General features: G+C 36.2%; 60 protein-coding genes, 2 tRNA genes, 1 pseudogene and 1 riboswitch. Of the genes and pseudogenes, 37 read left to right on the forward strand and 26 right to left on the reverse strand.

What is annotated here, in order from left to right; genetic code table 11:
- Window positions 1-156 precede the first annotated feature (156 nt).
- The 3 genes from ACNF42_RS01835 to ACNF42_RS01845 all read right to left on the reverse strand — a co-directional run bounded on the left by ACNF42_RS01835 (window position 157) and on the right by ACNF42_RS01845 (window position 1,720).
- The gene (locus ACNF42_RS01835; RefSeq protein WP_443338280.1) at window positions 157-348 is read right to left on the reverse strand and encodes a hypothetical protein; all 192 of its coding nucleotides are present in this window, start codon (window positions 346-348) and stop codon (window positions 157-159) included.
- A gap of 9 nt (window positions 349-357) precedes the next feature.
- Window positions 358-642: a hypothetical protein gene (locus tag ACNF42_RS01840; protein WP_443338283.1), complete on the reverse strand. Its 285-nt coding sequence runs from the start codon at window positions 640-642 to the stop codon at window positions 358-360.
- 943 nt (window positions 643-1,585) lie between these two features.
- Window positions 1,586-1,720: a hypothetical protein gene (locus ACNF42_RS01845; RefSeq protein WP_443338285.1), complete on the reverse strand. Its 135-nt coding sequence runs from the start codon at window positions 1,718-1,720 to the stop codon at window positions 1,586-1,588.
- Window positions 1,721-2,157: 437 nt separating this feature from the next.
- On the opposite strand from ACNF42_RS01845, the gene ACNF42_RS01850 reads away from it, so the two are divergent.
- Window positions 2,158-2,376 carry a hypothetical protein gene (locus ACNF42_RS01850; protein WP_443338287.1) on the forward strand — a complete coding sequence of 73 codons (219 nt, stop codon included), beginning with the start codon at window positions 2,158-2,160 and terminating at the stop codon, window positions 2,374-2,376.
- A 137-nt stretch (window positions 2,377-2,513) separates the two neighbouring features.
- Window positions 2,514-2,828 (forward strand): hypothetical protein, encoded by a 315-nt coding sequence (locus ACNF42_RS01855; RefSeq protein WP_443338289.1) that lies wholly within the window; start codon window positions 2,514-2,516, stop codon window positions 2,826-2,828.
- 340 nt (window positions 2,829-3,168) lie between these two features.
- On the opposite strand, the gene ACNF42_RS01860 is transcribed toward ACNF42_RS01855, so the two are convergent.
- A tRNA-Tyr gene (locus ACNF42_RS01860) sits at window positions 3,169-3,276 on the reverse strand.
- 85 nt (window positions 3,277-3,361) lie between these two features.
- Here ACNF42_RS01860 and ACNF42_RS01865 point away from each other — a divergent pair.
- Window positions 3,362-5,191 (forward strand): glycoside hydrolase family 15 protein, encoded by a 1,830-nt coding sequence (locus ACNF42_RS01865; RefSeq protein WP_443338291.1) that lies wholly within the window; start codon window positions 3,362-3,364, stop codon window positions 5,189-5,191.
- Here ACNF42_RS01865 and mreA read toward each other — a convergent pair.
- From mreA to rpiA, 4 genes are all read right to left on the reverse strand, one after another.
- Window positions 5,181-5,555, reverse strand: coding sequence for an MreA family transcriptional regulator (gene mreA, locus ACNF42_RS01870; protein ID WP_443338294.1), 375 nt, complete (start codon window positions 5,553-5,555; stop codon window positions 5,181-5,183). The two genes, ACNF42_RS01865 and mreA, sit on opposite strands and share 11 nt — an antisense overlap.
- A gap of 72 nt (window positions 5,556-5,627) precedes the next feature.
- Window positions 5,628-5,888, reverse strand: coding sequence for a stationary phase-response protein (locus ACNF42_RS01875; protein ID WP_443338296.1), 261 nt, complete (start codon window positions 5,886-5,888; stop codon window positions 5,628-5,630).
- Window positions 5,889-5,893: 5 nt separating this feature from the next.
- Window positions 5,894-6,208, reverse strand: coding sequence for an Lrp/AsnC family transcriptional regulator (locus tag ACNF42_RS01880; protein ID WP_443338299.1), 315 nt, complete (start codon window positions 6,206-6,208; stop codon window positions 5,894-5,896).
- Between the two features lie 117 nt (window positions 6,209-6,325).
- Entirely contained in the window at window positions 6,326-7,000 is a 675-nt protein-coding gene (gene rpiA, locus ACNF42_RS01885; RefSeq protein ID WP_443338301.1) for a ribose-5-phosphate isomerase RpiA, read from the reverse strand.
- 44 nt (window positions 7,001-7,044) lie between these two features.
- On the opposite strand from rpiA, the gene ACNF42_RS01890 reads away from it, so the two are divergent.
- Window positions 7,045-7,563: an acyl-CoA thioesterase gene (locus tag ACNF42_RS01890; protein ID WP_443338303.1), complete on the forward strand. Its 519-nt coding sequence runs from the start codon at window positions 7,045-7,047 to the stop codon at window positions 7,561-7,563.
- A 60-nt stretch (window positions 7,564-7,623) separates the two neighbouring features.
- Complete coding sequence (locus ACNF42_RS01895; RefSeq protein ID WP_443338304.1) at window positions 7,624-7,848, forward strand: hypothetical protein; 225 nt, start codon at window positions 7,624-7,626, stop codon at window positions 7,846-7,848.
- On the opposite strand, the gene ACNF42_RS01900 is transcribed toward ACNF42_RS01895, so the two are convergent.
- The 6 genes from ACNF42_RS01900 to ACNF42_RS01925 all read right to left on the reverse strand — a co-directional run bounded on the left by ACNF42_RS01900 (window position 7,830) and on the right by ACNF42_RS01925 (window position 12,484).
- Window positions 7,830-9,491, reverse strand: coding sequence for a helicase HerA domain-containing protein (locus ACNF42_RS01900; protein ID WP_443338306.1), 1,662 nt, complete (start codon window positions 9,489-9,491; stop codon window positions 7,830-7,832). The genes ACNF42_RS01895 and ACNF42_RS01900 overlap by 19 nt on opposite strands.
- A 128-nt stretch (window positions 9,492-9,619) precedes the next feature.
- Window positions 9,620-10,564 carry a hypothetical protein gene (locus ACNF42_RS01905; RefSeq protein ID WP_443338309.1) on the reverse strand — a complete coding sequence of 315 codons (945 nt, stop codon included), beginning with the start codon at window positions 10,562-10,564 and terminating at the stop codon, window positions 9,620-9,622.
- A complete protein-coding gene (locus ACNF42_RS01910; RefSeq protein WP_443338312.1) occupies window positions 10,561-10,848 on the reverse strand; it encodes a hypothetical protein in 288 nt (95 codons plus the stop codon). The genes ACNF42_RS01905 and ACNF42_RS01910 overlap by 4 nt, the downstream gene beginning before the upstream one ends.
- A gap of 111 nt (window positions 10,849-10,959) precedes the next feature.
- A complete protein-coding gene (mptA, locus tag ACNF42_RS01915) occupies window positions 10,960-11,859 on the reverse strand; it encodes a GTP cyclohydrolase MptA (RefSeq protein WP_443338315.1) in 900 nt (299 codons plus the stop codon).
- A 12-nt stretch (window positions 11,860-11,871) separates the two neighbouring features.
- Window positions 11,872-12,234 carry a prefoldin subunit beta gene (locus ACNF42_RS01920; protein ID WP_443338317.1) on the reverse strand — a complete coding sequence of 121 codons (363 nt, stop codon included), beginning with the start codon at window positions 12,232-12,234 and terminating at the stop codon, window positions 11,872-11,874.
- Between the two features lie 4 nt (window positions 12,235-12,238).
- Window positions 12,239-12,484, reverse strand: coding sequence for a KEOPS complex subunit Pcc1 (locus ACNF42_RS01925; RefSeq protein WP_443338320.1), 246 nt, complete (start codon window positions 12,482-12,484; stop codon window positions 12,239-12,241).
- 54 nt (window positions 12,485-12,538) lie between these two features.
- On the opposite strand from ACNF42_RS01925, the gene ACNF42_RS01930 reads away from it, so the two are divergent.
- From ACNF42_RS01930 to ACNF42_RS01965, 8 genes are all read left to right on the forward strand, one after another.
- Window positions 12,539-12,613, forward strand: a tRNA-Arg gene (locus ACNF42_RS01930).
- Between the two features lie 182 nt (window positions 12,614-12,795).
- Entirely contained in the window at window positions 12,796-13,029 is a 234-nt protein-coding gene (locus ACNF42_RS01935) for a 30S ribosomal protein S17e (RefSeq protein WP_443338322.1), read from the forward strand.
- Window position 13,030: 1 nt separating this feature from the next.
- Window positions 13,031-13,092: riboswitch (Fluoride riboswitch) on the forward strand.
- A gap of 20 nt (window positions 13,093-13,112) precedes the next feature.
- Window positions 13,113-14,063 carry a respiratory chain complex I subunit 1 family protein gene (locus tag ACNF42_RS01940; RefSeq protein WP_443338325.1) on the forward strand — a complete coding sequence of 317 codons (951 nt, stop codon included), beginning with the start codon at window positions 13,113-13,115 and terminating at the stop codon, window positions 14,061-14,063.
- Window positions 14,060-14,716, forward strand: coding sequence for a hypothetical protein (locus tag ACNF42_RS01945; protein WP_443338328.1), 657 nt, complete (start codon window positions 14,060-14,062; stop codon window positions 14,714-14,716). Before ACNF42_RS01940 ends, ACNF42_RS01945 begins: the two co-directional genes overlap by 4 nt.
- Window positions 14,713-16,068: a proton-conducting transporter transmembrane domain-containing protein gene (locus ACNF42_RS01950; RefSeq protein ID WP_443338329.1), complete on the forward strand. Its 1,356-nt coding sequence runs from the start codon at window positions 14,713-14,715 to the stop codon at window positions 16,066-16,068. The genes ACNF42_RS01945 and ACNF42_RS01950 overlap by 4 nt, the downstream gene beginning before the upstream one ends.
- Window positions 16,068-17,261 (forward strand): NADH-quinone oxidoreductase subunit D-related protein, encoded by a 1,194-nt coding sequence (locus tag ACNF42_RS01955; protein ID WP_443338331.1) that lies wholly within the window; start codon window positions 16,068-16,070, stop codon window positions 17,259-17,261. The genes ACNF42_RS01950 and ACNF42_RS01955 overlap by 1 nt, the downstream gene beginning before the upstream one ends.
- Window positions 17,258-17,884 carry an NADH-quinone oxidoreductase subunit B family protein gene (locus tag ACNF42_RS01960; RefSeq protein ID WP_443338333.1) on the forward strand — a complete coding sequence of 209 codons (627 nt, stop codon included), beginning with the start codon at window positions 17,258-17,260 and terminating at the stop codon, window positions 17,882-17,884. Before ACNF42_RS01955 ends, ACNF42_RS01960 begins: the two co-directional genes overlap by 4 nt.
- Entirely contained in the window at window positions 17,881-19,755 is a 1,875-nt protein-coding gene (locus ACNF42_RS01965) for a proton-conducting transporter transmembrane domain-containing protein (RefSeq protein ID WP_443338335.1), read from the forward strand. Before ACNF42_RS01960 ends, ACNF42_RS01965 begins: the two co-directional genes overlap by 4 nt.
- Window positions 19,756-19,771: 16 nt before the next feature.
- Here the strand turns inward: ACNF42_RS01965 and ACNF42_RS01970 are convergent, their stop codons facing one another.
- From ACNF42_RS01970 to ACNF42_RS01990, 5 genes are all read right to left on the reverse strand, one after another.
- Entirely contained in the window at window positions 19,772-20,215 is a 444-nt protein-coding gene (locus ACNF42_RS01970) for a universal stress protein (protein WP_443338337.1), read from the reverse strand.
- Window positions 20,216-20,287: 72 nt separating this feature from the next.
- Window positions 20,288-21,382 carry a DnaJ C-terminal domain-containing protein gene (locus ACNF42_RS01975; RefSeq protein WP_443338338.1) on the reverse strand — a complete coding sequence of 365 codons (1,095 nt, stop codon included), beginning with the start codon at window positions 21,380-21,382 and terminating at the stop codon, window positions 20,288-20,290.
- Between the two features lie 14 nt (window positions 21,383-21,396).
- Window positions 21,397-23,232 (reverse strand): molecular chaperone DnaK, encoded by a 1,836-nt coding sequence (dnaK, locus tag ACNF42_RS01980; protein WP_443338340.1) that lies wholly within the window; start codon window positions 23,230-23,232, stop codon window positions 21,397-21,399.
- A gap of 2 nt (window positions 23,233-23,234) precedes the next feature.
- Window positions 23,235-23,756 carry a nucleotide exchange factor GrpE gene (locus ACNF42_RS01985; protein ID WP_443338342.1) on the reverse strand — a complete coding sequence of 174 codons (522 nt, stop codon included), beginning with the start codon at window positions 23,754-23,756 and terminating at the stop codon, window positions 23,235-23,237.
- A gap of 48 nt (window positions 23,757-23,804) precedes the next feature.
- Window positions 23,805-25,490 carry a TIGR04190 family B12-binding domain/radical SAM domain protein gene (locus ACNF42_RS01990; RefSeq protein ID WP_443338344.1) on the reverse strand — a complete coding sequence of 562 codons (1,686 nt, stop codon included), beginning with the start codon at window positions 25,488-25,490 and terminating at the stop codon, window positions 23,805-23,807.
- 121 nt (window positions 25,491-25,611) lie between these two features.
- On the opposite strand from ACNF42_RS01990, the gene ACNF42_RS01995 reads away from it, so the two are divergent.
- Together ACNF42_RS01995 and ACNF42_RS02000 are read left to right on the forward strand one after the other, a co-directional pair.
- The gene (locus tag ACNF42_RS01995) at window positions 25,612-26,397 is read left to right on the forward strand and encodes a J domain-containing protein (protein WP_443338347.1); all 786 of its coding nucleotides are present in this window, start codon (window positions 25,612-25,614) and stop codon (window positions 26,395-26,397) included.
- Window positions 26,398-26,401: 4 nt separating this feature from the next.
- Window positions 26,402-26,815, forward strand: coding sequence for a hypothetical protein (locus ACNF42_RS02000; RefSeq protein WP_443338349.1), 414 nt, complete (start codon window positions 26,402-26,404; stop codon window positions 26,813-26,815).
- Between the two features lie 5 nt (window positions 26,816-26,820).
- Here ACNF42_RS02000 and ACNF42_RS02005 read toward each other — a convergent pair whose 3' ends face one another.
- A complete protein-coding gene (locus ACNF42_RS02005) occupies window positions 26,821-27,417 on the reverse strand; it encodes a rhodanese-like domain-containing protein (protein ID WP_443338351.1) in 597 nt (198 codons plus the stop codon).
- A gap of 180 nt (window positions 27,418-27,597) precedes the next feature.
- Between ACNF42_RS02005 and ACNF42_RS02010 the strand changes: the two genes are divergently transcribed.
- The 4 genes from ACNF42_RS02010 to pyrI all read left to right on the forward strand — a co-directional run bounded on the left by ACNF42_RS02010 (window position 27,598) and on the right by pyrI (window position 31,061).
- Window positions 27,598-28,836 carry a DUF4147 domain-containing protein gene (locus tag ACNF42_RS02010; protein ID WP_443338353.1) on the forward strand — a complete coding sequence of 413 codons (1,239 nt, stop codon included), beginning with the start codon at window positions 27,598-27,600 and terminating at the stop codon, window positions 28,834-28,836.
- A complete protein-coding gene (locus tag ACNF42_RS02015; protein ID WP_443338355.1) occupies window positions 28,833-29,591 on the forward strand; it encodes a tRNA (adenine-N1)-methyltransferase in 759 nt (252 codons plus the stop codon). Before ACNF42_RS02010 ends, ACNF42_RS02015 begins: the two co-directional genes overlap by 4 nt.
- Window positions 29,592-29,662: 71 nt before the next feature.
- Window positions 29,663-30,583, forward strand: coding sequence for an aspartate carbamoyltransferase (gene pyrB / locus ACNF42_RS02020; protein WP_443338358.1), 921 nt, complete (start codon window positions 29,663-29,665; stop codon window positions 30,581-30,583).
- 1 nt (window position 30,584) lies between these two features.
- Window positions 30,585-31,061 carry an aspartate carbamoyltransferase regulatory subunit gene (gene pyrI, locus ACNF42_RS02025; RefSeq protein ID WP_443338361.1) on the forward strand — a complete coding sequence of 159 codons (477 nt, stop codon included), beginning with the start codon at window positions 30,585-30,587 and terminating at the stop codon, window positions 31,059-31,061.
- Window positions 31,062-31,074: 13 nt separating this feature from the next.
- On the opposite strand, the gene ACNF42_RS02030 is transcribed toward pyrI, so the two are convergent.
- The 3 genes from ACNF42_RS02030 to ACNF42_RS02040 all read right to left on the reverse strand — a co-directional run bounded on the left by ACNF42_RS02030 (window position 31,075) and on the right by ACNF42_RS02040 (window position 32,902).
- Window positions 31,075-31,836 (reverse strand): hypothetical protein, encoded by a 762-nt coding sequence (locus ACNF42_RS02030; protein ID WP_443338363.1) that lies wholly within the window; start codon window positions 31,834-31,836, stop codon window positions 31,075-31,077.
- On the reverse strand, window positions 31,829-32,251 hold the full coding sequence (locus tag ACNF42_RS02035; RefSeq protein ID WP_443338365.1) for a ribbon-helix-helix domain-containing protein: 423 nt from the start codon (window positions 32,249-32,251) through the stop codon (window positions 31,829-31,831). Before ACNF42_RS02035 ends, ACNF42_RS02030 begins: the two co-directional genes overlap by 8 nt.
- Before the next feature lie 195 nt (window positions 32,252-32,446).
- Complete coding sequence (locus ACNF42_RS02040; protein ID WP_443338367.1) at window positions 32,447-32,902, reverse strand: hypothetical protein; 456 nt, start codon at window positions 32,900-32,902, stop codon at window positions 32,447-32,449.
- Between the two features lie 322 nt (window positions 32,903-33,224).
- Between ACNF42_RS02040 and ACNF42_RS02045 the strand changes: the two genes are divergently transcribed.
- On the forward strand, window positions 33,225-34,007 hold the full coding sequence (locus ACNF42_RS02045) for a glycosyltransferase (protein ID WP_443338369.1): 783 nt from the start codon (window positions 33,225-33,227) through the stop codon (window positions 34,005-34,007).
- Between the two features lie 112 nt (window positions 34,008-34,119).
- The gene (locus ACNF42_RS02050) at window positions 34,120-34,569 is read left to right on the forward strand and encodes a hemerythrin domain-containing protein (RefSeq protein WP_443338371.1); all 450 of its coding nucleotides are present in this window, start codon (window positions 34,120-34,122) and stop codon (window positions 34,567-34,569) included.
- A 4-nt stretch (window positions 34,570-34,573) separates the two neighbouring features.
- Here the strand turns inward: ACNF42_RS02050 and amrB are convergent, their stop codons facing one another.
- Both amrB and ACNF42_RS02060 read right to left on the reverse strand, forming a co-directional pair.
- Window positions 34,574-35,386, reverse strand: coding sequence for an AmmeMemoRadiSam system protein B (gene amrB, locus ACNF42_RS02055; RefSeq protein ID WP_443338374.1), 813 nt, complete (start codon window positions 35,384-35,386; stop codon window positions 34,574-34,576).
- 62 nt (window positions 35,387-35,448) lie between these two features.
- Window positions 35,449-35,841 carry a hypothetical protein gene (locus ACNF42_RS02060; protein WP_443338376.1) on the reverse strand — a complete coding sequence of 131 codons (393 nt, stop codon included), beginning with the start codon at window positions 35,839-35,841 and terminating at the stop codon, window positions 35,449-35,451.
- Between the two features lie 260 nt (window positions 35,842-36,101).
- Here ACNF42_RS02060 and ACNF42_RS02065 point away from each other — a divergent pair, with 260 nt between their 5' ends.
- The 16 genes from ACNF42_RS02065 to ACNF42_RS02140 all read left to right on the forward strand — a co-directional run bounded on the left by ACNF42_RS02065 (window position 36,102) and on the right by ACNF42_RS02140 (window position 50,187).
- Window positions 36,102-37,013, forward strand: a complete 912-nt coding sequence (locus tag ACNF42_RS02065) for a glycosyltransferase family 2 protein (protein ID WP_443338378.1) — start codon at window positions 36,102-36,104, stop codon at window positions 37,011-37,013.
- A 311-nt stretch (window positions 37,014-37,324) separates the two neighbouring features.
- Entirely contained in the window at window positions 37,325-38,365 is a 1,041-nt protein-coding gene (locus ACNF42_RS02070) for a glycosyltransferase family 4 protein (protein ID WP_443338380.1), read from the forward strand.
- A gap of 907 nt (window positions 38,366-39,272) precedes the next feature.
- Window positions 39,273-40,991, forward strand: coding sequence for an acyl-CoA mutase large subunit family protein (locus tag ACNF42_RS02075; protein WP_443338383.1), 1,719 nt, complete (start codon window positions 39,273-39,275; stop codon window positions 40,989-40,991).
- Window positions 40,960-41,406, forward strand: a complete 447-nt coding sequence (locus ACNF42_RS02080) for a cobalamin B12-binding domain-containing protein (protein ID WP_443338386.1) — start codon at window positions 40,960-40,962, stop codon at window positions 41,404-41,406. The genes ACNF42_RS02075 and ACNF42_RS02080 overlap by 32 nt, the downstream gene beginning before the upstream one ends.
- Window positions 41,403-42,362 (forward strand): methylmalonyl Co-A mutase-associated GTPase MeaB, encoded by a 960-nt coding sequence (gene meaB / locus ACNF42_RS02085; RefSeq protein WP_443338389.1) that lies wholly within the window; start codon window positions 41,403-41,405, stop codon window positions 42,360-42,362. The genes ACNF42_RS02080 and meaB overlap by 4 nt, the downstream gene beginning before the upstream one ends.
- Window positions 42,363-42,437: 75 nt before the next feature.
- The gene (gene hsp14 / locus ACNF42_RS02090) at window positions 42,438-42,797 is read left to right on the forward strand and encodes an archaeal heat shock protein Hsp14 (RefSeq protein WP_443338392.1); all 360 of its coding nucleotides are present in this window, start codon (window positions 42,438-42,440) and stop codon (window positions 42,795-42,797) included.
- A 148-nt stretch (window positions 42,798-42,945) separates the two neighbouring features.
- Complete coding sequence (locus ACNF42_RS02095) at window positions 42,946-43,266, forward strand: hypothetical protein (protein WP_443338395.1); 321 nt, start codon at window positions 42,946-42,948, stop codon at window positions 43,264-43,266.
- 45 nt (window positions 43,267-43,311) lie between these two features.
- Window positions 43,312-43,899, forward strand: a complete 588-nt coding sequence (locus ACNF42_RS02100; protein ID WP_443338398.1) for a hypothetical protein — start codon at window positions 43,312-43,314, stop codon at window positions 43,897-43,899.
- 5 nt (window positions 43,900-43,904) lie between these two features.
- Entirely contained in the window at window positions 43,905-45,095 is a 1,191-nt protein-coding gene (locus ACNF42_RS02105; protein ID WP_443338401.1) for an ATP-binding protein, read from the forward strand.
- Window positions 45,096-45,104: 9 nt separating this feature from the next.
- On the forward strand, window positions 45,105-45,743 hold the full coding sequence (locus ACNF42_RS02110) for a hypothetical protein (RefSeq protein WP_443338404.1): 639 nt from the start codon (window positions 45,105-45,107) through the stop codon (window positions 45,741-45,743).
- The gene (locus ACNF42_RS02115) at window positions 45,740-46,312 is read left to right on the forward strand and encodes a hypothetical protein (RefSeq protein WP_443338406.1); all 573 of its coding nucleotides are present in this window, start codon (window positions 45,740-45,742) and stop codon (window positions 46,310-46,312) included. The genes ACNF42_RS02110 and ACNF42_RS02115 overlap by 4 nt, the downstream gene beginning before the upstream one ends.
- A 44-nt stretch (window positions 46,313-46,356) precedes the next feature.
- Window positions 46,357-47,526: an ATP-binding protein gene (locus ACNF42_RS02120; protein WP_443338408.1), complete on the forward strand. Its 1,170-nt coding sequence runs from the start codon at window positions 46,357-46,359 to the stop codon at window positions 47,524-47,526.
- A 55-nt stretch (window positions 47,527-47,581) separates the two neighbouring features.
- On the forward strand, window positions 47,582-48,373 hold the full coding sequence (locus ACNF42_RS02125; protein WP_443338410.1) for an ATP-binding cassette domain-containing protein: 792 nt from the start codon (window positions 47,582-47,584) through the stop codon (window positions 48,371-48,373).
- Between the two features lie 65 nt (window positions 48,374-48,438).
- On the forward strand, window positions 48,439-49,170 hold the full coding sequence (locus ACNF42_RS02130) for a hypothetical protein (RefSeq protein ID WP_443338413.1): 732 nt from the start codon (window positions 48,439-48,441) through the stop codon (window positions 49,168-49,170).
- Window positions 49,167-49,847 carry a hypothetical protein gene (locus ACNF42_RS02135; RefSeq protein ID WP_443338415.1) on the forward strand — a complete coding sequence of 227 codons (681 nt, stop codon included), beginning with the start codon at window positions 49,167-49,169 and terminating at the stop codon, window positions 49,845-49,847. The genes ACNF42_RS02130 and ACNF42_RS02135 overlap by 4 nt, the downstream gene beginning before the upstream one ends.
- On the forward strand, window positions 49,840-50,187 hold the full coding sequence (locus ACNF42_RS02140; RefSeq protein WP_443338418.1) for a transcriptional regulator: 348 nt from the start codon (window positions 49,840-49,842) through the stop codon (window positions 50,185-50,187). The genes ACNF42_RS02135 and ACNF42_RS02140 overlap by 8 nt, the downstream gene beginning before the upstream one ends.
- 70 nt (window positions 50,188-50,257) lie before the next feature.
- Here ACNF42_RS02140 and ACNF42_RS02145 read toward each other — a convergent pair.
- Window positions 50,258-50,394, reverse strand: a pseudogene (locus tag ACNF42_RS02145) (IS256-like element ISFac8 family transposase); the annotation flags it as partial.

The following is a 50,394-nucleotide window of genomic DNA, read 5'->3' on the forward strand; positions in this document are numbered from 1 at the left end:
ATCCCAGGACGAACGTGGTATCAATGCCATGAAAATCCTGGGAATAGAAAATATGAATTAGCACCCTAAACTTGAATTACATTACAAACTGGAATAGAGCCACTGGGAAGTTCAATTAAAAATTAACCATGTAAAGTCACGAGGGTGTATCATATTTCAGCAACTGATTATCTTCATTATCCCCTTTGGATTTTCACCCATCCTGATGCTTGATACAAGCATCAGATTATATGCAATTATCCTAAATACAACTGCATTATCATAATCCCTGCTCCTCACATGCCGTATATTCTCACAATGCATTATCTCCTCAAGGATGGAAAATGTTCCTTCAATCTTCCTTCTCAATGAATATGATTAACTGTTTTCCTTCCTAAGATTAATAACTATTTTCCTGTTAATTGATAATCTATCAGTTTCAATACCTCTCCTTGCGTTCCTATCAATAACCGGAATGCTATGGGTATTCTCAAACACACAATCATACATCTCGAAGATATCATAGGCTGAATCTTCCATAATATATTTGAAATACCTAACTGAATCAATGGTATCATGTGATACCATGGAATATGGATGTTTTTCCCGGTGATCCGCTATTCCAAGACCATGAGGGGATACATATCCATTGAAACATGACATTTACGTCCATAGGACCATCCCTTTTTCGTTTTAGACCATCCACTATCCCGATCCTAATAATTATTCCAGTAGCTTCTCCTTACTGCGGTGGAATACTTTCATGTGTGGATCATGAAGGAATCAATTGCCGCAATTGTTCCCATGGAATAATCTATGGCAATGTCACTGCTTATTGCATTGGATATCAAATTAACTGGCTCTTCTTGATTATGTCTGCAATGAGGGTATTTCCCTAAAACTAATCATTCTCATACATTCCTCATGGTTTCTGAGGAATATAACTGAAGATCTGAATGAGATATTGAATATCCGCAATAGCACAAGTATCTTCAATATCTGCATGTCAGTATACTTTCTTTTTCTTTCATCAATGGAAATCATATTCTCTAAGATCTGCATAATTATGGAGATATGCATGTCTTGGATATCCCCTAATTATGAATCTGTAACAATGATGGAAATCTGTCTGACTATACCTAAAATGTGAGACCACCCAATTTAACATTACAATAAATGTGCTTTGAAATGTCTACATTCATTTGAAATTTGAATTCTGTTACTATGAGCGATCCCCGTTTCAAAATTCGCAAAAACTTTTCATATTTGGAGAAAATTTTTTAATTAACCAAAAATTTGGTATTGGTATATCAAGATGTTTCTAAATATACCTTTAATTTTTTTAAATGAATGACAAATAATAATATATCATCTGAAAATTTAGATAATACCGATTCCAAGAAGAATTAAGAAGATTCCGAACGCCAATCCCGCAAAATAGAAAGCTTCAACGAAATCAAAGCTCTTCTTTTCCCTACGCATATCTTGTTATTCCCCTTATATATTTTAATATTTGTTCGCACTCTCTGTGTGAAGTATATGGACATCAAGTCCGGCAGATATTGATACCTCAAACCATGTCAGGGCTGCCGAGGGTCTAGTGAGATCACAAAATTATAATTCCATTTCCTGGAGGTATTGATAAGACTTCAAAGGCTGCAAGGAGGTATGAAAGCAATAAACCAACAAGAACATGCTTTAGCCGAAGGTGAAAGGAATCAGCCATCTTATTCTTTGTCATTTCTATCCTCCTCTTTGTTCAATCCTTTCTAGGCCATACTAGCCAATTCTTAAAGAATGCCTTAGGTCTTATTGCTCATTTTTTGACCTTTCTGGATCATCTTCTCAGCCGTTAGATCCATTATTTCTTCCTTATTCATCAAGGGAAGAAATGTTGCATTTAAAGGATCAAGAGAATCCGTTTCAGATAATTCTTTAGTGATCTTAAAATTATCATTTATGTTATGCGGATCATCTGCCTGGGTTGAGCAGACATCCTCATTTTCGTTTTCATTTTTTCCATATCTATTGATTTGAAAGTGTGGGTACTATAGGCACAATATTCTTTTAACCTGTGATCGGTTAATTAAATATGTACTGGTATGAGTTCGATGAGTTATTTTTTCCAATTTTACCTATTTCTGTCTACATAATCCTCAGGAAGAGCAGCAGACACAAATGTTAATTATTCTTCTGTTTCAGATTGCAAAGAAAGATGGGTCATACTTGATAACTTCCATAACCAATGAGTCCGTAAGGGATTCGAGTCTTTCATATTTTATCTTAAATTTTAAGGATGAAGAAATTGATCCTTTCGACTTACTCAAAACACAGCTTGAAATATTGAAGAAGTATGCTAATCCAACCTCTAAGGATTCCCTTTCCTACTCGAGATGACAAGAATTTTATTCAGAAATATCTTTATAGACGTTTCCAAAAAAGATGAATATTGGAGTTCAGTTAGAATCAATTTTCTATCATCGTTATACATTAAAGGGGTATACGGTTTTACAGCCTTGGAATCTGTATTATTAATGTTTCACAGGGTTAAAATCAAGAAGTTTCCAGAAGTATCAAAGGAAGGTTTAGGTAAGTTGTCCAGGATTTATAGTGATGAGACACTGCTCAAAATTTACCTGGAAGACCTCAAACCTCGCATATTTGATATTCATACCGATTTCGGTAATTTAAAGAAAGTTAAACTGCGAGGTGGGGCAACGGTAGAAAGACAAAAACTTCACAGCTTTTCTGATAATAATGATCTGGATGTTAAATATATTAGTTCTGTATCTCCTCACCTTAGTTTCCATTCGTTTTTCTTAGGCTACGTAATGCTTATGATAGAATGATACTTAAAAAAAGCATAAGTTACTGTGAATGTTTTCTTACTTTTATGCAAAGAACGACTGTAAGGTAAATTTGTTCAGCATCATATGACCATGGCATATGAAAGGTTCAAATCTAGTATAACGGTATTAACTGAAATATCGAAGTAAAATAGTGACGATCCAAACTTATCACCGAATAATATTTTGTATGCTTCTAATCCTTCGATCGCCTGTGCTCTTGTTTATAAAGTATTTAGAAATTATATTATCATTAAGATATCCCAGAATTTGCACCTTTGATATTTAAAGTGGTGGAGACAAAAGTTTATCCAGATACACAATGAATTAACCAAGTATGGAGTCCCGGCTTCCGGATTCGAACCAGAGACCTGCGGATTACGGCGGTAATTAGCATTATAGCCGTATTTCCCTCTACAGTCCGCCGCTCTACCAGCTGAGCTAAGCCGGGTACAAATGTGTATTGGTAAATTCATAAAAATATTTTGCATGTATGCAATCAATTAAATTATTAAGAATGAATCAATCTTTTATAGATGGGAGAAAGATTAAAGATTCAAAATATTATAAAAGACGGTTTTGTCCCAATAAAATATCATGGTGTGGTTTCAAATAACAGAACGGCAGGGCTCATAGCAGTTAATGGAGACATAGATTGGCTATGTCTTCCTGATTTTTCCTCTGATCCAATCTTTGATTCAATCCTAGATTTGAAGAAGGGAGGCTTTTTAAAATTTTTTATTTTGAACTATAATAACATAGAGGTAGAACAGTTCTATGACGGAGACACAATGATTTTGATTACGGAATTCTATAGTGAGAATAAGAAAATACTTCGAATTACCGATTTTATGCCAGCTGTAGAATACGCCAGTATAAATTTCCCAGAATTACACAGGATTATTGATGCCTACGAATCCTGTGAGTTATGTATAAGATTTAAACCAACCATAAATTATACTCTTTCACCCTTAAGGAAAATATCTACTTCAAGAAAAATTGTGTATCACAAAAACGATCAGAAGGTTGGGCTTTTTAGTTCAGTCGATATGAATGAGGAGAATGATTCTTATCGTGTTTATTTAGGGAAAGGCACAAGGTCCTATTTTATAGTCTCATATGGGATGAGAGAGGAAGATGAATATTCCAACTACAAAACAGATCTCAGGTTGGAGGAAACAAAGGCTTTTTGGTTCAATTTTATTGGTTCCAGTGACTATAAAGGAGTAATGAGAGAAGTGGCAGTGAGATCTGCAATTACACTTAGGGCACTGTTTCACGATCCATCTGGAATGATGGTGGCCGCACCAACCAGCAGTCTTCCAGAATGTATCGGTGGAGATAGAAACTGGGACTACCGTTTTTCATGGGTTAGGGATACGTCATACGTTATACAGGCACTGTCAATGATGGGACTTAAGAGAGTATCGACCAAGTATCTATACGATATGATGCAAATAATAGAGGAGGATGGAGAGGAGATCAGAGTTCTTTATGGGGTAAGTAAGTCAACTAATTTTAATGAGATTGAGATAGATTACGAAGGCTATATGGGGTCAAGACCAGTAAGAATGGGAAATCTCGCTTCAAGGCAGTTTCAGCTTGATGTTTACGGTTCATTTATAAATGCCATATATAATCTCTCTGTTATAGGGGGTACAGTAAATTCGTACATGTGGGATTTCATAATAGATCTCCTTGAAAAGATAAAGGATATTTGGAAAATTCCAGATTCAAGCATATGGGAATTCAGAACACAGCCAAGGCATTATACCTATTCGAAGGTAATGTGCTGGCTTGGTTATGATAGAGCTATTAAGCTGGGTAAGTCACTTAATTATCAGGGTGAATATGCCAAGTGGGAAGAGGTCAAAGAGCAAATAAGGAAGGATATTTTAGAAAATGGGGTAGATAAGAAGACCGGATCATTTGTGCAGTATTACGGTTCAAAAGATGTGGATAGCTCTTTGCTTAGAATACCCTTGACAGGATTCATAGATGCGAAGGACCCCTTGTTCCTTAATACCTTAGAGAGAATCAAGAACGAATTGATGAGTGATGAAATTCTATTTAAAAGATATAAAAGCGATGACGGTTTAAAATGCGAGGATAACGCCTTCCTTTTGATGTCTTTCTGGTATATTGAAGACCTGATCCTGTTGGGTGAAATTGAAAAGGCTGAGAATCTTCTTAACAAAATAATAAATATGGGCAATCACCTCTACCTGTTTAGCGAAGAAATTGATCTTAAAACAGGCGAACTTATAGGAAATTTCCCTCAGGCCATAACACATTTGGGAGTAATAAGATGTATATTTAGATTGAATGAAGCAAAAAATTCAATAAAAAATAGAACTAGTGAGTAACTGCAAAGTTACTCTTGTAGTGAGTGAGTTCCTTTATATTTTCCTTGATTTCCTCGATTTTTTCTGTCTGTTCCTGTATTATTTCCTCTATTATCTCGTCGAAGTCCTTTGACAGCCTGTATCCGTGTACTGGTCTGCCCTTTCCTTCCTTTTTCATGTTTCTTTTATTAATCCATCCCTTTTTTCTCAGCCATTGCATGGCGATAGAAACCTCGGGCTGTCTTAGACCAGTTTCTCTCTCAATCTCAACGCTTGTAACCTCTTCCTTACCCCTCGTGTATACAAGTGTATACGATACACTTCTGGGTATGTTAGACGTCACCAATATCTTCGCTAGTTTCTCTTCTTCTTGGTTCATTGTCATTTCGATCGATTCATAATATAATTTAAACATATATATTCTTCTAAAAATATGTTTGATATTATTAATAAGTTTTCATTTACTTTTGGAAAGAGCCTCGAGTTTACTAATAATTGTATAAAGAGCTGCTCGACCATGTGAAGGTACATTGGGATCATTAGATATCTCATCCAGCATGGATATGGCAGTTGCGCACCTTATATCCAGGCTTATTTTTTGCTCTTCCATTTTAGTTTTGGCGTCCTGTGCATTTTTTCTAATATTCTTTGGTACAGACGTATCCTGCGACATATCGTCCAAAAGATAAAGAACCTCATTGTACAATTTCGTATCCATATATATCACTCCACAAAGACTCTGTTGTTTTCTTTCTTAATGCTTACTACCAGCATTGTTTTGGAATCCTTGACACCCTGAACTTTACTTAATCTATTAAGAATGTATTTCTGAAATTCTCCGTAGTCTGGAAATCTGACCTTCACCATGATGTCAAATTCTCCTGTAACAACGAAAACGTCTTCCACGTGGCTATCTGAAACAATTTCGGCTGCTATGTTCTCCACCTTGCTAACGTCAACTCTGACACCAACCATAGCCGTTACTATTTTTTTGTCGTAATATCTGTCAAGTTCCTCTTCTAAATGACTGCCCTGCATTAAGAAAACACCTCAAAAGTCTTGAACCTTATTATATCAAGGGATTTTAAGGTTTAGATCATTTTATTCAAGCATTAAAAGAAAAATAAACTTTCAGTTGATTTAAAAATACTTTCTTCATCTCTTAAAATATAAGTGTTCTCTAATTCCGTGATCACTTCCCTCAATGGATCGATCAGCCATCTTTAAAAATAAGCCATGTTCAACGATCCCAGGGATTTTTGATAATTCCTCTGATATCTTATTTAGGTCATCCATGAGACCAAAGTCCGCTATTGCTATAAGATTATTGTTATTTGTTTTAAATTTTCCATCATCTCGTAATTGAACCTCTGCTCCTAAATTCTTTATATTCTCCACTGTTTGTTCCGCCAAAAATGAAAGAATTTCAATGGGCAATTTGAATTTTCCGAGGCGGTTTACAAATTTACTCGAATCTGCAATTACTATGAATTCATTGCTGTTAAAGGCCACTATCTTCTCTCTAGTCAGTGCGCCCCCACCGCCCTTTATGAGGTTACCAGATGGGTCAATTTCATCAGCACCATCAATATCTATCTGTATTCTTCCAGAGAATGATGTGCTTACATTCATCCCATACTCAGAAAGGAGTTTTGCAGTCTCATCTGATGTGGGGATAAATGTTGTATCCTTAAAATGTTCCCTATTCTCCCCAATAAGATCGATGAGGTATTTGATTGTTGATCCGGTTCCAATCCCAACATTGCCTGTCTTTGGGATAAACTTTAATGAATAGGATGCTGCCTCTTTCTTTTGTTCCAGAATGTCCATGGATGGATATGTTTACTTTAAATTTAAACAATGCATACAGTCATATGGATTCAAAACAAAAAGAAGCAAAAGGATGGAAAGAGAGCCATACGATAATGGAAAGACTAGTCCTTCCGCCAGATACTAACGTCTTCAATTCCCTATACGGAGGAAGATTGATGGAATGGATTGACAATGTGGCATCAATAGTGGCATTTAAACACTGCAGACTGAGGACAGTTACAGGTAGCATTGATAGTATATTCTTCCTGGCGCCCATTCATCTTGGATATATTCTTAGAATGGAGGGTAGAATAAATTATGTTACACGAACAACTATGGAAATAGAGGTCGATGTTATATCACAAGAGCCGTTCACAGGAAAAAGTAGGTTTGCAACCAAAGCTTATCTTACCTATGTTGCAATAGATCAAGATGGCAGGGCAACTTCTGTACCCGGATTACTTTTGGAGGACGAAGAGTCAAAGGAGCGATTTTCACAGGGTGAGATGAGAAGTAAAAGAAGACTGGAACTATTGAATTCAGTGAAGTTAGAAGCCTCTAAATTTGACGATCTTCAATAGGTCATTGAGCGGATTATCTTAGGCAACTGTTATTAATATAAATTAATTTAGGGTTTTAATATGACTGAGATTGAAAACAAGAAACCAGAAAAAAGTATAATTTCAAGGATCACATACCATAACGTACTACTTGGCATAAGCTTTATTTTTCTGCTTATAGGCGTATTATTTTACGTTTCATGGTCACTTCTTTATAACACTTGGGGGGACCCGGGACTCTATTCATTTTGTCTACCCATGGCAATATTTGGAATAATCGGAATAGCTTATTCAAGAGTAAATTGATCATATTCTGTATTCATTATTTTTACCTTTCTCAAGGTACTGTTTGTGTAAAGAAACATTTCTGAAAAATTTAAATTTTTTCCTCCTAAAAGTGGATTCTTAGGATCATATCCGTAATCTGATAAATTTATTCCGATTTTTTGGACTTGTTCCCACATTTTGTTTCTGAAAATGCATATATATTGGGAATTGTTGAATATGCTGTCATATGGTTTTATTAGAAAGTCCGAAATATCTTGGGTTATCAGAACTACAGAACAAGAAAAATGTCTTGATGTTCTTACCATATCAAGCACCGCTTCCCTGGCATCCGTGTTGTTAAAAAATTTGTGTGCTTCATCGATTATAATGACTTTGTTTCCTCCCGGACTAATAATAAATGATTTTATAACAGGCATATCAACTTCCTCTGGGGATCTATGATCCAAGATTATGTTGGAATTTCTTATATTTGAAAAGTCATTTAGCGGATCAAGGATATATGCACTTTCTATTTTGCCTAGGTTTATCAGCCTTAGGAGTAATAAACGTGCAAAAAAACTTTTGCCAGATCCAGTTTCGCCTAAAATTAGAATATTATTGGAACTACCAAGGAATAAATCAAGAAAAACAGGTCTTCCATTTATAGAGTCAAATCCAATGGGCAAACCGTTATTCGGAGGTGAGGACGAAAGAAAGGGAATCAATGGTATTATTTTGTTCCTTGGAATCAAATATTTGTAGTTTAAACCTCTTCCAGATAGGAAGTTGCATATCTCTTCCTTTCTATTAGTTATTTGCAGTTCAAGTCCCATAGTTTTTAACAAATTCATAATATTTCTAACATTATTTCTTAATGCAATAGGGTCAGAACCCCGAATTAATACACCAACTGCAACTAAAATGAAGTTGTCTTTATCCATAGCATAATATTTTTTGGCCAATTCAGTTTCATTTTGTTTAGTCTCACCAATGCTTTTCCCCTTTCCATGCCAGATTTTTGTTGTGGCGAGAATTGTACTTAAATGCCTTCTAAAGTTTTGAAAGTCATTTTCATTCAATGTCCTAGCAGACACACTCAACATGGTGTCAGGATTGGCTGAATAAAGTAACTCTGAAATCTGAAATGGCCTTAATTCATAGGAATTTCTGATGAGGAGTAAACTAAAATATTCATCGGACTTAAAATAGGATTTTCTAAATTCAAGTGACTTATTTGTGTTTATGCCAAAAGTGATTAAGGATCTTTTATAATCTTCTTCATTTTTTTTCTCAAATTGAATTCCAAAGGATTTTGCTACTTCATTCATTTTTTCATTATCAGTCTCTGGAATTATGGCAAAATGCTCAGTCCTCCTCGGATTTAGATATCTAAGTTCATCAGAATCCCCATATTTATTAAAGTAATTTGAAATACTTTTCTCATATTCCATCTCAGAAAAAAATGAATTGAATATTATATTTCCCTTCAATTCTTTCAAAAGAGAGGACAAATTGTTAATTTTGGACATATTTACCTTGCTTCTATCATTCCAGTCAAAGGCGTATTTTATCTCATAAAAATATTGATTATCTCTTACATTTTTCACCTTTCTAATTTTTCTTATGACGACCCTTGAGACCAAGGTTGATGCTAGCAAAAAGAGAAGTAGGTATGAAGGCAATAAAAAACCTTGTAAATAGAGAATTAGTACAATTAATAATAAGGCCAACAATATTGAAATTTCCTTTCTTTCGCTGTTAGTTGATGAAAGTAAATTTTTAGGAATTCTAAATGTTTCCATATCCACAGTTAATCATTTCCTCCAAGTAGCCTTTCTAGATTTGTTTCTGGGAAATCATTCATTATATTTTTTTCTCTATTTTTATGAGTTTCAGAAACAAGCTTTGGAAAATCGCTGAAGTTTTGAATAGTTGACTTTGTGGAAAATGTCTCTGCTATAAATGGCAAAGAGTTATAATCTATTGACGCCGTTCTATATATGCCGAATGAAAAAATTCCGGGGATTGCAGTTATAAAAATTAGGATTCCTAGTTGCGCGAAGATGTCATTTACAAGATTTATATATATGTAAAAAAGTGGAATAAGCATCAGGGGCAAAAGTGCCGTTTCAAAGAAAAGCAACCATAGTTTTATTATGAAACCTCTACCTCGCTGAGAAATAACCAGGAAAGAAAACAGTGGCAAAAAGAAATAGGAAGCAATAAGTACACCTATTCTAAGCATAAGGAATAATCCAAGTTCTATTCCCGAAATTGTGTAAATGGAAGAGAAAAATATTAGGGCATAGGAATTGCTCGATCCAACGTTGTCTTTTATTTGATTTACAACGAATAAATCTGAGAAATAATATGTAAGATTATTTAGGTACGGGGTTGAAATGAGAACCGAATAATAAACTAATTCTAACACATAGCGAATTATGTAAATCCCGCATATTGTAAGGATGCCAGCAACAGAAAGTTGTTGAATTTTATCCAATATCTTAATAGTTTTGCTCATCAGTAACTGAAGAGCTGTAATCAATCCAGTAATCATAGCAATGTATGGAAGATATAAATTCTCGACAGCTTCAATTCTGAATACTTTATTACTAAATATTGACCAAATCAGATAATCACTTTTTGAGAAAATACCCTGATTTATATCTATCTTCCAAATAAATTGAGATACACCCAATTCTATTGCAAGTAAGATTTTACTGAGTAACGAGAGTATGAATTTTGCTGTTATCATGCTTTTCCGGTTATTATGAAATTAAATAATCCGAAGATAACACCTGTTATTGCCATAACATAGATCAATGTTCCAATTGTTGCATTTCTAAGTTTCTCGTAAGCGTTGTATTTCCTATTTTCATCAGTACTGAAAAACCCAATTGCAATAGGAATCCATAGAATTGCAATGACGATAGCAGAAATGGATATCAATACCTCCATACCTCTGCCCAATATGCCATTTAGTGCACTTAGACCATTTATTGAAATTGATGTATTTTTTATAATATTGGATAAAATCATAATGCCCGAAAACAATCATATCCAAAGCATTTAATTTATATGCGTTTTATTCATCAAATCATAATATATATTAACTGTATTATCGAAAAAATTAAAATGAAGATTTATTATTCATTTGGCTGCTTTCCTTCCCTTCCTAAGGTCCCCAGCTCTTCCATTAACCAGAGCGTAAGCATTGTGGGGATGTATACTCTCTTCACTTTCAGAACTAACGTATAGAAAAGCACTGTCAGGGATTAAATCATCAAGGCTTAAGAGTGAATCTGTTACAGCCCTAGCAATATCTTCAACAAATAATGGATTTCTATGGGCTCTTATAACAAGTTTTCCCTCATCAATCCTCTTAAGAATTGGAAGTATTGGCCCGCCTAATACCCCCTCAGCTATTTCTACCAACCTAATTGCCTCTATAACTTCTTCCGTATCCATTGTGACTTTGATCTTAACGTGATTCCTTTGATTATGTGTAATACCGGGAATTTCTTCCAGGAGAAATTCAAGTTCTGGTTTTTCATTGGAAATTATAGTTCGTGATGTCTCCATTGCGCAAGGGCATGCGTTAATACCAAGTACCTCAACTTCAATAGACCTTAACATTTTTCCGTCTCTCCTAAGCTCTGCTTCCGTTGATAGGGGGTAAGCAACATAAGACTCCTTTCCACTCTCTGTTTTCCTTTTAGAATATAGTTCAGTGTTCAATGAAACAGTTGCAGCATTTGAATATTCGAACCTCTTTAGACACTCCTTCGCCACTTCAATTGCCAGTTCTTCTATAGAAAAGAGGCTGCGCCCTCTGAAAACGACTTCGTTAATTGCCTCCACCGCCCTTGACATGTCTGCGCCTTTTCTCTGTGAAGGTAGATCAACAAATACGCTGAATGTAGCAATAAGGTGATTTTCCTCTCCATTCCGCAAAATTACAATGGGCATTTTTACGTTTTTCACACCAGCGCGCTCTATGGGAATGGAATACAGGGGATTTTCTTTTTGTACGTCCTTAAATTCTCTCATTAATAGCACTACTTATTCTTTATTTTGACCCTGTTGGTAAGCCTTCTGGATTACTTGTTCAATTTCATGGTACTTTTCTTCAAGAGCTTTTTGTTGTTTCTCAATTGTTTTAATCCTAATCTCACTTAATTCCTTTTGCTCACTTAGCTCATTGACCAGTTTATTTTTATCATCCACTTTGTATAGAACTGGTCCCACGCTTCTATATATTGGAGTTGTATCTCCTATCTTTGAAAGTTCTTCCAGAGTCTTGCTTAGCTCCTTGATTCGAAGTTCCATCTGGTACTTTTGATTGCTTAGTTGTTCTATCTGTCCCTCTATCTGTTGCGCTTGCTTTATCTGGTTCTGTAAATAATTACTTATTCCTCCTTCCATAATATCAAACCCCATCTAATATCTGTTCAGCTAGATTTACCCATTTTGTAATGGAACCAACAGCTGCCCTTACTGCTCCTGTATCGAGCGCTTCTATATAAATTATAAAAGAATCTTCGCCTACTGAGAGTGAAATATTTGATCTTCCTGTTTCTTCATCAATATTGTATCTTATGACTTCAAGAATTTGCATCCAATTACTCATATCGAATTTAATTGAAACCCTAATTTTAGTCATATCTTCGTTCATAATTGGAATGCATCCAACTCAAAAATATTTATGTAAGAGTGTAATTGGGTTTGAGGGCTCGTGGCCTAGTCTGGATAAGGCACCGTCCTTCTAAGTCGGTGATCGTGGGTCCGAATCCCACCGAGCCCGCTATTTATTGGGTACGAGTTCTGAAACCATATTTTGTAAAATCAATATATAAATCAGTATATATTTTCTATTTTTCAACAGGTCTCATAAATATTCTACTTGATTTCCCGATTATTCTGGAGAATTAATTCAACAACGCTTGGAAATATTTTTAAAGGTACGAAGCATACGGAGACGGTTGCATGGGAAGTATAAGATCACAATATGTTAAGAAGATAGCTGTGGATTTGGTCAATACAAAGCCAGAAATTTTCACAGAGAATTTTCATAAGAATAAGGAAATTGTAATAAAGGTAGTTGAAGGTGCATCAAAGAGGGACCTAAATTTGATAACTGGTTATTGCACCAGATATGTAATCAAGAAGAGAAACAGAGCGGCAAAAGAAGCCGAGTTTACTGGTCAAACTGTGGAATAAACCAGTAAAAGGCTATGACGTTAGCCTTTAAGCGCCAATCTGGCTGATAACGTCTATCTTTGAAATTTGGAGAATTGGGATAGATGGGATATCTTGTTTGGGAAACAATAATTCAGGTTGGTGCAGTGTTTTTAATAGCGCCTTTAGTGGCTGGCATTTACGAAAACATAAAAGCTAAAACAGAACTTAGAGTTGGCCCAAGCATTTTTCAGCCATATTATGATCTTGCTAAATATCTTAAAAAGGAAAATTCTTTTACGATGGGTTCAGGTCTCCTTTATAGATATGCACCTTTTCTATCCCTATCAATTCTTTTTGTGATTTCTTTCGTAATTCCAGTAATTTTGCCTTATCCAACAATGTTTGCACCCATGGTAGATTTCCTAGGAGGGGCGATGTTATTTACTCTTTCTTCTGTTATACTTATATTGGGGGCTCTTTCGTCCAAGAATAATCTCTCCATTATGGGCGCATCAAGATCAGCATCTTTCTCTGCACTCGCCGAGCCAACACTGATACTTGTATTTTTTTCTGTGGCAGTAGAAACTGGAACCAATAACCCATATGTCACTGCATCTCTTGTTAATTCAAGCGGGTCTGTATATCTCTCTTTGACTCATATACTCTCGAGTATCGCATTCTTCATGATATTTATATTCGAAACCGGAAAACTACCGGTTGAAAGTTCCGGGCTTTCAGAGATGGGGATGATAGATGAAGGAAGAACATATGAATATGGAGGTAGAAATCTTTTTTTCATCCGTTATGGAAGCTATGTAAAGCAATTCCTTTTGGGTTCGGTTTTGCTAAACGTATTTATTTTTCCGTGGTTCATGCAGAGTGGTTTGATAGGGGCCATATTTGACATTCCAATAATGGTTATGAAATGGCTTGTCCTGATAGTAATTGTTGTTTTTCTTGAACAGATACTAGCAAAGGTGAGGCTGTTTAAAATCGCAGATTATTTGGCGATTTCATTTATAATGTCCATACTAGCCCTCATTATGTTCATCCTGGGAGGATTTTCCCTATGATATCAGTTGTGGAAATTCTGGATTTTTTGGCCGCCTTGATGCTTTTAGTAGCCATCTGGGCACAGGTTGGCAGCTACGTAATATCAAAAATACAGGTGATTGTTATTCAAACGTCAATCCTTTCCATTTACACACTCATAAGTGGGATTTATCAACTCAATTATGAGCTAATTATTCTTGCTTTTTTAATTATATTCCTGAGAGGTCTTCTCACGGCCTTAATACTTTTAAGAAAACTTCCTGAACGAAATCAGTTAATTAGGGAAAGGTCAACAACGGTGCCGTCAATCATAATTTTAAGCATTGCAGCCATCATCATCACTCTTATTGTCTATCGTATTTCCATATTTCCAATAGTTTCCGGTACTTTAAATGGTTATACTGTTAATGGAAATTCTCCCATAACAGGAATCGGTTTTGTTCTTGTTATACAAGGTTTGCTTCTTATTGCAACCAGAAAGAATAAGGTAACACAGTTTACAGGTTACATTGAGGTAGAAAATGCTATGATATTACTAAGTCTTGGGATATTTCCCCTCCCTCTTATAGTGGAAATTAGTGTATTACTAGATGTCCTGGCGCTGGTTATTGTTGCATCTGTTTTACTTTCAGGAAACATGACATCAGAAAGAATAGAGGAGTTGGTTGGATGAATCAGAATTTGTCAATCATATACCTCATACTAATAGTTCCAGTACTTTTTTCATTTTCCTATTTTTTCTCTCGTAGTCAAATTCTATCAATGGTTGGTTCCATAATTACAGTAATCCTTGGTCTGCTGATTCTTGCAATTCCCTTAGCTACATATTCCTACTTTGTCATTAATCAGGTAAACCGTATTCTCATTATTTCAGTATCAGTGGTCTACTCCTTATCTATTTTCTTTGCATCAACATATCACAGTAATATTGGAGATCCAAAGCGTTTGAAAATTCATTATTCATTAATGCATCTCTTTACTTTCACAATGCTTTTTACATTACTGATAAATAATTTCGGATTAATGTGGATAGGGATAGAAGCCACAACAGCTTCAAGTGCACTCCTCCTGATAATAGAGAGGGAAAGAAACCAGCTTGAGGCTGCATGGAGGTATGTTCTGATTGTATCAACCGGTTTAACTATTGCTCTCATTTCCATAATCCTTCTTTTCCTTAATTATCACACGCTTGAAGCCTCAAAAATAATATCTATGAGACATAGTAACTCAATGTTGCTCTCAATAGCTGGAGTTACAGCACTAGTTGGTTTTGGCACAAAAATTGGTATATTTCCAATGCATAGTTGGCTTCCTGACGCTCATGGTGAAGCTCCTTCGGAGATCAGTGCAATGTTCTCCGGGATATTACTTCCAGTTGCCGCCTATGTATTGTATGAATTTTACGAAGCCACATATACTCCAGTGGTTAAGGAGACATTTATTATCTTTATACTGGCAACCCTAATTTTTGTAGCCCTGATAATGCCATCCCAGCGCAATATAAAGAGAATGTTTGCCTATTCTACAATGGAAAATATGGCAATCATCCTACTGGGACTTATAACAGGTGGAATTGCCATACTTGGTGCCATACTCGTAATACTCACTCATGCCTTTGGAAAGTCAAGTGCCTTTTTCACCTCTGGCAATATTATTAAGTCCTACGGTTCAAAGAATATGGAATCCATAAGAGGGCTCAGAGATAGAATGCCATACACAGCCGCCACTCTCCTCGGGTCATCATTAATTGTAACCGGAGCGCCTCCTTTTACAGTATTTGTTGGTGAATTTCTCATACTTTATGAACTAATAGTAACAGGAAATGTCGTGGCAGTGATTATCATCTCAATATGTCTGTTTATAATTTCTCTCTCAGTCATTTCAAAGGTTTCAAAGATCATATTCGATGGAAATGAGGAATTCAAGGAACAGTACAAGATTGCTGGAATGCAGGGTTTTGTTGCTCTTATTTCCCTTCTCTTTGGAATTTCCATACTGGTGATATTCATGGGGGGTATGCTTTGATGAGTGAAAAGCTGATAAACGGATATTTCGAAAGGAATGGGTCTCTATACAAGATTAATGATGAGGATTTGGAGTATGGGAAAACTGATGAGGGAGAGATCAAATCCCTAAACTATTATGAGTCGTTGAATAAAACCTATAATCATCCTGTCAGGGGTGAGAATGTTTTTAAATTTAATTATGGACCAAGCACCGGTGGAATAATTGAAACTCTCAATTTTCAAATATACACATATGGTGAAAGAATAATTTCGTTGGATGTGATTCCAAACTACAAAAATAGAATGATAAAGATTTCTGGTCAAAGTTTAAAGACAGGTCTGCTTAAGCTTGAACGTTTCAATGGGTTTCACAGTTTCTCATACAGTACACTATATTGTAAAGCTGTTGAAAGTTTAAAGGGAATTCCCATAGAGGAAGGCACAAGGGTAAGGAGAATAATTTTAATGGAAACTGAAAGGATTATATCCCACATATTCAAAACTGCGAGGCTTTGCGAAGCCGCGTCACAGAACATTGCCAATTACTATCTTCTTTCACTAAGGGAGAGGCTGATGCGAATATTGGGCGAAATAACAGGCCATCGTTATTTATTCGGAGTTAACAAAATTGGGGGCTTAAATAGAAGTATAAACATTGAGCCTCTGATTAGAAAAATAAAGGATGTTGTCCAGGAATATATAAAAATCAAAGAAGGCCTATTTGTCTCAAGAATATTCATAGACAGGCTTGAAAATACCTGCATATCAAACTATGAATTTTCAAGGGGACCTGCCTTGAGGTCAACCGGCAGAAAATATGATTACAGGGCAATTGATCCTTACTACTCAGATATCCATTTTGAGATAGTGTCATCAAACGGAGGGGATTCCCTGACTCGTTTTCTTGTATTTTCTGAGGAAATTGAAGAATCTATGAAAATTATCGAGCAATGCGCTGATCTTAAATTTTCTGGGGAATGGCTAAGATCAGCTAAGGAATTTGAGGCATTTGGGACCGAAACCCCATCTGGTGATGCCAGAATGGTATTGGATATAGAAGAAGACAGGATAAATTATGCATACCTAAGAACTCCATCCATTCTCAACATGGAAGCATTTGCCAGAGGAATATGCGGTAATGTTAAGACAGACATACCATTTGCATTTGAAAGTTTTGGAATTTGGGTAAGTGAGATGAGTGATGTATTATGAAGATATGGCCCTATGAATCTATTAAAAATGGAATCGTTACTACAAAATTCCCAGGAGGTAAAAATGAAACAATATCTCCATGGTCAACTTTACCCAGAAGATTCAATGACGTGAAGGTAGACTGTCCAACCAAAGCAATTTCTGAGAATAGAGTTGACCTTGGGAAATGCATATCATGCGGTTTATGCAGTGAAGCAATGCAACCATCAATGGAGACGACCAACTACCACGTTATACGGACTGAAACAAAACTGAAGAGATCCTTTAAGATATTTCCTCTTGATTCTGGAACTTGTGGTGCGTGCAATACTGAATTAATGTCAATCGCAAATCCCAATTATGATGTATCAAGATTGGGGATATTCTTCACAAACACACCTAAACAGGCTGATGCTTTGGCAATAATGGGTGTCTATAACCCGGAAATGGAACCTGTATTGAGGAATGCAATAGAATCTATGTCTAAACCAGCGGTTGTCGTGCTTTTTGGGGCTTGTGCCTTATCAGGGGGGATTATTGGACAAGGCCTGAGTGGGAAAATCGATGCGGATGTTATAATCGGAGGTTGTCCGCCGGATCCTTTTGTAATAATTGAGGCACTTGAAAAGGTGAGGGGAAGATGATATCCACCCTTTATCTGTTCCTAGTTCCCCTAATTCCATTAATAGCGTCATTATTTAATTCCAGATTTTCCTATTATACAGGAGTAGTTACAAGTATATCCCTTATGATTATCTCCCTTCTCACCATAAACAATTATGTATCATTCTCATTGTACACTTCGAACTATTTTTCCATAGGATTTAAGGGATTAAGTGAAATCTTTCTTTTCATAATTTCTGTCACAGAAATTATCCTATTCCTATTTTCCATTTATTATAAGCCAGAGGACAGAAAACTGGCATTTCTTCTGAATTTAACCATTTTTGTTATAAATTCTGTTCTCTTTTCAAGGAATATTATCCTTTTTTTAATTTTATGGGAATCGATGTCCATCAGTGGATATCTGCTAATTGGATATAAAAAGGAAATTAAATCTTATCCGGCATACGTATTCTATGCCTTTGGTGAACTGAGCACAATTTTTCTCACTGTAGGTTTTGCAGCTTATTATTCCCAAACTGGTTCCCTCCAAATAGGCCATTCGCTGGGAAACCAGTACATTCTTTTTATCATTTTTATGGGATTCATCTTCAAAATGGGTATAGTCCCATTGCAGATGGTAGAATGGCTTCCTATTGCTCACGGAAACGCCCCGACATCTGGTTCAATACTTTTCAGCGCTTCGATGACAACAGTAGCACTGTATGGAGTTCTCCTATTTGCCACAACTTCATCACCAGGACTCATTTTAGGTCTTATTCTGATTTCTATTGGCGCTTTTTCACTCCTTTTCGGTTCCATATTTGCCATATCATCGGAAAATTCCAAAATGCTACCAGCGTACAGTACGGTGGAAAATTCCGGAGCCATGATAATGCTAACAGGACTCTTTCTCTCATGGCGTTTCTATAATAATGTAGCTCTATATTCCTTCATTCTGGTTGGGATCTTCATCTATGCAACGGCTCATGCGTGGTCAAAATCTACCATATTTGTCCTCTCTTCTGTCTCAGAAGATATGAATATTAATTCAAAAATTGGATCCAGGTTAGGAGTTTTTTCAAAATTTTCAGCCGCCATTGCAGCTATCTCACTCATGGGTCTTCTGCCTCTTGGTGGAGGTATAGGTGAATGGTTCCTCCTTGAATCCTTATTTATATCCGCCAGCTCAAACCACTACCTTACTTTGGCGATTGTCTCCATCATCGCAGGCAGCCTTGGTGCACTGGGAGCAGGCATTTCAATTCCAACATTTACAAAATACTTTCATTTCATGACAGATAAAAATGTCTACGACCAATCAGGCGCAAAAAGGGTAAATTTACCCTTATGGGCAGGAGGAATGCTAATTTTGGGCATCTCCATATTCGTATGGTTCCTTGTATATATTTATTCCTTAACAGCCGGTAATATAATGAATAATCCAAAACCGATCATATTTCTATTTTCCTTAAAGGGAATACAATATCCCTTTCTGATATATTCTGTTTCACAGAGCTCTGGAGTTTTCGGATTTATATCTCCTGTGTTTATACTCCTATTCATTGCCGGAGCTTTTCTATTTCTCTATGCAATAGGTGGAACTAAAAGTAGGCCCATTGAAATATGGAATGGAGGAATAATTCAGACGGATGAAATGAATTCCTTTGCATACGCTAACGTACTCAGGATAATACTCGCCAAAGTTTATCTCTCCCGGGAAGAAAAAAGTGGCGGTGCATACAGAGAAAGAACATTTGATATTTTCTGGATAATCATTGTGGATTTCGCTCTTCTTTTCAGAAAATTTTCTGAAAAATTTGGTAGAATTGTGATGAATGGTAATGTAAACAGGTATATTGCCTACATAATATTGGCGTTTTTCTTCGTACTAATATTTGTGTCATTCTAAGGTTTTACCATGCCTATTAATTTGTAAGATCTGGTGGAACCACAAGAACGGGTATATTTGATATTTTAACTATCTCTGAGCTCACGGATCCAAGTATAAATTTACTAAGGCCTGAAAGTTTTCTTGTTCCAGTTATAATAAGATCCATTCCCTTTTCATTCGCGTAGTCAACTATCTTTTTAGCAACTTCATCACCTGTTGCATCGATTTTAACAAACTCATAATTTAGATTGGAGTTTTCCATTGCAGACTTTACAGAGGCTTCAACCTTTTCTGAAAATTTTTCCTGATCCGTGAACACCGCCTCTGGAACAATAGTATCTGCACCCGTTGGAGTCCTAATTATACCGGGATTAACATATACTACAGTCATTTTTTCAATAACCTTTCCAAATCTTTTAGCAAATTCAATAGCCTTCACAGCACTTGGTGAGTTGTCATATGCAACTTCAACATTCATTAATTGATATAGAACGTTCCATTATTTAAAATCTACCAATATATATTCATTAATCAAGAAAATAAATATAAATTACTTACCAAACCAACCTTTTTTCTGTACAGGATTTTCCTTAAGCTTTTCTATAAGTTCTCTCTGTTCTGGCGTAAGTTTCTTTGGAACTATAACGTTAATTTTAACCTGAATATCTCCCCTTCCTGTTCCATGAATCCTTGGAAAACCTTTTCCTCTGATTCTTATGATATCATTGGGCTGAGTTCCAGCAGGTATTTTGAGGTCCATTTTTTGGCCAAAGATCTCCAGGGATTCATCAGCACCAAGTGCTGCATCTGGAAATGTAATATCCTTAAGAACAACTATATCATTCTCAACCCTCCTTACACCTCTTTCCGGTTTTACTCTCACAAAAACGTAGAGATCTCCTGTGTTATTCTTTTCTGTATCTCCCAGGCCTCTTAGAACTATTCTTGCCCCGTCATCTATACCTGCTGGGATATCCACCGTTCTTGTTTCTACAATTGACTTTTTCCCTGAACCATGACATTCGTGGCACTTTTTATCTCCTATAAATCCCCTACCTCCGCAGGTTCTGCAGGCAATGGTATTGACAAATCTAATTGGTCCTTGCATCTGTGCTATTCTTTCATATCCGGTTCCGTTGCACGTTGGGCATTTCCTTACATTGCCTTCGTATCCAGTTCCATTGCATACGTCACAATCCACTGTTCTTCTGTACTTTATCTCCTTTTTGACTCCATTATAGGATTCGGCCATGGTTATACTGATTTCTACAGATAGATCGAGCTGGGAATTTCTTCTGCCTCCGAAGAAGGAGTCACCACCTCCGAATCCCCCTCCGAAATTTCTGAATATTTCATCGAAAATATCTGAAAAATCCGAGGTATGTGTAAAGTCCTGCCAGTTAAATCCTCCCTGGCCGTTCCCGAAGTCCGCTTTTCCTGTCTGATCATATATTCGCCTCTTATTTTCATCCGACAGTACTTCATAGGCCTCCCCGATCTCCTTGAACTTCTCCTCGGCCTCCTTCCTTTTGTCAGGGTTCACATCGGGGTGCCATTTCTTGGCCAGAGTCCTGAATGCCTTTTTTATATCCTCCTGAGATGCATCCCTGGGGACTCCGAGAATTTCATAATAGTCTTTGGCCAAGGTTTACCATTCCTCTACTGGTTAGTCTCTTCTCCTCTATTCTCTTCTGTGCCTGTTGCCTCTGATGCATCGCTGCTCTGCTGGTTGTTCTGTGTATTCTCCTGCTGTGATGTGTATAGTTTTTCACCAATCTTCTGAATCTTTTCTCCAAGTTCCTTTGAAAGTGAATCAACTTCGTCAGGCTTCTCATTCTTTATTGCTTCTCTCAGTTTTGATATGATGTCTCTTGTGGATTCTTCATCTTCCTTGTCAATTTTGTCTTTGTTTTCATTCAATGTTTTCTCAGCTGTATAGGCAATGTTTTCGGCCAGATTCATTTTTTCGATTTCTTCTCTTCTCTTTTTATCAGATTCTGCAAATTCCTCTGCCTGTTTTTTCATTCTTTCTATTTCTTCCTTGCTCAACTTATTCTTTGCTTCTATGGAAATGGTCTGCTGCTTATTTGTTGCTTTATCTTTGGCTGTCACGTGAAGGATTCCACTTGCGTCAATATCGAATGTAACCTCTATTTGTGGTACTCCTCTGGGTGCAGGAGGTATACCTTCAAGGTTAAATTGACCGAGGGAAACATTATCCTTTGCCATAGTCCTCTCCCCCTGAACCACGTGAATAGTTACCACAGTCTGCATATCAGCGGCTGTAGAGAATATTTGGGATTTTTTTACTGGTATTGTGGTGTTTGCAGGTATTATGGGTGTAGACACTCCACCCAAAGTTTCGATACCAAGGGTTAACGGGGTTACATCCAGCAAGACAATATCCTTAATATCTCCGGCTAAAACTGCACCCTGTAAGGCGGCACCTATGGCGACGCACTCCATAGGATCAACGCCACCTTCAACCTTTTTGCCAAAGAAATCTTCCACATATTTTCTCACGTATGGTATTCTAGTTGGTCCACCTACAAGAATAATCTTATCTATTCCATTCTTGTCAATTTTAGCTTCCTTGATTGCAGTTTCCAGTGGAATCCTTGAACGGGCCACTATGGGAGCAATTAGTTCCTCGAGTTTTGCTCTGGTCAGCCTTAATAGTACGTGCTTTGGGTCCCCATCAACAACTGTTATGTAAGGTATGTTTATTTCCGTCTCAAGTGTTGATGAAAGTTCTATCTTTGCCTTCTCTGCAGCGTCCTTTAATCTAATGTACGCTTTTTGATCTTTTGTAAGATCGTAATTTTCCTTTTTCTTGAACTCGTCAGCTATGTATTTGATGATAGCCTCATCCATATCGGTACCTCCTAATTTGGTATCACCGGAGGTGGATTTTACTTCAAACAGGCCATCATTAAAATCCATTATAGTAACATCAAGGGTACCTCCTCCAAGGTCGTACACAAGTATTTTCATTGATTGATTCTGTTTGTCAATTCCATAGGCAAGGGAAGCAGCTGTCGGCTCATTAATTATTCTCTGAACATTAAGACCAGCTATGGTTCCTGCATCCTTTGTAGCCTGCCTCTGATTATCATCGAAATAGGCAGGCACAGTAATAACAGCATCCGTTACCGGTTCACCTAAGAATGTTTCAGCATCTCTCTTTATTTTCTGTAGGATAAAGGCTGAGATCTGCTGGGGCGTGTATTCTTTTCCAAAAATTTTGAATTTATAGTCAGTTCCCATTTTTCTCTTAGCGGCATAAACTGTACCCTCTGGGTTCAGCAAAGCCTGCCTCCTAGCAGGTTCTCCCACTAAAAGTTGACCGTCTTTTGTGAAAGCAACGTAACTTGGAAATGATTTTCCTCCAACTGAGACACCCTCAGCACTTGGTATGATTGTTGGTTTTCCTGAAAGAACCACTGCAGCAGCTGAGTTACTCGTTCCAAGATCTATCCCTATTATTTTTCCCATATTTATTCACCTCTTTGAGCTATAACCTTCGATGTCCTGATTACTTCATTATTCAAAAGATATCCTTTTTGGATTTCCCGTGCAATAATATTGTCTTTTCCATCAACGACACCGACAACTTCATGAAGCCTCAAATCTACCTCTTTTCCCTCGGACTCAATCTGACGAAGGCCATATTTAGAAAGTACAGACATTAGATTTTTCCTAATGCTTTCAAGAGTTGAAACGTCTTTACCTGACGCAATTCCTGCATCCAGACTATCTAAGACAGGAAGCATATCTCTCATTATGTCGTGTCCAAGAGCTTTTTTCTGATTTTCAAAGTTTCTTTCCATTATTTTGTTATAATTTTGAAGTTCTGCTAGGCTCCTTATTAGTTTTTCGTTAGTTTTTCTTAGCTCCTCGATGTCTTCTCCTTCTATGTTCACTTTTACCTGTCTCATTCTGTTTCTCCTCTTTGAACTCTCTATGGAATATCCAATGGGGTCGATTAGAATCTGGGCTTCATTTGGTATGTAGGTCATCGGAAGTAAATTTGTTCTTCATTATAAATATTTCGCTTATTCATAATCTTAAACAAATTTTTCAAATTCCTTTTCAACTTTGTTTATTTTGGAATACCAATATACAAGTACTGATGTCTTAGTTATTTTGTGCCTGTTTGACCATTCCAAGTCCTTATTTATATAGGACAAATGGGAATTGAGCTTCGCATTTGGAATATATTCGTCCCCATTGGCATATCTTTTTACATTTTCAATTATTTCATTTCCATCATCTCTGGATATGAGCCCGGTTTCTATTCTGGCCTTCATCATCTCAATTTCTGCACGATATGTATTTTTCTCTATTTCGAGTTTAGACATCCATTGGGTTTCATAATTCAGAAAATCTACCCAGCTTTTGCCCTGATCTAGCAGGTCGAAGTAACCGGCAAGTGTTTTTGTAGTTATCTTAAAGCCATACTTCTCCGGCATCTCATATATCAAAGAACCCGGGTCAATGAAAGGTGTTAGAGGTGATATGAATGTGTATACTTTCATTTGCTTGTCCTTTTGTTTTATCATTAACTTTTTAGCATATTCTATATCATCATCCAACTCCTTCGAGCCTTGACCGCTTATTCCCAAAGTAAAGTAAACGTCAAACTTCTTGCATCCAAGTTTTTCTGCATTTTCTATGCTCTTTTCCAGTTCATTGTTAGAATAGGACCTACCGTTTTTCTCCCTAATGGTTTGATTGGATGATTCAGGAGAAATTTCAGCAGTGAAGTCTGGAAAAGTATTAGCCAATTCTTGCAAATAAGATAGAGAAGGTGGCTTAAAATACTCAGTCAGAAGAGGAACATCTATTCCCATCGACTTGATCTCCTTGAATAAAGTTTTATAAAACTTTTCCCCTCCCTGGTTTATATCTCCAACGACGAAAACTGGGGCCCCAAGGACTTCATAGGCTGAATATATTTCATTGGCTATCTGTTTTGTGTCTCTAAATAGTGGACTGGAGTTAAAAAAATTATTTTTATATGAGAAATTTGAACCACCACAAAAAGCGCAATTAAATTCACAGCCATGTTCGATCAATGTTACTGCTTCTGGATTATTTATCCAATCGTTATATGGCATGTGGCCTTTTACATCTGCGTATTTTATGGCATTTTTCATAAGGAACGAATAATCAAGATTTTCATTCTTCAAAACATTTTCATCATATTTTGCAGGATTCTTCTTGATTGTATTATTTTCACGATAGGCAAGTGCTGGAATGGATGATAAATCTCTGGAACCATATAGCTCATCAAGCAACCTCCTCAGGTTGTCCTCCTGAAAATCCCCCACTAATACATAATTCACTTCAGGATGGTTTTGCATTATTTCCTTCCAGAAATAGGATGCGGAAAAACCACCCATTAAAATTTCGGCATCAGGTCTGATCTTCTTAATTAGACGGGCAAGACTTATGGCTCCTTGAGCGTGGGGAAGCCAGTGGAGATCTATCCCAAAAAGATCTGTCTCAATTGATTTGATATATTTCTCAACATCAAATTTCTTAGAATCAACCATTCTCGCAGCCACATTACAGATTCTGCCGCTGTATCCATAATTATGAATATGATTTAACATGCTTATAAATCCAACAGGGTACATTTCAAATACTGGGGTTGAAGGTATAACATCACTAATTGGCCCTGACTTTATATGGCGTTCTCTAAAATCATATATACTTGGCGGGTGTATAAGAGCGATGTCCGCATGCATAAAAATAGATGTCTTGCCACATATTTAGTCTTACCATTAAAGTATCAGGATATACACAAGTGATTGTCTCCCATTTTGAGCCTTCACCAAAAGAATTTATTTAAATTGATGCAATCCATCTATGATGGATTATTATTCTCTGCTTGGCATACCAAGGGATGCGACTGCTGAACAGATAAGAACAGCTTATCGTAAAGCAATCAAAAAGTGGCATCCGGATGTCAATAGAGAAAATATAACACTTTCGTCCTTAATGACAAGTCAATTGAATGAAGCTTATCATGTGTTGATAGATCCATCAGAAAGAAGAAAATATGATTTAACTCTCGATGTAAATGTAAGCAAAACCATCGAAGATGATAGAATTAGATATACCTATGTAAAAAATGAAGCACAACCCAACAGCCCATCACGCCTTAAAGAAGTAGAAAGAATTGAAACTTGGAAAAATACATTTTTCTCATACATGACCAGACATAAATGGGCATCAGCTCTATACACTAATCTTCCAGAGAAATTGAAAACAAGAATATTTTCAGGAAGCTATGAGATGAAAGATATACTGTATGTTTACATTAAGGTGGAGGAAGCAAAAATCTCTATGGGTCTCTCCTCTGCCTATTTTAACCTTCAACAGATTAGCAAATTCAAAGATGATAAGAATGTGAGTCCGGATGTTGCTTTCACAACGATTTCCAGTCTTGAGATAATTCTTCAATTCTATATTAGAGTAAAAAGTGGTTTGATCCAAACTGCAGCAATTAATGGTTATGAACAGACCGTGGTCAAAAAGTTCGCTCAGATGCATAAATATTTGATCAAACATCCAAATGATCTGTTTCAGGCCATTGGAAGATTTAAAATAACTCAAGAAGACTGGGAAAAGGCTAAAGAATTCATAAGGTGAATATATGAAACTTTTTATTTTTCCTTTGGTTTTTTCAACTCTTACGATTGTCTGGGAGGTCAAGTACATACCAAGCATTTATCCTCCATTTGACCCTTTAATCATATTTCTAAGTGCCTTTTTAATGTCAATCTGGTGCCTTGGGTCTTATATAACATATCGGGGAACTCTGGCCTCGATCACCCTTGTCCCATTTATAATTTTTCAGGAATTTGAATTGACGTTTAATTACACTTTACCTTCATTTGTTTTTGGAATTTCAATACTTATTCTGGAAATATTTTTTCTAATTATAATCACCTGGTTGTTTGCGTTGATTGAGAGTTTTCTATCCCCCACATCAAGAATATCTGGCAATGAAAATCGTGAAAAGATAGTTAAAATACTGGAAGATCTTGAATATTTAAACCCACCATAATTTATTCAAATTATACCTCGACCTCTCAATTCATTCATTCCCCCTTCAACGTTTGCAACCTTGAATCCCTTGTCAGCGAGAAACATAGCTGCATAAATACTTCTGTTACCGTGTTCACATACTACAGCGTATTTTTTATTTTTATCCAGTTTCCCGTAATCTCTGAATAGTTCTTCCATGGGAATCAGTTCCGCCCCATCTATATAACCACTAGACCACTCATATGGTTCTCTCACATCTATGACTGTGTAATTATCAATTTCTTCAGAAAATTTTTCTGCAGACAGGTTTTCCATAGTTGCCTCATTGAAATTTCCTGCCTTTTTAAATTCGTCATAATTAATTACGTTTACATTCAGGCCCCTTTCTGAGAGGAGATTTTTGATCTTTTTCTTAATTTCATCATCCCTAGAAAGGAAAACTGCCTCCTGCTTTTTTCCTTTAAGATATTCTGCAAGTTCGTCTGGCCATCTCCTTTCATAGAATGGTGCAAGAACTGTTCCGGGAACATGTCCGGAAAGATAGGTGTCAAAATCTCTGGTGTCTATAACTTCCAGTTTGCCCGCTTTAAATCCCTCAACAATTTCCTTTATATCAGTCACAATCTGAAAATGAATCCTAAAATAAAAATAATGTGTAGTAGTATGGATGAATCATTACGACTTAGTAAATCAAATTTTTTGAATCAAATTCTTGTATTTTCTTATTTTAAATAGGGTTTAGCAAAGTCCAGCAGGATCAAAAATCTAAATTGTCATATAGTCCTCTTGAATAAGAAAAGGATGATACCGGAATATTCTGAAAGAAGAAAGATCATTGAAAATATAATTCTAAAAAGTATTGAATCACTAAGTCCAGAGGTAATTATTTCAAAAAAAGGTAAGGAAATTTCAAATTTCGTAACTAAAACTTCCTCTTATTCAATCGTTGCAATGGGCAAAGCATCTTTCAAAATGTGCCATGGCTTGGATAGTCAAGTGGTATCTGGGGCAACTCATACCATATGCCTTTCTCCCGTTGGATCAGGTGAACCAAAGGGTTTTAAGAACTATCATGGGAACCACCCTTACCCAGGTAATGAAACATTCGGCTCTTCGAAATCTATTCTTGAAACTCTTATGGGAGATGAATCTGATGGCCTACTATTTTTATTATCAGGTGGGACATCATCTTTATTTGAGGTTCCGGCAGATAATGTATCGCAGGATAAGTATCTGGAAATCATGAAGAGATTAATCAGGGACGATTACCCAATTAATGTTATTAATGAGGTAAGATGCAGGTTGTCAAAGGTAAAATGCGGAAAAACTCTTGGGCTTACGAAATACAAGAAAGTTAAGATCATGGCCATATCTGATGTTCCTGGGGATGAAATAGCCATAATAGGGTCAAACCCCTTCTATCCGTCCAAAACTCATGCGGATGTACCACAGGAATTAAAGGATTATCTGGGTGATATATGGAAAGACTCACCTCCAGAAATAAAAAACGAGATCCAATTACCAGATTATTCTATAATACTTTCCGGATCATTGTATTCAAAAAAACTTATTGATATGGTCGAAACTGAGTTTCCTAAGGTTGATTTTGGGGAAATTTTAAAAGGGAATGTCAGGGAATTGGCTCCAATTCTGATGAAAACACTCAGAAAAAAGTACTCAGAAATAAAAGGCCCGTTTTGGTTTACTGGCCACGGAGAAAGCACTGCTACGGTCACAGGCAATGGAAGGGGCGGTAGAAACACATATCTTTCAGCACTTATTATAAAGGAATCTTTTCCAAACGAAATTTTTTCTTTTTTATCATTCGCAACGGATGGAGCTGATGGTAATAGTAGTTTAGCAGGTTTCATTGTGGATGAAAATCTTAGGGAATCAGTGGACCTTAAAGTTATTGATAATTATGTTGAAGCAAGTAACACTGCTGGTCTTGCACTGGAATGCGGCACAGCAATTGACACTGGTCAAACTGGAAATAATGTCTCCGATGTTCTGATTGGTTTCTATGGGGGATATAGATGAAGATATTGTTCAATAAGATATCAAACAGTATGATTCTCAATGAGGAGAATCATAAAATATTGGGAGAAAAAAGGGATCTGGACATTTCACCTGGAATGATGATTTCTGATGGAAGTGAAGTGAAAATAGAAAAGAATAGTTACATTGCCATTCGGCCATCCCCCTCTGTTTTAAGAAGCGTGGCTAAAAGAGGCGCTCAAATTATAGATCCAAGAGATGCAGCTGTTATGATTATGTATGCAGATATGAGGCCTGACAGCAGTGTCCTTGAAAGTGGAACAGGTTCCGGCGCTCTCACATCCATGATAGTTCAGAATTTATCAGAAAAAGGCTCGTACCTTGGTATTGATCATAACCTGGAATCCATCGAAATAACAAGAAAAAATGTGAATTTATTTACTGGAAAAGATGTGGATATAATTCATCAGAAATTTGAGGATTTTGACGGAATGGGAAAGACCTTTGATTGTGTTTTTCTTGATTTGCCTGAGCCTTGGTTAAATATAGCAAATCAAAAAAAGTATCTGATCCCCGGTGGTAGAGTAGTCACATATCTTCCGAATTTCGATCAGGTGGAGAAAACTGTTCTTGAATATGAGAAAAATGGTTTTTTGCACCTTGAAACGGATGAGATCATAAAGAGAGAAATTCTTGTCAGAGAAAATGCAACCAGGCCCTCTTCAACTGGATTGATGCATACTGCCTTCATCAGTTGTTTTATTAAAAAGAGTGGTGCACAATATTCATTGAAATAATATTTTATGACTTCTCGAAAAATTAATTTTATTCCATATGTTTAAATATTGATGAAACATCAGAATTTTTAATGCTTAAAGGAAAGAGTCTTGTAAATATAGATGACGTTGAAACCGATGATTTTTTTAAGATATTCGGTCTGGCATCAGAATATAAAGAACGTCTAAGAAAAGGAGAAAACATTAAGGAGCTAGATGGAAGAATATTGTCAACCCTCTTTTTCGAGCCTAGTACCAGAACCAGGCTTTCATTTGAGAGCGCAATGCACAGGCTTGGTGGTAGTGTAATTACAGTGTCTGAACCAAAATCCAGTTCTACATCAAAGGGAGAAACCATAGCGGATACATTAAGAATGGCATCATCATATTCTGATGTCGTTGTTATGAGGCATCCAATGGAAGGTGCTGCCAGATTGGCTTCTGAATTTTCCTCAGTGCCAGTAATTAATGGTGGTGACGGATCGGGACAGCATCCGACTCAGACTCTTCTGGATCTGTTCACCATTTGGGAAAAATTCGGTAGGATTGAGAATCTGAATGTTAGTCTTGTAGGTGACCTGAAGTATGGACGAACGGTACACTCTCTAATAAAGGCACTATCAAGATTTGACAATACCATAAATCTTGTGTCACCTGAGATTTTGCAGATGCCTGACCACGTGCTTTCAGCTATAAGGAAAGAAAATGGAATAAAGAAAAATGTTGAACTTGAAAGTGTATTGAGTGAAAGTGATGTATTTTATGTTACAAGAATTCAAAAGGAGAGGTTTGTGGACCTTAATGACTATTCAAAAGTAATCGGCTCTTATTCTTTCGATTTAGGCACAGTGGGGAAGATGAAAAAGGAGGCAATAATAATGCATCCCCTTCCAAGAGTTGATGAAATAAGTCCCGAAGTTGATAATGATCCAAGGGCATTCTATTTCAAGGAGGCTGCCAATGGTGTATTTGTAAGGATGGCAATAATAAGCATGATTTTAGGGGTGAGATGAAATGTCGGATGATAAGATTCTAAAAATAAACAAAATAGGGGACGGAATTGTAATTGACCACATATCTCCAGGAAGCTCCTTAGATGTACTGGATGTGCTGAAGATAACCGGCAGGGACGGTATGACTGTCAGTCTTCTTATGAATGTACAGAGTGGCAAAGTTGGAACAAAGGATATAGTGAAAATAGAGAGAAAGAAGCTTGCCAAGAAGGAACTTGACAAGATAAGTCTGGTTTCACCGAAAGCCACAATTAATGTGATTTCCAACTATCAAATCAAGGAAAAATTCAATGTCGAAATACCAGACAAGGTTGTGGGAGTTATAAAATGCTCAAATCAGAATTGTGTAACTAATTCTAAGGAACCTGTGCAGTCAGTATTTACGAAGGAAAAAGGTGATCACGAAGAAGTGTTTAGGTGCCATTACTGTGACCGGACAATGTCCTTACAGGAAGTTAGAAAATCTATAATTAGATAAAAATTGTTAATTTTTAATGGATACTTGGACGGCTGGAAAATACTTTTCTCACTTCCTCTACAATTTTATCGTCAATATCTTTTCTGTCGGTTTTGAGTAGTACCGAATCATCAGTTACCAGATTTGTTCCCTTTATAGTTATGAATTTTTTAGACTTATCCTGGATGTGCTTCAGCTCTGAAACTTCCTGAAAACCAAGTCTTGCATATTTTGATCCCCTAAAGGTTATGGAGACAGATTTTGAAAATGCTTCTGGTATTTTGGATATTAAAGTAGAATGCATGTCTAAGGCAAAACCCTCAGATGTGTCACTGATTAATATGACGCTCCATGATGCATCTATATATCCGGCAGCAATTTCTGCCCCCCTTCTTTTATCCTCGTCAGTAACCAGAGCTCTGAACTTCAAGAATCTTATGTCGGGATTGGAAATCCTGACAGCTTCATCATCCATCTCAGCGTTTCCATTTTCGTCTGTTATCTCCAAGAATTCTTTGCTGTATAATTTTGTTTCATTCTGGTTATATTTAAAGAAATCCATATTCCTTAGATCTTCTATGGTTATTTTTGTCTCATTTTCTTCTTCAGATATCACATACACTCCAACTCTTGCATTCAAATTAGATTTTTGAATCTCCGGAATTAACCTTTTCATCGTAGATTCCATGCAATTACCAATCAGAACTATCGCGTAGCTGTTATATACATCAAAAAATGATGCACTTCTTTCCTTAGCAATTTCCAAATACCCTTCATCCATTTTTAAATCATTCATCAAATTCCACACTCCTGCTTCTTTTCACTCTTTCTTCCTCATCTTTTATATTTCTGAAAAGAGACTTTTCAATCTGTCCATACTTGTTAATTCTATCTTCAAAGATCGTCTTGATCATTCCATTGTCAAAAACATATTCAATTATGGACTTAATGGCCTCTTCTTCCCCCGAATAGTAACCCATATCTACCATTTTTTCAATAAGTTCCTTCTGCTTTCTGGATAGTATAACAGAATTAGAATTTCCACTTCTATTTCTTGAATTTTTATTAGTTATATAGTTAAGTGCGCAATTTCTTAAGAATTCAGATCTACTACCATGTCTGGGATTATTCTCCAAAAAATCATCAATCTCATCAAGATCATCTTCGGAAATCCGCAAAGTTATCTTGATGTCTTTCGAGTCCGATATCATGGAAACACCAATACTCTATATTCAAAGGTGTATTTAAATATTATTGACACTATGTATGGCATATGTCCATACACTAAAAATATTATAGCTTATAAACTTTAAAGATTTAGAAAATTGTATTTCTTAGTCTTTGGCCATTTTGTAGGATAGATATCATTGAAAGCTTCATAATTCATATGTTGGAAAAATGATTATTTAATTTTGCGTGTTCTTTAAATTGGAAGACAGAACAGAAAATAGATCTGTTTTTTTCTCTCTAATATTTCTGTTGAATAATCCTATCTTCAAATCATTTTTTGTAGTTATTACTATCAGATTCCTTTGAATTGTAGATTCCATTTGAATGCTTTTGATATTTTTAATAAGTACGGTTGTTTTATTTTGATTTCTTTCAATTATGATTCTATCATCGAATAATTCTATAGTGGCCATCCTCCTGTAAATTGAAAACCTATAGAGGATGAAGAAGGCTACAATTATTGGATAGGGGAAAAAGTATAGAAAATTATGGAGAAAATACTCAGGATAGATAAGTAGAGGAACTAAAAGACCAAAAATAAGAAGGAGCGATATTATTAAAACGGAAATTAAGAAAAAATAGGAAGAAACATTCTTGAACTTGATAAATTTGGAAGAATTGTATTTTTCCATGGGCCTTGTTATGTAAACGTGCATAATTATTTTTCGAATTTTGGTGTCTCTTCAAGGCTATTACAATTAAGTGTAATGGGTCCACAATTTATTTCAAATTGCAATACTATACTCTAAATAATTATTATGACATTTCCCGTAAATGGAAGTCAGTCTAATATTTGCCCAAAGCAAGACAATGCAAGGAATATATAGATATTCGATGAATTTAATGGAAGACCTACAAAAGGAAGGAATAGGAATTCATCCTCATCCAGTTAAAAAGCTGGAAATTCATATACACGGTAAACCGGTCGGAGGATGGATCAGTCAGGAGTTTTTCATGAAATTCGAGAAATTCAACACTAGGGTTGTTCATTCAACGTCCCACTGGTTATTAAGTTCTAAAACAAACATAGTTACCGTACATGATATCATGCCACTTGTATATCCTGAAATATATAATTTATCTCCAGGTTTAAAAAAATTTTACACCAGTGCTCTAAACAGAATAAGGGATAAAAAGGTTATAGTACAAACAAACGTTGTTAAGGAAACTTTACTCCCATACATAAAGGAAGATCAAATATATGTAATTCCAAGTGCCGTGAGGAAGATGAAATCATCAGGAAAGAATCCATATCCTGATGACGGAAAAATACATCTTTTTACACTGGGAGAATTTGGTGTGAGGAAGAAATTCGATGTACTTTATGACTACGTAAGAGGTGTAGAAAACGTTACACTTTACCATATAGGTGGTGTGACATATAAAAAATACTATGAGGAATGCATAAAAAATAAACCTGAAAATGTTGTTTATTTTGGGTATAGAGATGGAACAACTGTTGCAGATTACATGAAATTTGCTGATTATTTTGTTTTCAATACAATTAATGAAGGCCAGGGGTATCCCCCAATGGAAGCAATGCTTCTTAACACCCAGCCAGTTCTCAATGAATTACCAATTTTTAAAGAAACAATGGGGGAAATGCCTTATTATTATAATGATAAGGAATCATTTTTAAAATGCATTCATTCACCAAAGAAGAGCGGTCTGGAGGAATATATTAGGAGATATGATGGGTGGGCAAAGGAGGTAATAAAAGTTTACGAATCTATCTGATGCAGGGATTTGAAAGGTTGGAATTATATTAAGATGACTGGAACGCTGATAGAGAACAATGGCTTGAAATATAAGGTTATTGTTATTTATCTTAACATTATATTCTAATGATATGAAGATCAGGAAAGATTTCGAGGACGATCATATTATTGAACAAATGAAGATGAGGGAGATTATCGAGCAGATCGAGAAGGGTGAATTAGATCTTGATCTTCTTGACGAAATAGAAAATCACCTAAAAAACCATATGTTTCAGGAAGAGGAATACATTTTTCCTGCAATGTCAAAGATGCAGAATCTAAGACTTGAGATAGCTGGATTCCAAACAGAGCATGCGGCTCTGTGGAGATTATTCAGCATGATACATGCAGATATTGATAAAGGTAAGTTCGATAAAATCGAAAAATATGCCAATGAGATATACAAAATATTAAGGGAGCATAATAGCAGGGAGGAGATGTTCATCTATAAATTGATGAACGATAATTCCATTGAGGGAATGAGCGAAGTAAGACCTGAAGGTTGGGTATGTAAAAAGATGAGAGAGAAAATTACCTCTTAATTTTTTATTTAAAGACAATTGCGGAGATATATCCAGTGCATCTTTCAACACCGTAGCTGTTATAGCACAGGGTTTGTTTGTTTAGGATTTTGATATTACCATCCATTTTTCTTGCAGCTTCTAACATTGCACCTATTCCAGATAAATTGCAGACTGTATGGTTTATCTCTTTTCCGGTTTTGAATAATTCTTCCGCATCTAATTTTTGCATAGCCTTTATTATTTCGTTATCCTTATTCTCTGTTGTCTCTCTGTCTTCGAATTGATTAAGATTTGATGAAATTATAGGAAAAGATTCGTCCCTGAGGATTCCTATTGTACTGGATAGATTTTTGGCTTCTTCTATGCTTTGCCTACCAGACAGTATAGGTACTATGAAGAAATTTTGATGAGACAGAAATCTAATATAAGGCAAGATATATTCAATTGAATACTCCTGTTCATGACTCAAATTATCTTTGATAAGCCAAGGATTTGAGCTGATCTTTTTTATTAATTCTTCATTAATCTTTACCTCTTCATTGTGTATCAAAAAGGAAATGCCTTGACTGTAAGAACTGGATTGATTATTTCTCTTGTGGTTAGTTCCTAAAATTAAAAAATTTCGGTGTGAATTAAAATCTATGTTCCGCAATCCCTCAATAATCATCCGACCGCAATTTTTTACATTTCCGTGAGGTAAAATAGCACCTATTAGATCTCGTTCTTCAATAGGGTTATTAATTTCGGCAATCATTTGATTAAAAATTTTGTTGCTTTCATCCTTACCGGATGGATAAAGAAAGCCTTCTGAAGTTGGGCGCCTTAATGTGTTCATGCAACTTAGTATTGGATATTTAGTAGTTAAATTCTTTTGTTCAAATGAAAGGGTTTTAAAATTTACTGCATTGCAATAACTTCAAGCTGCTTTAATAGGTTTTTTTCTATATCTTCCGCAAATAGGATTTCTGGGATATCCACAAATATAAATATTTCTGATAAAAGAAGTACTTCTATGGCAGTTATAGCCAGATTCTTTGCTTTTTTTCCAACACCAGTAGATACGTGTAAAGTACCTGATTGGTTTTTTTCAATCACGAAGGTTAAAGCCCTATCAGCAGCTACAATATCCCTAAGAATCCCAGGTTTTTGGGCCTGTATTATAGCCTTATCTCCTTCAACATTACTTTCAACTTTCCAATTTTCTTCCTTGAGATATGAAGTAAAATCGTTAACCAGTGTATTTAAGTCTTTGTTGCTTGTTATATCTTTTTCCTTTTTAAAAAACCCCATATATCCCAATTTTTTTATACTATTTATAACCTACCACTAATTGAGAGTGATTCCATTTCATCTGTCTGGTTGATAAAATCTGACTTAATTTCAAACAATTCAGGTTTTTGATAAGAATTAATTATCCTAAGTACTCTTTTACTTTTTATGAGAATCCGAAATATCGTGGTTCATAATTACTCGAGTTTATTTCTCAGTAAATTTAAATAAACTTCATTGATGTTGCATCATTTTACAACGCAGTTGGAGGTGTAAAATGTATGAATAAAAAAACCGTTTCCGCGCTTGGAACTGTCTATAATAATTGTAATATTGTTGAAGAGAGCATCAAATCTATAATATCAGGGTTAAGTCTCTACTTTGAGAAATTCGAGATAGTTATCGTGGATAATTACTCAACGGATGGAACTTTTGAGAAGTTGAATGATCTTGGATATAAAAATTTACGAATTATTCGAAATCATTGCACAAGAGGAAAAGGTAGAGATATTGCATTGAGAAATGCATCCGCTAGTTACATTTTTCCTATAGATCTTGATACCATTTATTCTCCCGAATATTTCAAAATGCTTAGTTTTGTAATTGATAATATGTTAGAGGATAATACTATAGTTGAGTCAATATCTAAAAGGGAAACCTTGTTGAATTTGGGTGGGTGGAAGGACCTCAATGCATGTGAGGATATCGAGTTAAACGCTAGGGCCGTTTCGAGAGGAATTAGATGGATCAATCTACCTTATAAGTTTCTCAAAAATGAAGAATCTAAGGGATCGAGAGAAAAAAGGTATGCCAAAGGTTTTTCTTATATTAAAAGAGTTGTAATTAATAAAATCCATAAGATCAGGGGTACGGGTACAGATAAATTCTACAAGATAAACTGCAGGACGAAACGTGAGCGTTTGCTAATGATGATTCTGTTGGTAATTATTAAGATATTAAATTATCCAATCTATTCATATTCGGAGTACAACAACTGGGATTTTGTTTCATTCAAGAATTCTTACCAAACCCTAAATGAGATAAAGCTTAATAAAGACATTATGGTTGTTTCGTTGTATAAACATAACTATTCCAGCAATGCTTTAAAGCAAATAGAAAATAAAATGATGAAAATCGGATATATGGAAAGGACGGAGGATCGTGATTTTGTAACTTTTAGGATCCCCGCATAGGGTTTTAAGTGCTATGCAATGATGCGAAGCAATCCTCCTGCGCATTTTCTAAATCCAGTAAATTGGTCTCCTAATATCACATCAATGATCTTCTGGTAACACTCAACGAACTTATAGTAGTTGTGCATCAAATACTCATTTTTAAACATGACTGAATAGTTTGTGAAGATGAAAACAATTCTAAACATCAATTTTTATGTGTTAAATCCAATGGTATTGGAAAAATATAAGAAATTTTTCCCATTCAAAAAAGCACCGTCAAATATTTTTAAATTTGAAAAGTTATATATGGGAGCAATATGCCATAATCTATGCCTGAAAAGAAGCGGTTTAAGGTGATTTTGATAAAATGGTTTCTTGATGAACCTAAGACTGGGGGAGATAAGGTATTCATGGAAATATACGATGCCTTAAAAGGAGATTCATCTATCGATATAAGGATGATTAAACCCCCCCATATCATATCCTCAAAAAATAGATATCGTGTAAAACTTCCTTATATTTTGTTATTCAAATTTATTTCTAATTTAATTTCACAATCATATATTAAGAGAGGCTATCTTGTTTATAACGGCACTAACGCAGGAAATTTTCAGTATGTACAACCTCCTCCCAAAAAAGTGAAGGAAAGCAACTCTCGTGTTGATGCCTTCATTGAATTGGCAGAATATATTATAAATAAATTTACCATTTTCAATAAAAATAGCATTAAAATCGCAATTTACAACTCCAATTACACCATGCAAAATAATCTTATAAAAAGCGCAAGAGTCAATAAGGTAATTTACCCAGGTTTAATCTCGGAAATGCCTGATGTGGAAATATCAGAAAAAGAAAATATAATCATCACAATATCCAGGATACATAGGGAAAAAGGCCTTGAAAGGTTAGAACAATTATTGCCTGAAGGGGATTTCCATCATTATATATTGGGATATAAAAATGATGCAGTCTATGCTAATTTCTTAGAAGGAAAATTAACAAGAACAACATTTTTATACGATGCAACTGAGGAGGAGAAAAAGAAACTTTTACGAAAGGCCAAAATATTAATTCACCCATCCATCTCAGAATCTGCTGGAATAGTATTAATGGAAGCAATGGCCTACGGCGTAGTTCCTATCGCTCACAATTCTGGAGGAGTTCCTGAGATTATTCCTGAGACATATCTTTATGATAACGAAAATGAGGCAAAGGAATTAATCACAAGATTTCTATCGGGATATAATGAAGACACATTTTTCCAACTAAAGTCCCATGCATCTAGATTTTTAAAAGCCAATTTTAAAGATAACATACGAAAAGCAGTAATTGAGAATTTTTCCATGATACAAGAAAGTAGTAAAAAATAGTGTAAGACTTCATTCATTTATTATTTTGCGCTCTTATTTTTGGGAAAATTAACCTCACATAATTTATCAAGTTTGCGTCATTAAATAAATATTTATAATCTCGGATTAGATAGGGATCTTATTGATGAAGATAATTCAGGTGGGATTTCCAAAATTTGGTAAACACATTATAATTTCTTCATAAAACACTCATCTTTCTTCGTGATTCTTTTCTCCTATGAAGTTCTCATAAAAGAGATATATTGTATTTTGAAAATGATCCACTCCTATTCACATAGGTAATTAGAGAAAGAAATGAATTCACATCTCATTAGAATTATCTTCATCATTTTGATCTAGAAAAGGAAAATAGGTGAAACGCAATTGTAAAAGTTATGGCGGAGTTCATCTACGGTCAAATCATCTAAAGTAAGGCGGTCAAAGTGATATAAAAAGAAAACCATTACAGGATCTCGCTCGCTAAATTACTAGTTTTTCCTCATCATTATCTGAATGCAAAAGCGATATGTTCATTCAGAGAAAGATTATCAAATATGGGATGGGATCTTATGATCTTATAGAATTTTAAGTCCCTCCAATCATGATCCAAAAGGCAAAGCTGGTATACTGGATAAACATTACGGAATCATGAACTATATACTGATTCCAGAGGGGGAATCTAAGTATATGAAGAAATAGGTCAATTGTGTGATATCCATATGCAATTAGGAAGAAATTATTTCATATTTCATAGTTATTGGTTTAACAAGGGAAGAGACTTTGAGGTGAATGTGGAAGTTATGATAAAAATATTGCGAATCTAATTCAATGAATTTAATAGGAACTGGAATACATATGGAAACTTAAAGTTAAACAAAGCATTAAAAACTTTCCTAAAAAATATATTCATTGATTGCCTTATGTTATTATGGTTCAGAGGCGGAATTATTATCATGAAAAGTTAGAAGAAATCCAGGGAAGGATGAAAAAGGAAGAGGATGAAAAGTTAAAAAAATGGAGAGAAAGAACACTTTCTGAATGGGAAAAATTAACAAATCCAAGTTATAAAGATTATGAAAATTCTTCTGGAATAAGGATTAAGGATCTTTACACAGAAAACGATCTACCAAAAGATTTGGACGAAATTAGTGGTTTACCTGGTGAATACCCTTTCACGCGTGGAGTTTATCCAAATATGTATAGGGGAAAATTATGGACAATGAGGATGTTTTCGGGATTCGGTTCACCTGAGGATACTAATAAAAGGTTAAAATATCTGATAGCTCACGGCGAAACTGGATTAAGTATAGCCTTTGATATGCCAACGCTTTACGCCTACGATTGTGATAATAAAAAATCCGTCGGTGAAATAGGAAAATGCGGAGTTAATGTAACAACATTGAAGGATATGGAGATAATATTTGATGGGATAGATCTATCAAAGGTCACGACATCTATGACTATTAACGCACCTGCTCACGTTCTGACAGCTATGTACTTCGCAATAGCTCAAAAACAAGGATTAGATTTAAACAGTGTAGGTGGGACAGTTCAGGCAGATATTCTCAAAGAGTATATAGCTCAGAAGGAATGGATTTACCCTCCAGAAGCGCATCTTAGAATCATCAGAGACATGATGACCTACTGCACAGAAAATGCAAAAAAGTGGAACTATATTTCAATTTCAGGATATCACATAAGAGAAGCGGGTGCTAGTGCCGTTCAGGAACTTGCATTTACACTGGCTGACGGCTTTTATTATGTGGAAATGGGACAGAAAGCAGGTTTAGATGTGGATAAATTTGCTCCAAGGTTGTCTTTCTTCTTCAATTCATCAATCAATTTCTTTGAAGAAATTGCTAAAATGAGAGCAGCTAGGAGAATTTGGGCCACAGTTCTTAAGGAAAAGTTTGGGGCTAAGAATCCCAGGACAATGATGTTAAGGTTCCATACCCAGACTTCAGGTTACAGCCTTACCTGGCAACAGCCCTTGAACAACATAATTCGTACAACTGTGGAGGCAATGGCTGCTATTTTGGGAGGAACTCAGAGTTTACATACAAATTCTTACGATGAGGCCATGGCATTACCAACTGAGGATGCTGTTAAGGTTGCTTTAAGAACACAGCAAATTCTTGCAGAAGAGACTGGAGTTGCAGATACTGTTGATCCACTTGGAGGATCATACTATATGGAATGGCTCACAAATAAAATGGAAGAAGAAGCTATGAGATACTTTGACAAAATAGAATCCATGGGAGGTATTCTGGAGGCAGTTAAAAGCGGTTATATCCAAAGAGAAATAGCAGCAACGTCCTATAAGAGACAAAAGAGATTAGAGGATGGCAAAGAAGTAATGGTTGGTGTTAATAAATACATAGAGGAGAACGAAAAACCATTAAATATCCTTAGGATAGGGAAAGAAGCAGAGGAAATACAGATAAAAAGACTCAGGGAGGTCAAATCTCAGAGGGACGAAGAAAAGGTCAGGAAGGCTCTTAGTGAATTAAGGGATGCATTCCTGGACGATAACAAGAATATAATGCCCTATGTTATAGAAGCCGTAAAAGTATACGCGACGATTGAAGAAATATCAAATGTGGGAAGGGAGATTTATGGAGGATGGAAAGAACCAGTCATTGTTTAAAGAAAAACCAATTAAGATATTGCTTGCTAAACCAGGAATCGATGGTCACGATAGGGGAGTTTTTGTTCTGGCAAAGGCCTTTAGGGATGCTGGTATGGAAGTCCTCTACGCGGGGCTTCTTCCAACTCCAGAGGAGGTGGTTGACACTGCAGTAAATGAGGATGTGGATGTTGTAGCATTGAGCCTTCTCAATGGTGCACACATGACAGTGTTCAAAAAAGTCGCTGATCTAATGAAAGAAAGAAATATCGACGATATTGCACTCGTAGGTGGTGGAACAATTCCTGATGAGGACAAGCCTTCCCTAGAGGCTATGGGAATTACTGGTAATTATGGTCCAGGAACTCCTCTATCCGTAATAATAGATCATGTTACCAAAAGAGCAACAGAGGCTAGATCTAAAAAATTAAGGTGATCATTGCGGATCTAAACTCACTTATCGACGGTATCCTCAAATCGGACAAAAGGAGCATTGCCCGTGCCATATCTTATGCTGAAGGGGCAAATCGTGAAATTAAGAAGGAGATGCTGGCAAGCCTGTACAACCACACCGGAAATTCTCAGGTTGTTGGTATTACAGGTCCTCCTGGTATTGGTAAAAGTACACTGATAGGGAATGTGGCATCCATAATGTCAGACATGGGTCATAAGGTGGCAATATTAGCCATAGACGCTTCTAGCCCATATACGGGAGGATCGCTTTTAGGAAATCGTATAAGAATGCAAGATGCCCTTAATCAAAAAAACATTTTTATGAGAAGTCTGGCCAACAGAGGGGCAAGAGGCGGTATTTCAGAATCCTCCATTGGATCTGCAGCTATATTGGATGCTGCCGGTTTTGATGTTATACTTGTGGAGACAGTAGGAGCTGGTCAGGCTGATTTAGATGTCATGGATCTTGCAGACACCACTGTCCTAGTTCTTGGACCCGGTTTAGGAGATCAGGTGCAGGCCATAAAGGCAGGAATAATGGAGATAGCAGATCTATTTGTAATAAACAAAATGGATCGTGAAGGATCATACTTTGCTATGAAAGATATTGAGGATACACTTTCTATGGACGATGATAGGCAGTTCCATAGACAGGTTGTAGGCACCTCAGTCAAAGACAAGGATTCATATAAAGCTTTGATCGAACTAATTTTCAATCACGGTAAATATTTACGGGACAACAATAGAATCGGACAGAAGCGTTTTAAAATGGGAATACAATGGATGCTCGAAGATGAAATGCGGAAAAAAATAATCGAACCATTAATGGATAAAATACCTGCAAACAAGAGGGATGAAAACTACAATAGGGTTATGGAAAGAATCAGCATGTTATTTACTCAAGTTTTATCTGAAATCAACGAGGAAAGATTAATTTGAAACAAAACTAAAAAATATTTAAATAAGTCATAGGGATAGAGAGATATGACAACCGTGTATGGACCCTTAAGATTTATGGCAGACGAATTTATGAGAAATGTGAATGAAAGGGCTAAAGAAGTACTGACATTTCTCTATCCTCCTGTAAAAATGTATGAGTCCGGAGGAGAACTTGTAATTGAAGCTGATATGCCTGGATTTGAAAAAAAAGACATAAAGGTGACAGCGAACAAATACTCAATTGAAATATCAGCAAGTAGAAAAGAAGAAGACCAAACAAATGTTTATTTGGATCAGAGACCAACTAAAATCTTCAAATCTATAAAGCTTCCGGTTGACATAGATATGGAACAGCCAGTTTCAGCCAAATATTCAAACGGAGTTCTTGTAATCAAAACCCCGATAAAAGGAATCAAAACGCTGAAAATAGAATAAACTAAAATTTCATTTGCTTCTCTTAAGCATTTTTAAGAAATATCTTTAATCAAATTTTTATTATGAGTTAAAAAACAAAGTTCCGGATAAAATACTTTTGGATTCCTTTGTATCACAAAATTTTTATTCTAATGTAACATGATAATTCATGGACATATCCTCCATACTTTCAAACCCTCTGGTTGAACTTGCCTTGATTTTCGTAGATGGATTACTATTTGGACTTGGTATTAAAAAGGGTGTTTGGTCAGTGATTCTAATCGTTCTTGCAGTATTACTAGGTGAATATATCAATTATTCTGTTCTTCCAAAGGCTTCCCTACAAACCTTTGAAAACAATGTGGTGAGTCACATAACTAACGTGTTGCACAATATAGAGCAGGTTATACCATTCCACGATCTAGGAGCTATAAGCATAAGTCTAATACTATTCATAGTGGGTTTTGTAATAGGTTATTTGAAAGGCTGATAGGTAAAATTTTATATCTAATTTAACCTTATTAAAGTGATCAGGATGAAAATTCTTAATAGGAATAAGGATGGAGATATTGATTCTATGTCTCCAGAAGCTCTGGACAAGTTGATCATAGAGGCCGAATCAAATCTAACAATACTCGAAAAGGAAAGAGATAGAAAAAAGACGAAGTACGATCAGCTTTTCAAGGAGGGCGTGGAATCTTCCGATTCAAGGAGAAGGAACATTGCTCATGAACTGGAATCAATTGAAAAGGATATTGCGGGCATTGACAAGAGGATGAAATCCTATCGTGACACCGTTAGGATTCTGAACGAAGTCAAAAGGGCCAAAACTACAAGCGTAGATCCCACAGAGAAGATCATAAACAGGATGGATCCAGCAAAGGTAAAGGATATACTTTTACAGAGTAAGTCCGTAGAGAAATTAAATGAGAGGAAGCGCGAATCTCTACTTTCCAGTATTGACGACGTATCTTCACTGGACGACGATGAGAAAGATGAGGAGAACAAATATATGGAAATCTTCCGGGAGATGGACAAAAGTAAAGAAAACCTTTCACCAGGCAGAAGTAAGCAAGAATCAACAAGACAGGAAGAAAAGGACTCAAAGGAAGAGAATGAGTGATTTAGATGGATGCCAATTATCTGACCATAGAGAACATTAAAAAGGTTCTCACAGAGGATATCTCCAAGGAAGAAGATGCAGAATCGAAGGGTAATAACGAAAAAGCATCAATGTATGTGGATTCAATAATTGGCAATTTAAAACTATTAGCAAAGATTGACAAGGGTGATTCTAAACGATATATAGACCTTGTTAATGAATGGGAAACCAGGAAAAAGAATTTAAGATCAGGCGTGACAACAAAGAAAGGAAACTCTTCGCAAATCAATGGTGGAAATAGTGGTCTAATCGGCAAAATGGAGGGTGAATTCAGGTCAAGAATTGAGGCACTTATTTCGAAATCTAACGTGAGATGGGATGAAATTGGTGGCCTGGATGAGGAAAAGGCAACCATAAAGGAAGCGGTTTTCTTTGCAATGGCTACTCCAAGTAAAGATGTAAAAGTTCCAAAATTAAGAAATATTCTGCTTTTTGGACCACCAGGTACTGGCAAGACAACAATTGCAAAGGCAATAAGTACAAACATAGGCGCCACTTTCTTTAATGTAACAATATCAGAACTTCTTTCCAGGTATGTTGGTGATTCTGAACGTATTGTGAGCACCCTTTATGATGTGGCAAGAGAAAGATCTCCATCAGTCGTATTCCTTGATGAGATCGAATCCCTGGTTAGAAAGCGTGATGATGGAAGCAAAAATTCAGGTTCAATACTTCAACAGTTTTTGGGTCAGCTGGACGGTTTTGGCACTGGTGATCAATTTGTGATGACTGTAGCTGCCACTAATGTCCCTTGGGACCTAGATCAGGCTATTCTTTCAAGGTTTGAGAAGAAAATATTCATAGGTCTCCCAGACCAGGAAACCAGAGAGAAGATCCTTAGAATTAATACAGAAATGAAGGGTTACAGGGTAAGGGCAGACCTCTCTAAAATAGCAGCGTCGACAAACGGATTTTCCGGTCGTGACCTTTATTATGCATGTTCAGAAGCTATTAGAAATATGTTGAGAAGAACAAATAAAGACCTGATTGACCGGGTTGACTCTTTTGTATCCGAGGGTGGAAACGGGATAAAATACAAAATTTCAGACTTATTACAAGAGGATTTCGATTATGCGCTTTCAAAAGTTAAGCCTGTGTCCGATCGTTTGACCCTCAATAAATATATGGAATGGAAGGAAAAATTTGCAAATAACTGAGGTAAATCTATGGCATCCGATGTGGAAGATATTATAAGAAAAATGATGAAAAACTCTCCAGGAACAGATTTCAAAAAAGAATGGACACTAGGCATAGCCAACCTCTGGGGGCAATTTGGTTCTAAAAAATATATTGGAAAGAAAGGGATGAAATTACTAAATAAGACAATGCAGGATACATACGTTATGATGGGTTCAGAATCAGATAAAATTAAAGATATTAGGAATGAAATTACCAAACTTTCCGCTGAGACTGATGAAATGGCAAAAATTAAACTTGAAAGGGCCAGGGATCAACTTACGGTATCGGAAAAGAGGTTTTCAGATCTGCATTTACGTTACAAATTTTTATCCACAATATACGCCCTTCAGGATATTTCAAACGGTAGCAAATTCATAAAGAAAATTGATTCCATAGTAAAGAATAGGAAGGTTATGGATATCATAAAAGAACAGACGAAGAACGATATGGTCAGCTCTAAGGAAATAGAAAGAGATCTTGATTCAATAGATGTATATCTCGATATAATGAAGGATGGCCACGCAACTGATATACGTATCCCTGAAGAGGATGAAATAAAAAAGGTTGAAGAGAAGAAGGCTGAGGATGAAAAGGAGGAAGAGGATGGGGATGTGATGTTATCATGAGTCTCTTGAATAGAAAGTCCAAAGAGGAACTGGAAATAGAGACACAGATGAATATAAGGATGTTGAAAAAGAAGTCTGAGAATCACGCAAAGCAATGTGATTCCCTTGCAGAGAGGTATGAGGCAAAATCAAAAGAAGCCGCTGACATTGGAAATTCAAGTCTCAGTAAAATGTTTGGTGAGAAGGCCAAATCACTGAGGGATCAGGCTGCAAAAATCAGATCATTTATACTTGTTGTAGAAGATATGGAAATGATGAAAGATCAATCATCCCTGATGGGTAGTTTTTCAGATGCAATGAAAAGCTTCGTTAAAACAATGTCAAAGGGTCAGATAAATCCTGCATGGATGAGTCAGATGGAAAGTGAGCTGAACAGAGCCATCGATGAGAGTGAGAGGGTAGGTGATCTATTTGGAGGTCTGTTGGAAGATATTGGCCAGAATGTTCCGGAAACAATGAAGGAAGATAAGCCCCAAGAGCCCTCGGAAGCTGCAAAAGATATTGAAGAAATGGAAAAAAGGCTAAGGGAGAAAATAAAGACTATTGAAGATAATAAAGAAAATTCCTAATAAAATGAAGCATAATTTTATTTTTGAAAAGAGTATTCGAAAATATGAATCTTGAAGAAGAGCGTGAATTTTCAGCAGAAATTCAGATTATGATCGAAAAGGCCTCATCCCTAGAGACTTCTGATCTAAAATCTGCTTCAAGCATATTTTTTGAGATATCCAAGAAAATCCTTGAAAAAACAGCAAATATGAATCCTGATCAGAAACGAAGGTTTGTAAAAATAGCTGAGACATCACTGGAGAGAAGAGACCAAATTTTAAAAAAGATATCTGAAAAGGAGAAATGTGAAGTTTTAAAGAGCAAAGGCCAGGTGGATAATAAAATAGGTAATGCCAACAGCCAGAAGGGCGGGGGTGATTCCCAATTCATTGTGGACCTTCATCCAACTATATACGAAACTTCATTCGACGATATCGCTGGTCTGGATCAGGTAAAAGAAACAATAATACGTCAGGTAATAAAGGCAAGAGAAAGGCCGGATCTTGCAAAGAAGTACGGAATTGTAGGAAGAAACATATTTTTATTCGGCCCACCAGGGACAGGAAAGACAAGTATTGCCCAGGCAATATCCCATGAAGTTTCTTATCCCATGATTACAGTAACTCCTTCATACATACTGGATAGCCGATTTGGGGAATTTGAAAAAAATATAAGAAGTCTCTTCGAGGAATCCCTAAAACATGCTCCAATTATTATATTCTTTGACGAATTCGAATCGCTGGCACCTAAGAGGACCTCAATAAATTCTTCCTATATGAAGAGAGGTGTTCCTGAAATGCTGAGGCAGATGACAGATCTCAGAAAGAAGAACGATGGAAGAGTGATATTGATTGCTGCCACAAACAACCCCTGGGATGTGGATGAGGCGATGCTTAATCCTGAAAGATTTGACACTAGAATTTTTATCCCGCCACCCGACGAAAAATCCAGATCTCAGATTTTCCAGATATTCCTCAGAGATCTTGTTCTGAGTGAGGACATCAATTATGAGGAGCTGGGTAAAATATCAGAGGGCTTTTCAGCTGCTGATATTAAGTATGTTTGCAGGACAGCTGCCGAGTATGCCTTCTCGAGGGCCGTTGATTCTGGCAATCCCTCTCCAATAACAGATATGGATGTACGAACAGCTTTAAAATCATCGCAACCATCCATAACAGAGAATCAGATGAAGAAATACCACGACTTTATGGAGAGGTACATACAAAAAGTTTAGGGTTCAATTTTTGGACTATTTTCCATTAATTTATATTTTGAAATTATTACTATTCATGATAGAAATCAGTGGATTGAGCTGTACACATTTTAGAGGCGATAAAAGGGATGTCCTTAAAGGGATAAATTTTTCATTGAAGGAGAGGAAGGTTGTAATAGTTGGGCCTAACGGCTCTGGAAAAACTTCACTTCTGAGAGCATGTCTTGGATTGATGAATATCACTGATGGGTATGTGAAAGTTAATGGCAGGGATGTCAGAAAGGTAAGGAATATGGATGGGGTTGCAACAAATCTTTCAGAAGTTTACAAATTGTTAAACCTGAAGATTTGGGATCTGATAAATCTCTATTCTGAGATTACAGGTTCAGAGGTCGGGAATTTTCTAAAAAACATAAATGACTTTTCCATAGATGATATACTTCAAAAGAAGATATATTCCTTAAGTACAGGTCAGTCTAAATTGTTATGCAATATCATGGCGCTTTCGTCAAATCCTAACATACTACTCCTCGATGAACCGTTTGAAGGCGTGGATAGAAGAAGAAAAAGGATCCTTCTTGAACGGCTTAATTCATTTTCGGGAGAAATTGTAATGAACACTCACGAATTGGATATGGTAAGTGGCCTAAGTGGGTGGGACTTATATTTGCTCATAGATGGTCATCTCTACGGCCCTTTTGATGCACAAAACATCAACCATCTTTTTTTCAATAGGGGTAACAGGGAAAATGCCTTGACTGCAATAACTCTTCCCTACGGAACATTCTCAATCACTTCAGGAAAGGGTGACATCCCACTCTCCCAGATTCACACACTTGAAAATCTGATGGAGGATGAGTTCCCATGATAGCACGTTTTTATATCAAATCAATCGTTCAAAATAAGAACCTGATATTTTGGGGAATTGTTTTTATGGCTTTCTGGTTGATTATGGGTGCATTTCTATTTGGATATAAACCCACTTCACATCTTTATGATCTGGATTATACCTCCACCTGGTTCTCAATAATTGCACTCTATTCAATCAGCACCATCGGAACCACAGTGGCCTACTCTCTTTACTATTCTAACGCATCATTGAATTTTGCATTCAAATTTACAAAACTTTCCCTTAAACACTTTCTTATTTCAATACTTTCCGGTATTATCATAGCCTCAGTAATATTGGGGGGCATAATACTTACCCTTTCTACCACTCTTTTCACCGCAAGATCAGGCAGGATAATATCACCTGTCTTCCCCTATTATGCCTTAATCATCTCGGCCCTCGGTGGAATTATAATGTTCGGCATATCAGGATCTTTGACTGTGGTTGTAAACAACTATTTCTCACTGAAAAATATCAATCTTCTTTCCCTACTTACAACGATTCTCTCATATATATTTGGTTTTTCACAGATAAGTGCTCCGTTACCAAAGTGGCTTGTCTATGGTAATCCCTTTTCCGAGATCATTGATCTGTCATACTACTCATTCTCTGGATCAAGTCCACACCTTATTCTTTCAAATCCAAGTTCCCCAATTCTGGACGTTTATTATCTTTCAGCTGGTTTAATAGTTTGGTCGTTATCACTTGCAGGGGTTTTCATATTTCTGATACCAAAGATAAGACCTGCCCCTATGGAGGAGGCGAGACAAATTTGAGTGAAGATAATATTGAAAACTTTCTTAGGGATATTCAGATAAAATCCATATCCATGTTTCGGTATTCAATTAAAAGGGCTTATGGTATATACTATTCCATATGGGCCATAGCCATTTTTTACTTTATTTTTCTCTCTCCACTTTTATTTATAAATCTCCAAGACAGCGTTTTAGGAGATATCGTGGAAGCTCTTGGGTTTACAGCAGTTCTTCTTGCCGCAACTTATTTTACATTTATGGCTTTTTCGAGGTCCTCGAGGTCTAAGGAACTGGAAAATATATTCCATATCAAGCGGATTAAATTATGGGCAAATTTATATCGCTGGTTTAATGTCATCTTCATATCGGCTTATTCAATTGCCATTATTTACCTGATAAATGCTATGCCAATTTTTTTATCTTACATTATATTTTATATGCTTCTACTAATGATTTCCTTTTTTCTACTTTTAACTCTCAAAGTTTCTCTTGGAAGAATTCCCCTGGAAGGATATGTTGCATCCTTTAGTTACATGTTTAGCAGTCTGTCTTCAACCCTTATTTTTGCCTTGTTTCATCCTGCCGTATTTCCACTTATGGCAATTCAGATTCTGTGGGCACCAACGGAAATGGGGTGGATATTTGCAGGGATGTATTCATTCTATACCGCACCGGTGGAGCTGAGACCTCATGAATGAGAGGATTGAAAAAGAAGACCGGGAAATAATTCTTGAAAGATTATCTTCTCAGCTGGGTGAACCTGTGTTGAGATCATCTCAGAGACTCTTAATTTTAATTATGTTGAAGGTTAATGGAAGAATGAGATTTTATGAACTTCAAACTACACTTGGAATTGGTAAAGGAAGTCTTAGCAACCACCTAGACAAACTGGCAGATAAAGATTTGATTAAGATAAAAGATATCCTCACATTAACAGGCCCAGGAAAGTCTATTGAACTGACGGATAAAGGGAAGGAAATTGTGGAGGAATATTCCCGCTTAATGTCCCTTATTTTCGAAGATAAAAAAACCAAATGAGATTGTAAAGGTTTCTTCTATCTAAAAATCGTTTGATAATAAGTATAACAGTTTCCCAAATGTTGTTTATTTATAAAGGATACCTCCTTTGGAACATTTCCTTAATCTCATCAATGCATTTATAATATCCTCTCAATGATCTCATAGACCATTTGTCATTTATCTCTGCTGCTCTCAGATAAATGATCTTCATTGCACTCTCTTCCG

This window comes from Cuniculiplasma thermophilum (assembly GCF_052315355.1).
Taxonomy (GTDB): Archaea; Thermoplasmatota; Thermoplasmata; order Thermoplasmatales; family Thermoplasmataceae; genus Cuniculiplasma.

Bases quoted from the DNA above. Each gene is read 5' to 3' on its own strand.
- ACNF42_RS01840 (WP_443338283.1), bottom strand. From the start codon at position 642: ATGTCATGTTTCAATGGATATGTATCCCCTCATGGTCTTGGAATAGCG.
- ACNF42_RS01845 (WP_443338285.1), bottom strand. From the start codon at position 1,720: ATGACAAAGAATAAGATGGCTGATTCCTTTCACCTTCGGCTAAAGCAT.
- ACNF42_RS01850 (WP_443338287.1), top strand. From the start codon at position 2,158: ATGTTAATTATTCTTCTGTTTCAGATTGCAAAGAAAGATGGGTCATAC.
- ACNF42_RS01855 (WP_443338289.1), top strand. From the start codon at position 2,514: ATGTTTCACAGGGTTAAAATCAAGAAGTTTCCAGAAGTATCAAAGGAA.
- ACNF42_RS01865 (WP_443338291.1), top strand. From the start codon at position 3,362: ATGGGAGAAAGATTAAAGATTCAAAATATTATAAAAGACGGTTTTGTC.
- mreA (WP_443338294.1), bottom strand. From the start codon at position 5,555: ATGACAATGAACCAAGAAGAAGAGAAACTAGCGAAGATATTGGTGACG.
- ACNF42_RS01875 (WP_443338296.1), bottom strand. From the start codon at position 5,888: ATGGATACGAAATTGTACAATGAGGTTCTTTATCTTTTGGACGATATG.
- ACNF42_RS01880 (WP_443338299.1), bottom strand. From the start codon at position 6,208: ATGCAGGGCAGTCATTTAGAAGAGGAACTTGACAGATATTACGACAAA.
- rpiA (WP_443338301.1), bottom strand. From the start codon at position 7,000: ATGGACATTCTGGAACAAAAGAAAGAGGCAGCATCCTATTCATTAAAG.
- ACNF42_RS01890 (WP_443338303.1), top strand. From the start codon at position 7,045: ATGGATTCAAAACAAAAAGAAGCAAAAGGATGGAAAGAGAGCCATACG.
- ACNF42_RS01895 (WP_443338304.1), top strand. From the start codon at position 7,624: ATGACTGAGATTGAAAACAAGAAACCAGAAAAAAGTATAATTTCAAGG.
- ACNF42_RS01905 (WP_443338309.1), bottom strand. From the start codon at position 10,564: ATGATAACAGCAAAATTCATACTCTCGTTACTCAGTAAAATCTTACTT.
- ACNF42_RS01910 (WP_443338312.1), bottom strand. From the start codon at position 10,848: ATGATTTTATCCAATATTATAAAAAATACATCAATTTCAATAAATGGT.
- mptA (WP_443338315.1), bottom strand. From the start codon at position 11,859: ATGAGAGAATTTAAGGACGTACAAAAAGAAAATCCCCTGTATTCCATT.
- ACNF42_RS01920 (WP_443338317.1), bottom strand. From the start codon at position 12,234: ATGGAAGGAGGAATAAGTAATTATTTACAGAACCAGATAAAGCAAGCG.
- ACNF42_RS01925 (WP_443338320.1), bottom strand. From the start codon at position 12,484: ATGAACGAAGATATGACTAAAATTAGGGTTTCAATTAAATTCGATATG.
- ACNF42_RS01935 (WP_443338322.1), top strand. From the start codon at position 12,796: ATGGGAAGTATAAGATCACAATATGTTAAGAAGATAGCTGTGGATTTG.
- ACNF42_RS01940 (WP_443338325.1), top strand. From the start codon at position 13,113: ATGGGATATCTTGTTTGGGAAACAATAATTCAGGTTGGTGCAGTGTTT.
- ACNF42_RS01945 (WP_443338328.1), top strand. From the start codon at position 14,060: ATGATATCAGTTGTGGAAATTCTGGATTTTTTGGCCGCCTTGATGCTT.
- ACNF42_RS01950 (WP_443338329.1), top strand. From the start codon at position 14,713: ATGAATCAGAATTTGTCAATCATATACCTCATACTAATAGTTCCAGTA.
- ACNF42_RS01955 (WP_443338331.1), top strand. From the start codon at position 16,068: ATGAGTGAAAAGCTGATAAACGGATATTTCGAAAGGAATGGGTCTCTA.
- ACNF42_RS01960 (WP_443338333.1), top strand. From the start codon at position 17,258: ATGAAGATATGGCCCTATGAATCTATTAAAAATGGAATCGTTACTACA.
- ACNF42_RS01965 (WP_443338335.1), top strand. From the start codon at position 17,881: ATGATATCCACCCTTTATCTGTTCCTAGTTCCCCTAATTCCATTAATA.
- ACNF42_RS01970 (WP_443338337.1), bottom strand. From the start codon at position 20,215: ATGAATGTTGAAGTTGCATATGACAACTCACCAAGTGCTGTGAAGGCT.
- dnaK (WP_443338340.1), bottom strand. From the start codon at position 23,232: ATGGGAAAAATAATAGGGATAGATCTTGGAACGAGTAACTCAGCTGCT.
- ACNF42_RS01985 (WP_443338342.1), bottom strand. From the start codon at position 23,756: ATGACCTACATACCAAATGAAGCCCAGATTCTAATCGACCCCATTGGA.
- ACNF42_RS01990 (WP_443338344.1), bottom strand. From the start codon at position 25,490: ATGCATGCGGACATCGCTCTTATACACCCGCCAAGTATATATGATTTT.
- ACNF42_RS01995 (WP_443338347.1), top strand. From the start codon at position 25,612: ATGATGGATTATTATTCTCTGCTTGGCATACCAAGGGATGCGACTGCT.
- ACNF42_RS02000 (WP_443338349.1), top strand. From the start codon at position 26,402: ATGAAACTTTTTATTTTTCCTTTGGTTTTTTCAACTCTTACGATTGTC.
- ACNF42_RS02010 (WP_443338353.1), top strand. From the start codon at position 27,598: ATGATACCGGAATATTCTGAAAGAAGAAAGATCATTGAAAATATAATT.
- ACNF42_RS02015 (WP_443338355.1), top strand. From the start codon at position 28,833: ATGAAGATATTGTTCAATAAGATATCAAACAGTATGATTCTCAATGAG.
- pyrB (WP_443338358.1), top strand. From the start codon at position 29,663: ATGCTTAAAGGAAAGAGTCTTGTAAATATAGATGACGTTGAAACCGAT.
- pyrI (WP_443338361.1), top strand. From the start codon at position 30,585: ATGTCGGATGATAAGATTCTAAAAATAAACAAAATAGGGGACGGAATT.
- ACNF42_RS02030 (WP_443338363.1), bottom strand. From the start codon at position 31,836: ATGAATGATTTAAAAATGGATGAAGGGTATTTGGAAATTGCTAAGGAA.
- ACNF42_RS02035 (WP_443338365.1), bottom strand. From the start codon at position 32,251: ATGATATCGGACTCGAAAGACATCAAGATAACTTTGCGGATTTCCGAA.
- ACNF42_RS02040 (WP_443338367.1), bottom strand. From the start codon at position 32,902: ATGGAAAAATACAATTCTTCCAAATTTATCAAGTTCAAGAATGTTTCT.
- ACNF42_RS02045 (WP_443338369.1), top strand. From the start codon at position 33,225: ATGAAATTCGAGAAATTCAACACTAGGGTTGTTCATTCAACGTCCCAC.
- ACNF42_RS02050 (WP_443338371.1), top strand. From the start codon at position 34,120: ATGAAGATCAGGAAAGATTTCGAGGACGATCATATTATTGAACAAATG.
- amrB (WP_443338374.1), bottom strand. From the start codon at position 35,386: ATGAACACATTAAGGCGCCCAACTTCAGAAGGCTTTCTTTATCCATCC.
- ACNF42_RS02060 (WP_443338376.1), bottom strand. From the start codon at position 35,841: ATGGGGTTTTTTAAAAAGGAAAAAGATATAACAAGCAACAAAGACTTA.
- ACNF42_RS02065 (WP_443338378.1), top strand. From the start codon at position 36,102: ATGAATAAAAAAACCGTTTCCGCGCTTGGAACTGTCTATAATAATTGT.
- ACNF42_RS02070 (WP_443338380.1), top strand. From the start codon at position 37,325: ATGCCTGAAAAGAAGCGGTTTAAGGTGATTTTGATAAAATGGTTTCTT.
- ACNF42_RS02075 (WP_443338383.1), top strand. From the start codon at position 39,273: ATGGTTCAGAGGCGGAATTATTATCATGAAAAGTTAGAAGAAATCCAG.
- ACNF42_RS02080 (WP_443338386.1), top strand. From the start codon at position 40,960: ATGGAGGATGGAAAGAACCAGTCATTGTTTAAAGAAAAACCAATTAAG.
- hsp14 (WP_443338392.1), top strand. From the start codon at position 42,438: ATGGCAGACGAATTTATGAGAAATGTGAATGAAAGGGCTAAAGAAGTA.
- ACNF42_RS02095 (WP_443338395.1), top strand. From the start codon at position 42,946: ATGGACATATCCTCCATACTTTCAAACCCTCTGGTTGAACTTGCCTTG.
- ACNF42_RS02100 (WP_443338398.1), top strand. From the start codon at position 43,312: ATGAAAATTCTTAATAGGAATAAGGATGGAGATATTGATTCTATGTCT.
- ACNF42_RS02105 (WP_443338401.1), top strand. From the start codon at position 43,905: ATGGATGCCAATTATCTGACCATAGAGAACATTAAAAAGGTTCTCACA.
- ACNF42_RS02110 (WP_443338404.1), top strand. From the start codon at position 45,105: ATGGCATCCGATGTGGAAGATATTATAAGAAAAATGATGAAAAACTCT.
- ACNF42_RS02115 (WP_443338406.1), top strand. From the start codon at position 45,740: ATGAGTCTCTTGAATAGAAAGTCCAAAGAGGAACTGGAAATAGAGACA.
- ACNF42_RS02120 (WP_443338408.1), top strand. From the start codon at position 46,357: ATGAATCTTGAAGAAGAGCGTGAATTTTCAGCAGAAATTCAGATTATG.
- ACNF42_RS02125 (WP_443338410.1), top strand. From the start codon at position 47,582: ATGATAGAAATCAGTGGATTGAGCTGTACACATTTTAGAGGCGATAAA.
- ACNF42_RS02130 (WP_443338413.1), top strand. From the start codon at position 48,439: ATGGCTTTCTGGTTGATTATGGGTGCATTTCTATTTGGATATAAACCC.
- ACNF42_RS02140 (WP_443338418.1), top strand. From the start codon at position 49,840: ATGAATGAGAGGATTGAAAAAGAAGACCGGGAAATAATTCTTGAAAGA.